At 73.1% G+C, this 55889-nt stretch carries 55 protein-coding genes and 1 tRNA gene (2 of these 56 cut by a window edge); 37 read left to right on the top strand and 19 right to left on the bottom strand.

The window, feature by feature from the left end; genetic code table 11:
• The 3 genes from AC1WTP_RS13915 to AC1WTP_RS13905 form a co-directional block, all read right to left on the bottom strand.
• Positions 1–557, bottom strand: partial view of a TrkH family potassium uptake protein gene (locus AC1WTP_RS13915; RefSeq protein WP_481649661.1) — the 5' portion only. 808 nt of this gene lie to the left of the window's left edge; 557 of the gene's 1365 nt are visible here — the first part of the coding sequence; its start codon is at positions 555–557; its stop codon lies beyond the left edge, outside the window.
• Between the two features lie 217 nt (positions 558–774).
• Positions 775–1977: a low temperature requirement protein A gene (locus AC1WTP_RS13910; protein WP_481649649.1), complete on the bottom strand. Its 1203-nt coding sequence runs from the start codon at positions 1975–1977 to the stop codon at positions 775–777.
• Between the two features lie 204 nt (positions 1978–2181).
• Positions 2182–2646, bottom strand: coding sequence for a carboxymuconolactone decarboxylase family protein (locus tag AC1WTP_RS13905; RefSeq protein ID WP_481649648.1), 465 nt, complete (start codon positions 2644–2646; stop codon positions 2182–2184).
• Positions 2647–2792: 146 nt separating this feature from the next.
• Here AC1WTP_RS13905 and AC1WTP_RS13900 point away from each other — a divergent pair, with 146 nt between their 5' ends.
• Positions 2793–3659, top strand: a complete 867-nt coding sequence (locus tag AC1WTP_RS13900) for a sigma-70 family RNA polymerase sigma factor (RefSeq protein ID WP_481649647.1) — start codon at positions 2793–2795, stop codon at positions 3657–3659.
• Between the two features lie 96 nt (positions 3660–3755).
• Here AC1WTP_RS13900 and AC1WTP_RS13895 read toward each other — a convergent pair whose 3' ends face one another.
• A complete protein-coding gene (locus AC1WTP_RS13895) occupies positions 3756–3947 on the bottom strand; it encodes a general stress protein CsbD (RefSeq protein ID WP_447135080.1) in 192 nt (63 codons plus the stop codon).
• 198 nt (positions 3948–4145) lie between these two features.
• Between AC1WTP_RS13895 and AC1WTP_RS13890 the strand changes: the two genes are divergently transcribed.
• The gene (locus tag AC1WTP_RS13890) at positions 4146–4703 is read left to right on the top strand and encodes a hypothetical protein (protein WP_481649646.1); all 558 of its coding nucleotides are present in this window, start codon (positions 4146–4148) and stop codon (positions 4701–4703) included.
• A 60-nt stretch (positions 4704–4763) separates the two neighbouring features.
• On the opposite strand, the gene AC1WTP_RS13885 is transcribed toward AC1WTP_RS13890, so the two are convergent.
• From AC1WTP_RS13885 to AC1WTP_RS13875, 3 genes are all read right to left on the bottom strand, one after another.
• Positions 4764–5708, bottom strand: coding sequence for a hypothetical protein (locus AC1WTP_RS13885; RefSeq protein WP_481649645.1), 945 nt, complete (start codon positions 5706–5708; stop codon positions 4764–4766).
• A 445-nt stretch (positions 5709–6153) separates the two neighbouring features.
• Positions 6154–7236, bottom strand: a complete 1083-nt coding sequence (locus AC1WTP_RS13880) for a DUF4352 domain-containing protein (RefSeq protein WP_481649644.1) — start codon at positions 7234–7236, stop codon at positions 6154–6156.
• 137 nt (positions 7237–7373) lie between these two features.
• Positions 7374–8024, bottom strand: a complete 651-nt coding sequence (locus tag AC1WTP_RS13875) for a 4'-phosphopantetheinyl transferase family protein (protein ID WP_481649643.1) — start codon at positions 8022–8024, stop codon at positions 7374–7376.
• 240 nt (positions 8025–8264) lie between these two features.
• Between AC1WTP_RS13875 and AC1WTP_RS13870 the strand changes: the two genes are divergently transcribed.
• Entirely contained in the window at positions 8265–8534 is a 270-nt protein-coding gene (locus AC1WTP_RS13870) for a hypothetical protein (protein WP_481649642.1), read from the top strand.
• Between the two features lie 395 nt (positions 8535–8929).
• Here the strand turns inward: AC1WTP_RS13870 and AC1WTP_RS13865 are convergent, their stop codons facing one another.
• Entirely contained in the window at positions 8930–10627 is a 1698-nt protein-coding gene (locus tag AC1WTP_RS13865; protein WP_481649641.1) for a dolichyl-phosphate-mannose--protein mannosyltransferase, read from the bottom strand.
• A gap of 92 nt (positions 10628–10719) precedes the next feature.
• Here AC1WTP_RS13865 and rsmI point away from each other — a divergent pair, with 92 nt between their 5' ends.
• A complete protein-coding gene (gene rsmI, locus AC1WTP_RS13860; protein ID WP_481649640.1) occupies positions 10720–11559 on the top strand; it encodes a 16S rRNA (cytidine(1402)-2'-O)-methyltransferase in 840 nt (279 codons plus the stop codon).
• A 7-nt stretch (positions 11560–11566) separates the two neighbouring features.
• On the opposite strand, the gene AC1WTP_RS13855 is transcribed toward rsmI, so the two are convergent.
• Positions 11567–12490, bottom strand: a complete 924-nt coding sequence (locus AC1WTP_RS13855; protein ID WP_481649639.1) for a hypothetical protein — start codon at positions 12488–12490, stop codon at positions 11567–11569.
• A 149-nt stretch (positions 12491–12639) separates the two neighbouring features.
• On the opposite strand from AC1WTP_RS13855, the gene metG reads away from it, so the two are divergent.
• Positions 12640–14442, top strand: coding sequence for a methionine--tRNA ligase (metG, locus tag AC1WTP_RS13850; protein WP_481649638.1), 1803 nt, complete (start codon positions 12640–12642; stop codon positions 14440–14442).
• 59 nt (positions 14443–14501) lie between these two features.
• Here the strand turns inward: metG and AC1WTP_RS13845 are convergent, their stop codons facing one another.
• Both AC1WTP_RS13845 and AC1WTP_RS13840 read right to left on the bottom strand, forming a co-directional pair.
• Positions 14502–15353, bottom strand: coding sequence for an alpha/beta fold hydrolase (locus AC1WTP_RS13845; protein WP_481649637.1), 852 nt, complete (start codon positions 15351–15353; stop codon positions 14502–14504).
• Positions 15354–15426: 73 nt separating this feature from the next.
• Positions 15427–16668, bottom strand: a complete 1242-nt coding sequence (locus AC1WTP_RS13840; protein WP_481649636.1) for a hypothetical protein — start codon at positions 16666–16668, stop codon at positions 15427–15429.
• Positions 16669–16789: 121 nt separating this feature from the next.
• Between AC1WTP_RS13840 and AC1WTP_RS13835 the strand changes: the two genes are divergently transcribed.
• The 6 genes from AC1WTP_RS13835 (at position 16790) to AC1WTP_RS13810 (ending at position 22914) form a co-directional block, all read left to right on the top strand.
• On the top strand, positions 16790–17698 hold the full coding sequence (locus tag AC1WTP_RS13835) for a TatD family hydrolase (protein WP_481649635.1): 909 nt from the start codon (positions 16790–16792) through the stop codon (positions 17696–17698).
• 26 nt (positions 17699–17724) lie between these two features.
• Positions 17725–18606: a 16S rRNA (adenine(1518)-N(6)/adenine(1519)-N(6))-dimethyltransferase RsmA gene (gene rsmA / locus AC1WTP_RS13830; protein ID WP_481649660.1), complete on the top strand. Its 882-nt coding sequence runs from the start codon at positions 17725–17727 to the stop codon at positions 18604–18606.
• A 143-nt stretch (positions 18607–18749) separates the two neighbouring features.
• Entirely contained in the window at positions 18750–19703 is a 954-nt protein-coding gene (locus AC1WTP_RS13825; RefSeq protein ID WP_481649634.1) for a 4-(cytidine 5'-diphospho)-2-C-methyl-D-erythritol kinase, read from the top strand.
• 177 nt (positions 19704–19880) lie between these two features.
• Entirely contained in the window at positions 19881–21680 is a 1800-nt protein-coding gene (locus AC1WTP_RS13820; RefSeq protein WP_481649633.1) for an ABC-F family ATP-binding cassette domain-containing protein, read from the top strand.
• Between the two features lie 115 nt (positions 21681–21795).
• Positions 21796–22251, top strand: coding sequence for a DUF4383 domain-containing protein (locus AC1WTP_RS13815; RefSeq protein WP_481649632.1), 456 nt, complete (start codon positions 21796–21798; stop codon positions 22249–22251).
• A 180-nt stretch (positions 22252–22431) separates the two neighbouring features.
• Positions 22432–22914 (top strand): DUF4383 domain-containing protein, encoded by a 483-nt coding sequence (locus AC1WTP_RS13810; RefSeq protein ID WP_481649631.1) that lies wholly within the window; start codon positions 22432–22434, stop codon positions 22912–22914.
• 6 nt (positions 22915–22920) lie between these two features.
• Here the strand turns inward: AC1WTP_RS13810 and AC1WTP_RS13805 are convergent, their stop codons facing one another.
• Together AC1WTP_RS13805 and AC1WTP_RS13800 are read right to left on the bottom strand one after the other, a co-directional pair.
• Positions 22921–23610: a TetR family transcriptional regulator gene (locus tag AC1WTP_RS13805; RefSeq protein ID WP_481649630.1), complete on the bottom strand. Its 690-nt coding sequence runs from the start codon at positions 23608–23610 to the stop codon at positions 22921–22923.
• Positions 23611–23836: 226 nt separating this feature from the next.
• Positions 23837–24799: an acyl-CoA desaturase gene (locus AC1WTP_RS13800; RefSeq protein WP_481649629.1), complete on the bottom strand. Its 963-nt coding sequence runs from the start codon at positions 24797–24799 to the stop codon at positions 23837–23839.
• Positions 24800–24935: 136 nt separating this feature from the next.
• Between AC1WTP_RS13800 and AC1WTP_RS13795 the strand changes: the two genes are divergently transcribed.
• From AC1WTP_RS13795 to cysN, 9 genes are all read left to right on the top strand, one after another.
• Positions 24936–25682: a helix-turn-helix domain-containing protein gene (locus tag AC1WTP_RS13795; protein ID WP_481649628.1), complete on the top strand. Its 747-nt coding sequence runs from the start codon at positions 24936–24938 to the stop codon at positions 25680–25682.
• Between the two features lie 45 nt (positions 25683–25727).
• A tRNA-Gln gene (locus AC1WTP_RS13790) sits at positions 25728–25798 on the top strand.
• A 74-nt stretch (positions 25799–25872) separates the two neighbouring features.
• Positions 25873–27399: a bifunctional UDP-N-acetylglucosamine diphosphorylase/glucosamine-1-phosphate N-acetyltransferase GlmU gene (glmU, locus tag AC1WTP_RS13785; protein WP_481649627.1), complete on the top strand. Its 1527-nt coding sequence runs from the start codon at positions 25873–25875 to the stop codon at positions 27397–27399.
• A gap of 60 nt (positions 27400–27459) precedes the next feature.
• Positions 27460–28440, top strand: coding sequence for a ribose-phosphate diphosphokinase (locus AC1WTP_RS13780; protein WP_481649626.1), 981 nt, complete (start codon positions 27460–27462; stop codon positions 28438–28440).
• Positions 28441–28761: 321 nt separating this feature from the next.
• The gene (locus AC1WTP_RS13775) at positions 28762–29451 is read left to right on the top strand and encodes a 50S ribosomal protein L25/general stress protein Ctc (RefSeq protein ID WP_481649625.1); all 690 of its coding nucleotides are present in this window, start codon (positions 28762–28764) and stop codon (positions 29449–29451) included.
• Between the two features lie 92 nt (positions 29452–29543).
• On the top strand, positions 29544–30134 hold the full coding sequence (pth, locus tag AC1WTP_RS13770; protein ID WP_481649624.1) for an aminoacyl-tRNA hydrolase: 591 nt from the start codon (positions 29544–29546) through the stop codon (positions 30132–30134).
• 136 nt (positions 30135–30270) lie between these two features.
• Positions 30271–31104, top strand: coding sequence for an inositol monophosphatase family protein (locus AC1WTP_RS13765; protein WP_481649623.1), 834 nt, complete (start codon positions 30271–30273; stop codon positions 31102–31104).
• 73 nt (positions 31105–31177) lie between these two features.
• Positions 31178–32086, top strand: coding sequence for a sulfate adenylyltransferase subunit CysD (gene cysD, locus AC1WTP_RS13760; RefSeq protein WP_481649622.1), 909 nt, complete (start codon positions 31178–31180; stop codon positions 32084–32086).
• The gene (cysN, locus tag AC1WTP_RS13755) at positions 32086–33411 is read left to right on the top strand and encodes a sulfate adenylyltransferase subunit CysN (RefSeq protein ID WP_481649621.1); all 1326 of its coding nucleotides are present in this window, start codon (positions 32086–32088) and stop codon (positions 33409–33411) included. Before cysD ends, cysN begins: the two co-directional genes overlap by 1 nt.
• Before the next feature lie 46 nt (positions 33412–33457).
• Here cysN and galK read toward each other — a convergent pair whose 3' ends face one another.
• Together galK and galE are read right to left on the bottom strand one after the other, a co-directional pair.
• Positions 33458–34618: a galactokinase gene (galK, locus tag AC1WTP_RS13750; protein WP_481649620.1), complete on the bottom strand. Its 1161-nt coding sequence runs from the start codon at positions 34616–34618 to the stop codon at positions 33458–33460.
• Positions 34615–35637 (bottom strand): UDP-glucose 4-epimerase GalE, encoded by a 1023-nt coding sequence (gene galE / locus AC1WTP_RS13745; RefSeq protein ID WP_481649619.1) that lies wholly within the window; start codon positions 35635–35637, stop codon positions 34615–34617. The genes galK and galE overlap by 4 nt, the downstream gene beginning before the upstream one ends.
• Positions 35638–35817: 180 nt before the next feature.
• Here galE and AC1WTP_RS13740 point away from each other — a divergent pair, with 180 nt between their 5' ends.
• The 7 genes from AC1WTP_RS13740 (at position 35818) to AC1WTP_RS13710 (ending at position 41023) form a co-directional block, all read left to right on the top strand.
• Positions 35818–36801, top strand: a complete 984-nt coding sequence (locus AC1WTP_RS13740) for a hemolysin family protein (protein WP_481649659.1) — start codon at positions 35818–35820, stop codon at positions 36799–36801.
• A 33-nt stretch (positions 36802–36834) separates the two neighbouring features.
• Complete coding sequence (gene trpS / locus AC1WTP_RS13735) at positions 36835–37860, top strand: tryptophan--tRNA ligase (RefSeq protein ID WP_481649618.1); 1026 nt, start codon at positions 36835–36837, stop codon at positions 37858–37860.
• A gap of 58 nt (positions 37861–37918) precedes the next feature.
• Entirely contained in the window at positions 37919–38470 is a 552-nt protein-coding gene (locus tag AC1WTP_RS13730) for a 2'-5' RNA ligase family protein (RefSeq protein ID WP_481649617.1), read from the top strand.
• A 78-nt stretch (positions 38471–38548) separates the two neighbouring features.
• The gene (locus AC1WTP_RS13725; protein ID WP_481649616.1) at positions 38549–39475 is read left to right on the top strand and encodes a YihY/virulence factor BrkB family protein; all 927 of its coding nucleotides are present in this window, start codon (positions 38549–38551) and stop codon (positions 39473–39475) included.
• Complete coding sequence (locus AC1WTP_RS13720; protein WP_481649615.1) at positions 39472–39861, top strand: GntR family transcriptional regulator; 390 nt, start codon at positions 39472–39474, stop codon at positions 39859–39861. The genes AC1WTP_RS13725 and AC1WTP_RS13720 overlap by 4 nt, the downstream gene beginning before the upstream one ends.
• A gap of 19 nt (positions 39862–39880) precedes the next feature.
• Entirely contained in the window at positions 39881–40522 is a 642-nt protein-coding gene (locus AC1WTP_RS13715; protein WP_481649614.1) for an SRPBCC family protein, read from the top strand.
• 57 nt (positions 40523–40579) lie between these two features.
• Positions 40580–41023, top strand: coding sequence for a hypothetical protein (locus tag AC1WTP_RS13710; protein WP_481649613.1), 444 nt, complete (start codon positions 40580–40582; stop codon positions 41021–41023).
• A gap of 63 nt (positions 41024–41086) precedes the next feature.
• Here the strand turns inward: AC1WTP_RS13710 and AC1WTP_RS13705 are convergent, their stop codons facing one another.
• The 3 genes from AC1WTP_RS13705 to AC1WTP_RS13695 all read right to left on the bottom strand — a co-directional run bounded on the left by AC1WTP_RS13705 (position 41087) and on the right by AC1WTP_RS13695 (position 44510).
• Complete coding sequence (locus tag AC1WTP_RS13705; RefSeq protein WP_481649612.1) at positions 41087–41455, bottom strand: VOC family protein; 369 nt, start codon at positions 41453–41455, stop codon at positions 41087–41089.
• A 201-nt stretch (positions 41456–41656) separates the two neighbouring features.
• Entirely contained in the window at positions 41657–43291 is a 1635-nt protein-coding gene (locus AC1WTP_RS13700) for a glycoside hydrolase family 13 protein (protein ID WP_481649611.1), read from the bottom strand.
• A 127-nt stretch (positions 43292–43418) separates the two neighbouring features.
• Complete coding sequence (locus tag AC1WTP_RS13695) at positions 43419–44510, bottom strand: LacI family DNA-binding transcriptional regulator (RefSeq protein WP_481649610.1); 1092 nt, start codon at positions 44508–44510, stop codon at positions 43419–43421.
• Positions 44511–44708: 198 nt separating this feature from the next.
• On the opposite strand from AC1WTP_RS13695, the gene AC1WTP_RS13690 reads away from it, so the two are divergent.
• From AC1WTP_RS13690 to AC1WTP_RS13660, 7 genes are all read left to right on the top strand, one after another.
• Positions 44709–45959, top strand: coding sequence for a sugar ABC transporter substrate-binding protein (locus tag AC1WTP_RS13690; RefSeq protein WP_481649609.1), 1251 nt, complete (start codon positions 44709–44711; stop codon positions 45957–45959).
• Positions 45959–47599 (top strand): ABC transporter permease subunit, encoded by a 1641-nt coding sequence (locus AC1WTP_RS13685; protein ID WP_481649608.1) that lies wholly within the window; start codon positions 45959–45961, stop codon positions 47597–47599. The genes AC1WTP_RS13690 and AC1WTP_RS13685 overlap by 1 nt, the downstream gene beginning before the upstream one ends.
• Before the next feature lie 113 nt (positions 47600–47712).
• Positions 47713–48525 (top strand): sugar ABC transporter permease, encoded by an 813-nt coding sequence (locus AC1WTP_RS13680; protein WP_481649658.1) that lies wholly within the window; start codon positions 47713–47715, stop codon positions 48523–48525.
• 234 nt (positions 48526–48759) lie between these two features.
• On the top strand, positions 48760–50568 hold the full coding sequence (locus AC1WTP_RS13675; protein ID WP_481649607.1) for a glycoside hydrolase family 13 protein: 1809 nt from the start codon (positions 48760–48762) through the stop codon (positions 50566–50568).
• A gap of 233 nt (positions 50569–50801) precedes the next feature.
• Complete coding sequence (locus AC1WTP_RS13670; RefSeq protein ID WP_481649606.1) at positions 50802–51509, top strand: glycosyltransferase family 2 protein; 708 nt, start codon at positions 50802–50804, stop codon at positions 51507–51509.
• Positions 51510–51610: 101 nt separating this feature from the next.
• Positions 51611–51937, top strand: coding sequence for a hypothetical protein (locus AC1WTP_RS13665; RefSeq protein WP_481649605.1), 327 nt, complete (start codon positions 51611–51613; stop codon positions 51935–51937).
• An 8-nt stretch (positions 51938–51945) separates the two neighbouring features.
• Complete coding sequence (locus AC1WTP_RS13660) at positions 51946–53340, top strand: hypothetical protein (protein WP_481649604.1); 1395 nt, start codon at positions 51946–51948, stop codon at positions 53338–53340.
• Positions 53341–53395: 55 nt separating this feature from the next.
• Here AC1WTP_RS13660 and AC1WTP_RS13655 read toward each other — a convergent pair whose 3' ends face one another.
• Positions 53396–54001 carry a TetR/AcrR family transcriptional regulator gene (locus AC1WTP_RS13655; protein WP_481649603.1) on the bottom strand — a complete coding sequence of 202 codons (606 nt, stop codon included), beginning with the start codon at positions 53999–54001 and terminating at the stop codon, positions 53396–53398.
• A 100-nt stretch (positions 54002–54101) separates the two neighbouring features.
• On the opposite strand from AC1WTP_RS13655, the gene AC1WTP_RS13650 reads away from it, so the two are divergent.
• The 3 genes from AC1WTP_RS13650 to AC1WTP_RS13640 all read left to right on the top strand — a co-directional run.
• Complete coding sequence (locus AC1WTP_RS13650) at positions 54102–55094, top strand: hypothetical protein (protein ID WP_481649602.1); 993 nt, start codon at positions 54102–54104, stop codon at positions 55092–55094.
• A gap of 65 nt (positions 55095–55159) precedes the next feature.
• A complete protein-coding gene (locus tag AC1WTP_RS13645) occupies positions 55160–55501 on the top strand; it encodes a hypothetical protein (RefSeq protein ID WP_481649601.1) in 342 nt (113 codons plus the stop codon).
• A gap of 276 nt (positions 55502–55777) precedes the next feature.
• Positions 55778–55889: the start of a BMP family lipoprotein gene (locus AC1WTP_RS13640; RefSeq protein WP_481649657.1), read on the top strand. The gene runs 953 nt beyond the window's last position; the window shows 112 of its 1065 coding nt (coding positions 1–112); it begins with the start codon at positions 55778–55780; the stop codon falls past the right edge of the window.

Here is a 55889-nt window from a genome sequence, read left to right as displayed (position 1 = left end):
GAGAAGCCGGCGTTGTTGAACGCCGAGATCGCGTGGAAGACCCCGTCGTACAGCGCGGTCCCGAACGGCTCGTCGTAGGTGGTGGCGAACCGGGTGGTCAGGACCACCGCGACGACCGCCTCGCTCGCGAGACTGAACAGGACGATCCGGCGGACCACCCCGCGTACGTCGCTCAGACCCAGACTCTTCGTCTCGGCCTGGGCGAGGAACCGTGCCCGCAGTCCGAGTCGCCGCGAGAGCAGGACGGTGAACAGGGTCGCCAGGGTCATGATCCCCAGCCCGCCGGCCTGGATCAGCAGCAGGATCACCCCCTGCCCGAACCCCGACCAGTAACTGCCGGTGTCCACCGTCACGAGACCGGTCACGCAGACCGCGGACGTGGCGGTGAACAGAGCGTCAACCAGATCGGCGCGTTGCCCCGACCGCGTCGCCAGCGGCAGCGACAGAAGACCGGTGCCGATCGCCACCGCTGTGGCGAAGGCGATGGTGATCACCTGGGCCGGATGCTGGAACCGGGGGGTGTGCCGCTGCCACGCCGGTCTACGTCCTAGCGACAGCACGACCGACCAGCGCGCCCGTCGACGATCTCCTGCTCACGCCCGGTGCCGCTCGTCGGCGTACCTGTTCCAGCCGCGACTTTCACAGAAGGATGATCGCACCTACCACCACGTCCCGATGGCAGTGGTGCCGATCAGCCTCCCCTGCGGCCGGACGAGGCGCGAACGCCGTGATTCCCGGCGAACGGAGGAACCGGCGAGCCGGCCTCCCGGGCGGCTAGAAGGCCGGGTTCGTCTCCGGCCCCGGCCGGTGGGCCAGCCCGTCGTAGATGGCGGTCCCGGCCATGATCAGCCCCACGGCGACGGCGGCGGCGACCGGCGGGAGGAGCAGCGTGACCGGCGCCACCACGGCCAGCACCAGTATGCCGATGTAGAGCACCGGGCAGCGCCGCGCGGTCCGGACGACGGGCTGATCGAGCGAGGACCGCCCGATCAGGAAGAGCGCCGGTCCACCGAAGATGACGGCGACCAGCGCCCAGTCGATCGGCGGTTCCGGATCCTCGACGACCTGCCCGAAGCCGACCGCGGTGCAGATGACCCCGCCGACGATGAGCAGCAGCCCGAAGCTCGACCAGTCGGAGAGCCGCATGGCCGCCTCGGTGGGGCGGCCGGCGGGCGCCGACTCGCGGGGCCCGGCGTGGTAGAAGTAGATCCGCCAGAAGGCCACGACGGCCAGGAAGGCGGCGACGAGCACGGCGGTCCGTTTGACGGAGAAGCCCGGGAAACCGATGGCGGCGCCGGTTTCGAGCACCACCTCGGCGAGGGCGATCATGAAGAACTGGTTGTACCGCTCGGCCAGGTGGTCGAAGGAGACCCTCGTGTAGTTCGGCCGGGTCAGGCCGAGTCGGGGTACGGGCCAGCTCAGGGCGAAGCCGGCGATCTCGATGGCGAGGGCGATGGTCCAGAAGACGCCGCGGCCGAGGCCGCCGCTGATGCCGCCGGCGATCCAGAACGCCCCGGACAGCACGTGCCAGCTCAGCACCCGGGCCGGTGCCAGCCACTGCGGATCCCCGCGCAGGGACAGCGTCAGGTAGAGCGGACGGCCGACCTGGATGATGACGTACGTGCAGGAGAAGATCACCCCGCGCTCGCCGAACGCCTGCGGCAACGAGACCGCCAGCACCAGCGTGCCGAACATCGACGCCAGCAACAGGATCTGGATGTCCGGGCGGCGTGGGTCGTAGGTGCTGGTCATCAGGGCGTTGAGTGACCAGACCATCCACATCGCCGCGAAGAACAGCACCGTCTGGCCCGCCTCGGAGAGGAGCGCGTGCCGCAGGAAGGTGAGGTCGTCGGCGACCCGGCCGGCGAGCCGGGCGAGCGCGAAGACGTAGACGATGTCGAAGAGCAGTTCCAGGACCGTCGCCGAGCGAGGGACCGTGGCCCCTCCGAGCCGGCCCGCCCCACCGTGCGTCAACATGTCCGGATTGGGATGATTCGCACCCTCATTGCGAATAGTTCTACCACGGCCACTCGCGCGCTCGCGTCGACACGGAGAACAGCAGCGTGCGCGCCCGGCGGCTCGGGCGGGGCATGGACCTCTCCGGTCAACCCCGGCTCACGCGACAGGGGCGTGGGCGGTGGACTTCCTGCGCCCGCCGCTCACGCCCCTGCCCGCGCCCGCTCAGCCCCAGACCTGCGGCGCGGGCTGGCGGGTCGTGGCGTTCAACCGGTTGAAGAAGTTGGTGGTGGCGAGCCAGAGCACCACCGCGGCCAGCTCCTTCTCGTCGAAGTGCCGGGCGGCCTCGTCCCAGATCTCGTCGGGCACCGGGTCGGCCCGGTCGGCCAGCCGGGTCGCGGCCTCGGCGAGCGCGAGCGCGGCCCGCTCGGCGTCGGTGAAGTACGGCGTCTCCCGCCAGGCGGCCAGCGCGAACAGTCGCTCCTCGGTCTCGCCGGCCTTCCGGGCGCTGCGGGCGCCGGAGTCGACGCAGGCGCTGCACCCGTTGATCTGGCTGGCCCGCAGGTGGACCAGCTCCAGCGTGCTGGTGGGGACTCCGGCGGAGTGGGCCGCCTTGTAGAGCAGGTTGATCGCCTTCACCGCGTCGGGGAGCAGCGCTGCGGGGTTCTGCATGCGGGCCTGGATCGTCATCTCGTCCGGTCCTTCCTGTTACGCTCGCCGGCGTTCGTTGCCGCGGCGTTCTCGTCCGTCACCGTGATGTCGACGGTGGGACCGGCGGCGTGACAGATGTGACTGCGGTCACGCGTGAGGCCGGACGCCGGCCGGATTGCGATGCCATGACCGACCCCGACCTGCTGGCCCAGCGCTTCGAGGAGCAGCGTCCCCGCCTGCGCTCCGTGGCCCAGCGGATGCTCGGCTCCGGGGCCGAGGCCGATGACGCCGTCCAGGACACCTGGCTGCGGCTCAGCCGCGCCGACGTCGACGGGATAGACAACCTGCCGGGCTGGCTCACCACCACCGTCGGACGGGTCTGCCTCGACCGGCTCGGCTCAAGTGCCGCCCGGCACGAACGCTCCGCCGACGTGGCCGCGGACGAGCCGACCACCGCCGGGCCGGACGAGGTCGATCCGGAGCGGGAGGCGCTGCTCACCGAGTCGGTCAGCCGGGCGATGGACGTGGTGCTGCGCACCCTCGGCCCCACCGAGCGGCTGGTCTTCGTGCTGCACGACATGTTCGCGGTCTCCTACGACGAACTCGCGCCCGTCGTCGACCGCAGCCCGGCGGCCGTCCGGCAGATCGCCAGTCGGGCCCGCCGCCGGGTGCAGAGCGGACCGCCGACGCCGGAGACGGACCGGGCCCGGCAGCGCGGCCTGGTCGAGGCGTTCCTCGCCGCGTCCCGGGAGGGGCGCTTCGACGACCTGCTCACCCTGCTGGACCCGCATGTCGTCCTGCGTGGCGACGCCGCCGCCGTTCAGCTGGGCGGGACCGGCGAGGCGCACGGCTCCTCGGTCGTGGCCGCCTTCTTCTCCGGGCGCGCGCAGGCCGCCGTGCCGGCGTTCGTCGACGGGGCGCCGGGTGCGGCGGTGGTGATCGGCGGCCGTACCCGCATCGTGATCAGCTTCGTGGTCACCGACCGGATCATCGGCGTCGAGGTGGTCGCCGATCCCGATCAGATCGCCGCCCTCGACCTGGCCGTCGACTGACCCGACGCGCACCGGCGCCGCGCGCACGCCGACGGGCAGGGCCGTTCCCGAGGTGGGAAACGGCCCTTGCCCGTCGTCGGCGCACGCGCCGCCGGGTCAGCCGGTGAAGTCCTCCCGGACGTCCCGGGCGTCCTCCTGGACGTGCTCGCCGGGCTGCCCGCCCCGGATCTCGTCCCGTTTCATCGCCCGTTCCGCCTGCGACCGCTCGGTCCGGTTCATGTCGCCCAGCTGCGCCTTCGCGGGGCCGGCCACCTGCTCGACCTTGTCGTTGGCCCTCTCCACGCTCATGTCGCCTCCCTGTCGTGCGGCGGACCGGGGCCCGTCCGCCCCTCCCGACCCGCGTCCCCGCCAGCGGTGGACGGAAACCCGTGGCCAGACCGGAGGATTTCGCCGTCCGCGGCGGGGGCAACCGTTTTGACCACCGCCGGGCGGGAAACAACCGGCGTGGCGGAGTCGAGGCGGCGGCAGCTGGCGGAAGACGACCTGTTGAGGGGGTTCGACCGGACGGGTCCGAGCGGAGGAAGGCTCGGTGGCTTCTTCGCCATAACCATCGCTGCGTCCCTGTACGCGTGGGAAATCGCTTTCACCGCCGGCGCGTACCGGACGCTCCTCTACCCGTTCCGGCAGCAACTCTTCGTGGTGGCGCTGGTCGTGCTGCTGGGCGGCCTGATCATGCGCTCCCGGGCGCGGATCCACCCCTGGCTGCTGGTCCTGTTCGCGCCTCCGCTGCTGCTCACCCTGGTGCGGCTGGCCTTTCCGGCCGACGAGCCAGGTGCCCTCGCCCGGGTCGTCGATCGTGTCCTGCTCGTCGCCACCCTGGCGGCGTTCCCGGTCGTCGTCTGGGTCGTCGCGCGGTTGCTCGCACCGAACTACTTCACCCTGCCCGACCGCCGAGCCAGGATCGCGGTGGTAGTTGTCGTCACCGCCGTCACGGTCATCGGCTTCTCCATCGGCCGGTTCAACGACCGCTTCCTCACCTGCGGAGACTTCCAGGTCGCCGGCGACGACCTGCCGAAGAACTGCGCCCACGTACCCCATCGGTAGCGGGGAGGCCGCTCCGGTGCGGAGCGGCCTCCCCGGGGATGTGGCGGTGGCGTCGCCGGATCAGGTCTCGCAGCCGATACCGTCGTTGTCCGCGTCGAACCCGTGCGGGTCGGGGGCCAGCACCGTGAAGTTGCGGTGGGAGATCTGCGTGCAGTCCAGGTCGGGCGGCGGCGGCGGGATGCACACGCCGGGGTAGGCCGGATCGCACGGGGGCGGAGGCGAACTCGACTCGATCCGGATGTACCAGGTGCCGTTGGAGGGACGCCAGACCGTACGGTCGGCTCGGCCGTCGCCGCCATAGTTGCCCGGCTGCGGCTGGTCGCCCCGGACACCCCAGCTGATGGCGGAGGTGCCGAACACGTACCAGGTGCCGGTGGTGGGTCGGAAGACAGCCGGTTCGGCTCGGCTGTCGCCGAGGTAGCTGGCCGCGACGGGCACGTCGCCGGACTGGCCGTAGCGGCGGGCGCTCATGCCGAGGATGTACCAGGTGCCGTTGCCGGGTCGGAAGACGGCCAGGTCGGCGTGGCCGTCGCCGACGAAGTGGGCCGGGACGGGCCGGTCTCCGGCTTGGCCGTAGCGGATGCCGCTCTTCCCGCGGATGTACCAGGTGCCGTTGGCGGGTCGGAAGACAGCCAGTTCCGCGCGGCTGTCGCCGCTGTAGTCCGCCGGTACCGGAACATCACCCGACTGGCCGTAGCGGATCCCGCTCATGCCCCGGATGTACCAGGTGCCGGTGGACGGTCGGAAAACGGCGAGGTCGGCAAGGCCGTCGCCCGTGTAGTCGGCCGGAACGGGGATGTCGCCGGCCTGGCCGAATCGCACCGCCGCGGTGCCGCGGACGTACCAGGTGCCGTTCGACGGGCGCCAGACCGCGAGGTCGACGCGGCTGTCACCGAGGTAGTTCCGAGCCACGGGCACGTCGCCCTTCTGGCCCCACTGCACCGAGGACGTGGTCGCGGCGCTCGCCGGGCCGGCCAAGCCGACAGCGGCCACGGACAGCGCCACGCTCGCTGTCGCGATAGGAATTCTCAATCTCATACGGCCCCCCAGATGTCACGAGAGGACAAACGCTAGGGCTTGCCGCCGGCCCGGAAATCCTCCGATGTGGGCGCATCAGGGCGGTGGGATACGGATTCTCGACACGAGTGGCCGACCTGCGCCCCCGTCCGGTCCGCGACGGCGGAGAGCTGGAGTGGAACCACCACCGAACGGGACCGGTGGGTGGCCGAATGCCGGCTCGGGCGCGACGAAGAGGGGGAACCCGCTCCGGTAGGTCGGCGGACCGAGCCGGTGTGCCGTCGAGGACCTGATGAGACGCGTGGACCATGACGTTCGACAGCGCTCACCCGCCCGCCCTGGCCGCGTTCTGGAAGGTGGCGTTCGGCTACCTCGACACGAGCACCGGAGGCCGGCCCCACCGGGGCCGGCCTCCGGTATGGATATCGCCGGACTACGGCTTCCAGGAACCCGCGGTCTCGAACTTGTGCTGGTACTCCAGCGCGCCGTTCTTGTCGGCCACGTCGAACACCACGGTCCCCGTCCGCTTGCTGCCGGCCCGCAGGTTGTTGCCCGAGCTGAGCGTGTCGCCGCAACCGGAGAGGGCGCTGGCCAGGCCGTTGACCGTGGTGCCGTCCTCGGCCACCCACTCGAAGTAGAACGGGTTGATCGAGCCCTTGCCCTTGGTCACGGTGGCGGTGACGTGCGCGATCAGGTAGAGGCCCTTGTCGGGCTTCGGGGCGTACGAACGGCAGCCCTTGGTCGCGGTGGTGAACTTCGTGACGGTGATCTCGACGGTGCCGTCGTTGTCGGAGAGGACCAGCGTGTCACCCGGCTTCATGTTGAACGTCTCGCCGTCGGTCTCGGTGCCGCCGGTGGGGGTGGGCAGGCCGGTCGGCGCGTCGGGCGCGGTGGTGGTCACCGGGGTGGGCAGCGCGTCGGCCACCTCGTCCGCGGCCTTGTCCGCGCCGGCGATGACCGCGACGATGCCGCCGACGCAGCAGAGCAGGGTCAGCACGACCGCCGCGATGGCGATGAACAGCACGGTCTTCTTCTTGCCGCCGCCGTTCGGCGCGACCGGCTGCGGGGCGCCGAGCGGGTAGCCGGGCGCACCGGGCAGGGGCGCCCCGTACCCGCCCGGGGTGGGCGGCTGCGGGACGCCGGAAACCGGCGGCCACGGCTGGCCCGGGGCCGGCGGCTGCGGAGCGCCCGAGGTCGGCGGCTGCGGCGGCGCCCACGGCTGGCCCGACACCGGCGGCTGCGGGGCGCCGGACACCGGCGGCTGGGGCGCGCCCGAGGTCGGCGGCTGCGGCGCGGCCCAGGGGTCACCCGACGCCGGGGGCTGCGGCGCGCCGGAGACCGGAGGCAGCGGGGCCCACGGGTCGCCGGCCGGCGGCGCGGCGGGCGGGGGCGGCGGGTAGCCGCCCTGGTCGGCGGGGAACTGCGGCATCGGGGCCGTCGGCGGGTACGGCTGCTGCTGCTCCGGGTTCTGCGGATGGGGATCCTGCGGCCCGTAAGGGGGCTGGGGGTGGCTCACCGTACTCCTTGGCACCTGACGACGATCGAGAACTGCCTGACGCTACCGTGCGCAAACAACCATGGATCTTTCCGTGTCCGGTGAGCGACGGTGGTCCCCTGTTCGGGTCGATGGTCCGCCCTGCCGGCCCACCCGGTTCAAAGCAGCAGCGCCGCCGCCGTACGAACCAGCCCGGCCTCCACGGCGAACCGGCCGGTGATCGTCGCCGGGGCGGCCACCGCGGCGGCGTCGACCCGGGCCGGCGCGATGCGGGCGGTGAACGTCCCCGCCTCCGGATCGATCGTCACCAGGGCGTCGTGGAAGTCCAGCCAGCTGCCGACGATCGGGTGCCAGACCTTGTAGACGGTCTCCTTCGCGCTGAACAGCACCGCCGGCCAGGAGATCCCGGCGGGCAGCCGGGCGCACCGCTCGTCCTCCTCGGGCAGGCAGATCACCCGGCGTACGCCGGGATCGAGTTCCTTGTGCTGCTCGGCGTCCATTCCCACGGAACGGATCTCGGTGGCCCGTGCCGCCGCGGCGGCGCAGTAGCCCCGGGTGTGGGTGATGGTGCCGACCACCCCGGCCGGCCAGACCGGCGACCGGTCGGCGGCCGACGGCACGGCGGCCGGGGAGAGGCCGAGCGCGGCCATCGCCCGTCGCGCGCAGACCCGCCCGGCGGTGAAGTCGCGCCGGCGGGTCTCCACCGCGCGCTCGCCGAGGCAGGCCAGCTCGGCCGGCAGCAGCTGACCGGTCCAGTCCGCCGTTTCCGCCACCGCCACGGCCACCTCCGGCGGCAGCAGGTCACGCATCGCCGGCACCCGCCGGGACCGCCCGGTCCGGCCGCCGCCGACGGGTTCGCCGGGCCAGCTTCCGGCCCGCGATGCGCTCCGACCTCGTCACGACTCGCCAAGCTACCGCAACGGTGTAACGCGGGAGCGGTCACCGGCGCTTCACGCATTGTCAACTGGGGAGCTGCCGGTGTCCGTCCGCAATGCACGGTGGGCCGGCGATCAGCGAATCGTCGTCCCCCGTACCGGAAAGGACCTGCGATGGACCGTGGTGCGCCCGAGGGCCAGGCCTCGCCCACCGACCATCTGCCGTTGATCCCGGCCTGGAGCTGCGACACCTGCGGTGCCGAGTGGCCGTGCGCCGCCAAGCGCGCCCGCCTGCTCGAGGAGTACCACGGCGGGGGACCGGCACTCGGCGTGTACCTCGGGTCCTGCCTCGCCGCCGCGACGCAGGACCTGCACGGCACGCCCGTGCGGGCCCTGCAGACCAGGTTCACCGGTTGGCTGCCCCGCCAGTCGAAACCCTGGTGACGGCGCCGTCACCGCTGCCCACCGGCGCCCACCCGAACCCGCGCGCAGGCCGGTCGGGCCGCCGCTCGGCGGGACGTGTCGGTGCGGCGGGCGCCGGCCGGGGTGCCGGCCGGTCGCCCTGACTCGAAGTCCGGCCGATCGAGGGGCGGCAATGTAGCCCAATCACGGCGAAAAGCCGTCGCATCGCCGACTGTCGGATGTAAACCATGTGTCCGGCGGCGCATCCGTCGGAAATCTGACCCAAGTCGACCCGTTGTGCCGGTGGTGTGCGGTGGTTAAGCTCTTCATGCGCGCCCCAATCGCCCGCTTCCCCCGTGGCAGGCGATCGGGGCGCGCATCTATGTGCGGGGCGTGTTTCCCGTGGTCACTGGCCGTGTCCGGGCCCGGGCCGCCGGTCAGATCCAGCGGCCGTCCAGCCACATCCGCGCCGACCACTCCGCGTACGTCATCAGGCGGCCGACGAAGATCGGGTAGAAGTACGCGAAGCAGAGCGCGACCAGCAGCACGTACCCGCCGACGACCACGCCGCCCACCAACCGGCGGTCCCGCCCGGCCTCGGAGTCGACGGCCACCTGGCCGTCGGGCGGGCCGGCCGGCGTGACGATCGCACCGAGCACGTAGGTCACCGCCAGCACCAGGAACGGCAGGGCCGGCGCGGTGTAGAAGGAGAACATCGTCCGGCCGTCGAGGGCGAACCAGAACCAGGGCAGCAGCCCGGCGGCCACGCAGAGCAGGATCGCCCCGGCCCGCCAGTCCCGCCGGGCCAGACCCAGCCAGACCAGCGCCACCAGGGCGGGCAGGAACGACCACCAGAGCAGCGGCGTGCCGAGCAGCAGGATCTCCGCGGCGCAGCTCGGCGCCCCGCAGGCCCCGTCACCCGACCAGTAGAAGGCCACCGGGCGGCCCAGCAGCAGCCACTGCCACGGCCACGACTGGTACTTGTGCGGGTCGTCCAGGCCGGTGTGGAAGCCGTAGGCGGCCTTGTGGTACTGGAACAGGTTGTTCAGCGCCCCGAGGACCGGGGTGTCGCTGAGCGGGGCGTCCGGGTAGCGCTCGGCGAGCCGGTAGTAGCCGTCGTCGCTGAGGAACCAGCCAGTCCAGGTGGCCAGGTAGGTGGCCACCATCAGCACCCCGGCCAGCACCAGCCAGGGCAGTTCGTCGAGCAGTGTGTCCCGCCACGGCCGGCGCACCCCGGCGGAGCGGCGTACGCCGACCTCCCAGAGGAGCACCAGCAGCGCGAACGCCGGCAGGAAGTACAGCGCGCTCCACTTCACCGCGCAGGCGCAGCCGAGCAGCACCCCGGCGGCCAGCCGCCACCACGGCCAGTCCCGCCAGCCGGTGTCCGGCCGCCCGGCCCGGCCGGGCCGGGTCGGGTCCAGCCCGGCGTCCAGCGCCCGGGCCCAGCGGCGACGCCGGGCGTCCCGGTCGAGCACCAGGGCGCCGAACGCGGCCAGCACGAAGAAGAGCAGGAAGATGTCGAGCAGCGCGGTGCGGGACAGCACCAGGTGGAAGCCGTCCAGGGCGAGCAGCAGGCCGGCGGCGCAACCCAGCGCGGTCGACCGGAACAGCCGCCGGCCGATCCGCACCAGCAGCAGCACGGAGAGCGTGCCGACCAGCGCCGCGGAGAAGCGCCAGCCGAACTCGGGCGCGGTGGTGACCAGGTGCCCGGGGACCGAGATGTTGTGCTCGGCGTCGGAGTAGCCGAAGGCCCACTCGCCGAGCCCGATCAGCCACTTGCCCAGCGGCGGGTGGACCACGTACGACGGGCCGCCGTCCTTGTAGTTCCACTCGACGCCCTTGTCGACCAGGGCCCAGCCGTCGCGGGCGTAGTAGATCTCGTCGAAGATCTTGCCGTTCGGGCCGCTCAGGCCGACGAACCGGAGGATCGCCGCGATCGCCACCACCACCGCGGTGGCCAGCCAGGAGCGCCCGTCCAGCCGGGCCTCGACCGTGGCCAGCCGCCGGCGCACGATGCCGGGGACGCCGCCGCCGTCGGCCTGGGCCGCCGGGGACGCCCGGCCGGCGTCGCCGCCGGCCGCGGTGCGCTCCGTCTCCGCCTGATCCGCGCTCTGTGCTGTCGACGCACTCGTCACCCGGCGATCGTAGGCTCCGAAGGTGCCCGGTGGCGCCTGTCGTCTCCGATACCGGTACCGCCGTCAATGAAGGAGCAGCAATCGTGGGTGAAATGTCCGAAATTGGACGCCTGGTTCTGCTCGGCGCGCCGCTCGGCAACCCCGCCGACGCGTCCGCCCGGTTCCGCGAGGTGCTCGGCACCGCCGACGTGGTCGCCGCGGAGGACACCCGCCGGCTGACCCGGCTGGCCCGCGACCTCGACGTCACCGTGCCGGGGCGGATCGTCTCCTACTTCGAGGGCAACGAGGAACGGCGTACCCCGGAACTGGTCGACGTGCTCGCCGCCGGCTACCTGGTCGCCCTCGTCACCGACGGCGGCATGCCGAGCGTCTCCGACCCCGGCTACCGGCTGGTCCGGGCCGCCCTGGACGCCGGCGTCCCGGTCACCGCGGCCCCCGGGCCCAGCGCGGTGACCACCGCCCTGGCGCTGTCCGGCCTGCCCAGCGACCGGTTCTGCTTCGAGGGGTTCCTGCCCCGCACGCCGGCCGGCCGCCGGTCCCGGCTGCGCGCGCTGGCCGGCGAACCGCGCACGCTGGTGCTGTTCGAGGCGCCGCACCGGATCGCCGGGGCGCTGGCCGACCTGGCCGCGGCGTTCGGCCCCGACCGGCCGGCGGCACTCTGCCGCGAGCTGACCAAGACGTACGAGGAGGTGGTCCGCCGCCCGCTCGGTGACCTGGCCCGGTGGGCCGCCGAGGAGGAGCCCCGGGGTGAGATCACCCTGGTGGTGGGGGGCGCCCCGGAGGTGGCCCCGGAACGCCCGGACGACGACACGCTGCGCGCGGCGGTGGCCGCCCGGGAGGCCGCCGGCCTGACCCGCCGGGACGCGATCACCGAGGTGGCCACCGAGTTCGGCCTGCGCCGCCGCGACGTCTACGCGGTCGTGCACGCCTGAGCGCGGCTCACCAGGCGACGCCGAGGAAGCCCACCGTGATCAGCGCGGGCCCGGCCGCCGCGGCGGCAACCGCCCAGCGGCGGTGCCGGGGGTCGGCGAGCCGGGTGGCCCCGGTCCACCGGGCGATCCCGGCGGCGCAGCCGGCCACCGCCAGCAGCCCGAGCAGCCAGCGCAGGTGACCGCCGACGCCGCCGTCGGCGTACGCGGTGCCGCCGTCCGGGCCGGTCATCCGGGCGGCGACGGTGGAGCCCGGCGCGGTGCGCCCGGCCGGCACCCCGCTGACCCGCACGCCGTGCGCGACGTAGCGTCCCTGCGCCGCGGTGAAGATGCCCCGGCAGCGCTGGCCCAGCCCGCCGCCGGTGCAGTCGACCACCACCACGGTGCCCGGCGTGGCGTGCCCGACCGCGACCCAGAACGGACCGGCGCTGACCCAGGCGAAGAAGGCCGCCGCCAGGCTCAGCACCAGCAGCACGGCCAGCCCCCGCGACGGGTCGGGCGGGCCCGGAGCGCGGCCGGCCCGGCGGGATCGGGTCGGGCCGGTCCCCGACGTCCGGTCCCGGGGCGGCTCCTCCCGGATCGGCGTGCCGTCCCAGTGCACCTCCTCGATCGGCGGCCAGAAGCCGTCGTCGCCGTCCGGCGTACCCCCGTCGGGCAGCCGCCCGCGGCGGCGTCGCGCCCGGTCCGGCTGCCGGAGCGGGACGCGGCGCGGGACGGCGTCCACCGGCGCCCCGGTGGTGGGTTCGACCTCGACGGCCGGCCCGGCCGCCGGCTCGGTGGCGGGGGCCGGCGGGGTTGCCTCGGGCCGGGGGTGCGGCGCGACGGCGCCGGCGCGCGGCGGCCCGACCGAGTCCCGGCGGGCGTCGCCGACGGCCGGGCCGGACGGACGGTCGTCGCGGTCGTGGGCCGCTCGTCTGCCAGTCACGACGTTCATTGGACACGGTGCCGGAGGTCACTTCGGCAGCTCAGGGCGCGTGTCGGCGACAAATCGGACCAATGGTCGAGGTGGATCGGCCGGAACGTCGACCCGCCGAGCCCTATTGGTTCGCGACCGCCCCGCGCGGGTCACTAGGCTTGCTGGTCATGAGTCACGTTCTCGCGGCGGTAGCCTGGCCGTACGCCAACGGCCCGCGCCACATCGGCCACGTCTCCGGTTTCGGCGTTCCCTCCGACGTCTTCAGCCGGTACATGCGGATGGCCGGCCACGACGTGCTCATGGTCTCCGGCACGGACGAGCACGGCACCCCGATCCAGGTGCAGGCCGACGCCGAGGGGGTCACCCCGCGCGAGCTGGCCGACCGCTACAACCGGGTGATCGTGGAGGACCTGCACGGCCTCGGGCTCTCCTACGACCTGTTCACCCGCACCACCACCGGCAACCACTACGCGGTGGTGCAGGAGTTGTTCGAGGGGATGTACCGCAACGGCTACATCGTGCCGAAGACCACCATGGGGGCGATCTCCCCGTCCACCGGCCGGACCCTGCCCGACCGCTACATCGAGGGCACCTGCCCGATCTGCGGCTACCCCAGCGCCCGCGGCGACCAGTGCGACAACTGCGGCAACCAGCTCGACCCGATCGACCTGATCAACCCCAAGTCCAAGATCAATGGCGAGACGCCGGAGTTCGTGGAGACCGAGCACTTCTTCCTGGACCTGCCGGCCCTGGCCGACGTGCTGCGGCAGTGGCTGGACACCCGGGAGGGCTGGCGCCCCAACGTGCTGCGGTTCTCCCGCAACCTGCTCGACGACCTCCAGCCCCGGGCCATCACCCGGGACCTGGAGTGGGGCGTGCCGATCCCGCTGGACGGCTGGCGGGACCGCACCGACAAGCGGATCTACGTCTGGTTCGACGCGGTGATCGGCTACCTCTCCGCCTCCATCGAGTGGGCCCGCCGCTCCGGCGACCCGGAGGCGTGGCGCAAGTGGTGGTCGGTCGACGGGGAGGGCAAGGACGCCCGCGCCTACTACTTCATGGGCAAGGACAACATCGTCTTCCACTCGGTGATCTGGCCGGCGCTGCTCGCCGGCTACTCCGGTGAGGGGTCGCGCGACGGCGAGGCCGGCCGGCTGGGGCGGCTCAACCTGCCCACCGAGGTGGTCTCCAGCGAATACCTCACGATGGAGGGGCGGAAGTTTTCCTCGTCCCGGCGGGTGGTCATCTACGTCCGGGACTTCCTGGAGCGCTACGACGCCGACGCGCTGCGCTACTTCATCGCCGCCGCCGGCCCGGAGAGCAACGACACCGACTTCACCTGGGCCGAGTTCCTCCGCCGCAACAACGACGAGCTGGTCGCCGGCTGGGGCAACCTGGTCAACCGGTCCATCTCGATGGCGGCCAAGAACTTCGGCGCGATCCCGCCGGTCGACCCGGCCGGGCTCACCGAGGCCGACGAGGCGCTGCTCGCCACCGCCCGGGCCGGCTTCGCCACGGTCGGCGACCTGATCGCGCGGCACCGGCAGAAGCAGGCCATCGGCGAGGCGATGCGGGTGGTCGCGGAGGCGAACCGGTACCTGTCGGACCAGGCCCCGTGGAAGCTCAAGGACGAGGCCGACAAGCCCCGGATGGGCACCATCCTGCACGTCGCCCTCCAGGTGGTCAGCGACGCCAACACGCTGCTCACCCCGTTCCTGCCGCACTCCGCGCAGAAGGTGCACGAGCTGCTCGGCGGCACCGGCGTGCACGCCCCGATGCCGGTCATCGAGGAGGTCGAGGATCTCGACGGCGGGCCGGCGTACCCGGTGCTGACCGGTGACTACACGGTCGGCGCGCGCTGGGAGTCGGTGCCGCTGGAGGTGGGCCGCCCGCTGGCCGCCCCGAAGCCGGTCTTCCGCAAGCTCGACCCGTCGATCGTCGACGAGGAGCTGGCCCGGCTCGCCGGCTGAGCCGGACGTACGCGGATCGCGGCCCCGGGGAACCCCCGGGGCCGCGCCGCGGTCGCCGGTCAGGCGCGGGCCATCGCCGGCGCGCCGATGAACTCCAGGATCGCGCGGTTGACGTCGGCCGCGTTCGTCCACGGCGTGCCGTGCGGGGCGCCCTTCAAGGTGATCAACTGGCTGCCCGGCAGCATCGGCTGCAACCGCTGCCCGGTCTTCGGGTACGGCAGCACCGCGTCCTTGTCGCCCTGCACGATCAGCACCGGCACGTCGATCCGGGACACGTCACCCCGGAAGTCGGTCAGCCAGGCGTCCACGCTGTCGTGCATGCCCTTCGCCGAAGACCGCGCGCCGATCTCCCAGTGCGCCCGGAACGCCTCCTCGCTGACCAGCCTGCCCTTGTTCTCCTGGTAGTTGAAGAAGGCGTTGCAGAACTCGGTCAGGTAGGCGAAGCGGTCCATCTGGATGGCCTGCTGGAAGCCCTGGAAGAGGCTCTTGTCGACCCCCTCCGGGTTGTCCGAGGTCTTCAGCAGGAACGGCGCCAGCGGGGCCAGCAGCACCGCCCGGCTCACCCGGTCCGAGCCGTACACGCCGAGATAGCGGGTCACCTCGCCGGTGCCCATCGAGTGGCCGACCAGGACCGCGTCCCGCAGGTTCAGCTCGGTCATCAGCACGTCGAGGTCGGCGGCGAAGGTGTCGTAGTCGTACCCGAACGCCGGCTGCGCCGAGTTTCCGAAACCGCGCCGGTCGTACGTGATGACCCGGTAACCGGCGTTCAGCAGCGGACCGGTCTGTTTCTCCCAGGTCGCGCCGTTGAACGGGAAACCGTGGATGAGCACGATCGGCTGACCAGTGCCGTGATCCTCGTAGTACAGGTCGATGGGGGCGGAGTTCTCCGTTCCCACGGTGATGAAGGGCATGCTCGCTCCTGAAGTCCGGCTCGGTCGGCAACTCGCCGGTGGCGCATTCCCGCCGCGCGGGCCGGTATTCCGGCTACAGCTGGTAGGGCAGGTCCACCACCCGGTCGTCGGCGAGCTCGGCGGCCGGCGCCCAGGTCTCGTAGACGCCCCGCTCCTGGCACTGCGCCCCGGTCGCGGTCACCGCGTCCGGGTCCGGCCGGCGCAGCCGTACCCGCAGCCAGCCCGCCTCCTCCCGGAGCACCAGGCAGGGCACCCCCCGCCACCGCGCGTGGCGCAGCCGCCGGGCCACCGCGTCCACCGGGTAGCGGGCGGCCCGGGTCATCGCCAGCACCCGGAACCCGCCGGGCAGGTCCGCCACCGCCTCGTACTCGCCGCCGCCGTGGGCGCCGACCAGCTGGGTGGAGCGGGGCACCTCACCGGTCGGCAGGTACTCCTGGTCGGGGGCGAGGCCCGGCACCGCGGCGAGCAGGTGCCGCCACTGCGGGCCGACCATCCGCAGCCAGCCCCGCTGCTCCGCCTGGTAGCTGTAGAGCACCACCTCCACCCCCTCGGCGGGGTAGGCGAGCAGGGTGGCGTTCGCCGGCATCGGCAGGTCGGCGAAGTCCCGGGTGACGAACTCCGGGACGAGCTGGCTGCCGCTGGGCACGAACCCGGTGCCCAGCACCGGCGGGCCCAGCCGGTCCCGGGGCGGCAACGCCGTCAGCCCCCGGTGCGCCGCGCCGACCGGCGCGTCGTAGTCACCCGGGTCGGCCGCCCGCCAGCGCAGCGTGTACGTCACGTCGGGCGGGCCGCTGTCGCCGTCGGTTCGCAGCACCGCCGTGGCCGGCACGCTGCGCAGGTGCGCCACGTCGTGCTCGCGGTAGCAGAAACCGTGCGGCAGCCAGCCCCGCAGGTACCCGGCGACCTGCCGTGCCGAGAGCACCTTGACCATCCGGGTGCCCCGGCGCACCACCGCCGAGCCCCGTACCGCGGCGAGCACCGGATCGCCGGCCGCGGCCGGCTGCTGGCTCAACTGCTGCACGTAGGCCCAGCCGCGCTCCCGGTGCGCCGGCAGCATCAGCGGGGCCTCCGGCTCCTCGGCCGGCACCGGCGCCCCGTACACCGCGCTCACCTCGGTGACGTGCACGAACCGGCGCCACGGCAGGGCACTGCCCGGCCGTGGGGACCGCTCGAAACCGGTCACCTCGTCCGCGCTGAACAACTCGTACGCCGCGCCCCGGGCGATCTCCTCGGCCGGGTACACCGCGCCGGCGTACGCCACGCGCAGCCCGGTCCGCTCGCCGGCGGCGCCGCCGGCCCGAGGGGTGACGCTCACCCGGTCACCTCGCTGCCACGGTTCGCTCAGTCATTCGGCGACCGTAGAGTCGCCCTGGGTAGTCGAGGTGAACATCAGGTGGCGGTCGGGTGGACCGGGCCGGTGTGTGATCCTTTGGGTGATGACCGAGCCAACCGAACAGACGACCGAGCGCACCGGGTCCCGCCGCGCCCGGGCGGCCCGGCGGGCCGGGGAGTTCCCGCCCGCGCCCGAACCGCTGCCCAGCCCGGTGCTGGACAGCCACACCCACCTCGACATCACCGTCAGCGAGGCCGGCGTACCCGGCGGCGGGCCCGCCGACGACCCGGTCGCCGCGGCCGTCGCGGTCGCCGCCGCGGTCGGCGTCGACCGGCTGGTGCAGGTGGGAGTCGACGTCGACTCCTCCCGCTGGGGTGCGGAGACCGCCGACCGGTACCCGGCGGTGCTGGCCACGGTGGCGCTGCACCCCAACGAGGCGCCCCGGCTGGCCGACCTGGACGAGGCGCTGCGCGAGATCGAGGCGCTGGCCGCCCGGGACCGGGTCCGTGGTGTCGGCGAGACCGGGATGGACTTCTACCGCACCGGCGACGAGGGCCGCGCCGCCCAGGAGGAGAGCTTCCGGGCGCACATCGCGATCGCCAAGCGGTACGGCAAGGCGCTGGTCATCCACGACCGGGACGCGCACGCCGACGTGCTGCGCATCCTCGACGACGAGGGCGCGCCGGACACCGTGGTGCTGCACTGCTTCTCCGGCGACGCCGACTTCGCCGCCGAGTGCGTCCGCCGCGGCTACCTGCTCAGCTTCGCCGGCACGGTTACCTTCGGCAGCGCCGGGGCGCTCCGCGAGGCCGCCGCGCTGACCCCGCTGGACCAGATCCTGGTGGAGACCGACGCCCCCTACCTCACGCCGATGCCGCACCGGGGCCGCCCCAACGCCTCGTACCTCGTCCCGCTGACCGTCCGGTCGCTCGCCGCGACCACCGGCGCCGACCTGGACGAACTCTGCGCGGCGATCTCCGCCACCGGCGACCGGGTCTTCGGCCCGTGGTGAGCGCGTCCCCGGCCGGACCGGACGGCGTGGAACCGCCGCGCGCCGGCCTGCTCGGCCCGGCGGAGATCCGGGAACTCGCCGCCCGGTTGGGCGTCGCGCCCACCAAGAAGCTGGGCCAGAACTTCGTGCACGACCCGAACACCGTCCGCCGCATCGTCACCGCCGCCGGGCTGGCCCCGGACGACGTGGCGCTGGAGGTCGGCCCCGGCCTCGGCTCGCTCACCCTGGCCCTGCTCCCGGTCGCCGCGCACGTGCACGCCGTCGAGATCGACCGGGCGCTGGCCCGGGCGCTGCCGGAGACCGCCGCCCGGCACGCCGGCCCGGACGCCGGCCGGCTCACCGTGCACCAGGCCGACGCGCTGCGCATCGGCGCCGCGGAGCTGGCCGACCCCGCGCCGACCGCGCTGGTGGCGAACCTGCCCTACAACGTGGCCGTGCCGGTGGTGCTGCACCTGCTGGCCGAGCTGCCCAGCCTGCGGCACGGCCTGGTGATGGTGCAGAAGGAGGTCGCCGACCGGCTGGTCGCCGGTCCCGGCTCCAAGGTGTACGGCGTCCCGTCGGTCAAGCTCGCCTGGTACGCCCGGGCCCGGGCGGCCGGCAAGGTGCCGCCGAACGTGTTCTGGCCGGTGCCGAACGTGGATTCCGGGCTGGTCGCCTTCACCCGCCGCGAACCGCCCCGGCCCGACGTGCCCCGGGAACGGGTCTTCGCGGTGGTGGACGCGGCCTTCGCGCAGCGCCGCAAGACCCTGCGTGCCGCCCTCGCCGGCTGGGCCGGGGGCGCCGACCGGGCCGCCGCCGCGCTCACCGCGGCCGGCGTCGATCCGGGCGCACGCGGTGAGTCACTCACCGTCGAGCAGTTCGCCGCCATCGCCGCGTCGGCTCCGGCCGCCGCGCCCGCCGCCCAGTAGGCTGGCGCCGGGTCCGCCGAGGACCGGTGCACGTGTACCCGTACCACCCGGTCGACGGCCGGCCCGAGCCCGGCCGCCACTGGAGTCGAGGAGCAGATCGTGGAGAAGCGCGACGTCCGCCCGCGCCACCGGGACGACGCCCCGTGACCGAGGCGTGGCGACCGGAGGACGAGGACGAGCAGCGGCGCGGCGCCAGCGGGCCGGTCCGGGTCCGGGTGCCGGCCAAGGTCAACCTGCACCTCGGGGTGGGCCCGCTGCGCCGGGACGGCTACCACGAGCTGAACACTGTCTACCACGCCATCTCGATCCACGACGAGCTGACCGCCCGCCGGGGCGACACGCTCACCCTCACCATGGAGGGCGAGGGCACCGGCGAGCTGGCCCTGGACGACTCCAACCTGGTGATCCGGGCGGCCCACGCGCTCGCCGGGTACGCCGGCGTCCTCCCGCACGCCCGGCTGCACCTGCGCAAGCAGATCCCGCTCGCCGGCGGGCTGGCCGGCGGCAGCGCCGACGCCGCCGCCGCACTGGTCGCCTGCGACGCGCTCTGGGGCACCGGGCTCTCCCGCGACGAACTCGCCGGCATCGCCGCCGACCTCGGCTCGGACGTGCCCTTCCTGATCCACGGCGGCACCGCGCTGGGCACCGGCCGGGGCGAGGCGGTCAGCCCGGTGCTGGCCCGCCCCACCTCCTGGCACTGGGTGGTGGCCATCGCCGACGGCGGGCTCTCCACCCCGGCCGCCTACGCCGAACTCGACCGGCTCCGCGAGGCCGGCGCCGCCCGCCCGCCGCTGGGCAGCACCGACGCGCTCCTCGCCGCGTTGCGCCAGCGCGACCCCCGGGTGCTCGCCGCCGCCCTCGGCAACGACCTGCAGGACGCCGCCCTCGCCATGCGTCCGTCCCTGGCCGCCACCCTGAAGGCCGGCGAGGCGGCCGGCGCGCTCGCCGGCATCGTCTCCGGCTCCGGGCCGACCTGCGTCTTCCTCGCCACCGACGAGGCGCACGCCGGGCGGATCGCCGCCGACCTGGAGGCGGCCGGGGTGTGCCGGGAGGCCCGGGTCGCGCACGGGCCGGTGGCCGGCGCCCGGATCGTCTGACCTTCGAAGATCCACCCCGGTTCGCCGGCGGTGTCCGGGCGCCCGCGCCACCGCCGCGGCCCGAGTTGATCACGTCGTCGGCGCGCCCGCGCGGGCGGCCGGTGGCGCCGCGTACCCTTGGAAGCCAGGCGTCCCGTGCCCGCCGGCACCGGACGCCTTGATCATGGAAGGTGGGTCGTGGCCAACATCGTCAACCTGGACCGGGTGTCCAAGGGCTACGGCGCCGCCGGGCCGCTGCTCACCGACGTCTCGCTCGGCCTGGACGACGCCGACCGGATCGGCGTCGTGGGGCTCAACGGCGCCGGCAAGTCCACCCTGCTGCGGCTGCTCACCAAGCAGGAGGAACCGGACGACGGGCGGGTCACCCACCGCCGCGACCTGCGGGTCGCCTGGCTGCCGCAGAGCCTCCAACTCGCCCCCGACGCCACCGTGCGGGACGTGGTCCTCGGCACCGCCTGGCTCGGTGAGGGCATGGGCGCCGAGCACGAGTGGGCCGGCGACGCCGGCGTCCGCGCCATCCTCGACGGGCTCGGCATGCCGCACCTCGGCCTCGACCAGCCGGTCGGGCCGATGTCCGGCGGCGAGCGCCGCCGGGTCGCCCTGGCCGCGCTGCTGGTGCGCGACTCCGACCTGCTGATCCTCGACGAGCCCACCAACCACCTCGACGTCGGCGGCGTCGACTGGCTGGCCCGGCACCTGATCGGCCGCAAGGGGGCGCTGGTCGTCGTCACCCACGACCGGTGGTTCCTGGACGCCGTCTGCACCACCACCTGGGAGGTCGCCGACCAGACAGTCCGCGCCTACGAGGGGGGCTTCGCCGCCTGGACGCTGGCCCGCGCCGAGCGCGAACGGGTCGCCGCGGCCACCGAGGCGCGCCGGCAGAACCTGCTCCGCAAGGAGATCGCCTGGCTGCGCCGCGGTCCGCCGGCCCGCACCTCCAAGCCGCGGTTCCGGATCGACGCGGCCAACGCGCTGATCGCCGACGTCCCGCCGCCGCGCGACACCATGTCGCTGCAGAAGCTCGCCACCGCCCGGCTCGGCAAGCAGGTGTACGACCTGGAGCACGTCACCCTGCACGCCGGCCCGAAGATCATCCTCGACGACGTCACCTGGCAGGTCGGCCCGGGCGACCGGATCGCCATCCTCGGCGCCAACGGGGCCGGCAAGACCACCCTGCTGCGGATGCTCGCCGGCGTCACCCGCCCCGACGGCGGCCGCTTCGCCGCCGGCTCCACCGTGCGGCCGGCGTTCCTCTCCCAGGAACTCGCCGAACTCCCCGGCCAGCTGCGGGTGCTCGAAGCGGTCGAGGAGGTCGCCCGGCGGGTGCAGCTCGGCGACCGGGAGATCTCCGCCGCCCAGCTCGCCGAGATCTTCGGCTTCGACGACCGGCGTCTCTGGACCCCGGTCGGCGACCTCTCCGGGGGCGAGCGGCGCCGGCTGCAGATGCTCCGGCTGCTCGCCGCCGAGCCCAACGTGCTGCTCTTCGACGAGCCCACCAACGACCTGGACACCGACACCCTGGCCGCGCTGGAGGACCTGCTCGACTCCTGGCCCGGCACGATCGTGGTGGCCAGCCACGACCGCTACCTCATCGAGCGGGTCACCGACTCGGCGTACGGGATGTTCGGCGACGGCCGGCTGGTGCACCTGCCCGGCGGCGTCGACGAGTACCTGGCCCGCGCCACCGGCCGCCCCGCGCCGGCCGAGACCGCGGCGCCCGCCCAGCCGAAGGCCCCCGCGGCCACCGGCATGTCCGCCGCCGAGGCCCGGCAGGCCCGCAAGGAGCTGGCCCGGCTGGAACGGCAGGTCGCCAAGCTGGAACAGAAGGAGGCGGCGCTGCTCGACCAGCTCGCCGCGCACGCCACCGACTACGCCAAGGTCGCCGAACTCGACGCCCAGCTCAAGGAGCTGCGGGCCGAGCGGGAGCAGACCGAGGAGGCGTGGCTGACCCTCGCCGACGAGATCCCGGCGAGCTGACCGGCGACGCCGCACGGGGGTGCCCGGCACACCGGCACCCGTGTGCGGCGTCACACCTCCACGTGCGGGACAATCGTCGGCGAACCCTCACCCGAACGGCGTTGGAGACTCAGACATGGCCCACACCCCCGTCAACCACCCCGCGCGGCCGATCTACCGGGCGATCGGCGGGCTCACCGGTCTGTACCTGGTCGTCTTCGGCGTGCTCGGCATCGTCACGAGCGCCGGCAACGAGGTCCTCGCCCAGGACGACACGCAGGTCCTCGGGCAGGGCAGCAACCTCGGCTTCTCGCTGGTCAGTGTCCTGCTCGGGCTGGCCGTGCTGGCCGGCACCGCGATCGGCCGCAACGTGGACGTGGTCATCAACCAGTGGCTGGCGTACCTGCTGATGGCGATCAGCCTGGGCGGGCTCGCGTTCATCCAGACCGAGGCGAACATCTTCAACTTCAGCGTCACCACGGTGATCGTGCTGATGGTGCTCAGCCTGGTGCTGCTGATGGTCGGGATGTACGGCAAGGTCGGCACGGACGACGAGAAGGAGGCCTGGCAGAAGGCCCGGCTCGTGCTCTGATCCTCCTGCGTTTCCCGGTTCTCGCCGGTGTGGTCCCGCTTCGGGTCGGCCTTGTGCCGGTCCGGGCGGGACCTCTGTCGTTTCCGGCGCGGGGCTGTGGCTGGCGGTTCGGGGGACAGGTGCGGGCGGTCGGGGTGACAATCCTCCTGAATTGTTGAGATTCGGGACGGAGGATGGGCGATGGTGCACTTTCCGATAAACCATCCGGCGCGGCCGATCTACCGGGTCCTCGCCGGCCTGGTGGGGCTCTACATCCTGGTGTTCGGAGTCTGGGGGGTCGTACAGACCTGGGGTGACCCGCTCTTCGAGCGGAACGGCGACTGGGTGCTCGGGCTCCGCACCAACCTGGCGTTCGCGCTGGTCTCCGTGGTCTTCGGGACCGTGCTGATCATCGGCGCGTCCCGGCGCGGGAACCTCGGTCACTACATGAACCTGACCGCCGGGGTCGTGTTCCTGGCGACCAGCCTCCTCATGATGTCCGTGCTGCAGACCAAGGCCAACTTCCTCAACTTCTCGATGTCCACGGTCGTGGTGTCGATGATCTTCGGCCTCATCCTGCTCGGCACCGGCCTCTACGACAAGGTCGGCACCGACGAGCACGCCGAGGAGACGCGGCAACACCGCAACCACCCGGTCCACGAGGCGCACCTGCGCCGACCCTGACGGCGGTCAGCGCTTCCGTACGGTGATCAGCCCCGGCTTGGACTCCAGGTGCGACAACCCGTTCCAGGCCAGGTTCACCAGGTGCGCGGCCACCGTCTCCTTGCGCGGCTTGCGCACCTCCAGCCACCAGCGGCCGGTCAACGCCACCATGCCCACCAGCGCCTGGGAGTAGAGCTCGGCCAGCTTCGGGTCGTACCCCCGGCTGGAGAACTCGGCGCCCAGGATGTGCTCCACCTGGTGCGCCACGTCGTTCAGCACGCTGCTGAAGTTGCCGGTCGCCGACATCAGCGGCGACTCGCGCACCAGCACCCGGAACCCGCTGGTCTCCTCCTCGATGTAGGCCAGCAGAGCCAGCGCCGCCTGCTCCAGCAGCTCCCGCGGGTGACCGGCAGTCAGCGCGGTGGTGACCCGGTCCAGCAGGGCGCGGACCTCCCGGTCCACCACCACCGCGTAGAGCCCCTCCTTGCCGCCGAAGTGCTCGTAGACCACCGGCTTGGAGACCTTGGCGCGGGCCGCCACCTCCTCGATGGAGGTGGCGTCGAAGCCGCGCTCGGCGAAGAGCTGCCGGCCGATCAGGATCAGCTGCTCGCGGCGTTGAGACGCCGACATGCGTACCCGCGAGGTGGGTTTGCCGGCGGCGGGCACCACCCGCCGCCGGCCGGTACCAGCGTCCTTGCCCGGGGCGTCCGCCGCCATGTCGTCACCTCGCCGGCGCTCGGTGACGCCCTGTCGTGGAATGGAGCCTCCGCCGTGCGGGTTCACGCCGCCGTCCCCTCGGCCGGCGGCCCGCCGGCGCCGGTCTGCCGTTCGACCGTACCCGCGCCGGGCCCGGCCCCCCTGCCGCCGGGCCGCCCGACATCACCCGCGCTCCGCTCGGTCACCCGGCAATACTGCCAGGTAACCTGCGCCGGCACTGCCCGGTTTACCGCTCCGCGGCCGGCTTCACGAGCTTCGCCGCGATCCGCTCCGGCTTCGGCCACCGCACGTCGTACGCCGCGCCGAGCTTCTCGAACAGCCAGATCACCCGGGCCGAGATGTCCACCTGACCCCGCAGCACGCCGTGCCGGGCGCTGGTCGGGTCGGCGTGGTGCAGGTTGTGCCAGCTCTCGCCGAACGACAGGATGGCCAGCGGCCAGAAGTTCGACGCCCGGTCGCCCTGGCGCACCGCGAACGGGCGCTCACCGTACACGTGGCAGACCGAGTTGATCGACCAGGTCACGTGGTGCAGCAGGGCGATCCGCACCAGGCCGCCCCAGAAGAGCGCGGTCAGCGCGCCCTGCCAGGACCAGGTGAGCAGGCCGCCCAGCAGCGCCGGGCCGAGCACCGAGGTGGTCACCAGCAGCGGGAAGAGCCGGTCCACCCGGTTGATGTCCCGGTCGGCGAGCAGGTCCGGCGCGAACCGTTCCCGGTTGGAGAGTTCGCGGCCGAAGAGCCAGCCCACGTGGGCGTGGAACATGCCGCGGGTCAGGCCGCCGAGGCTCTCGCCGAACCGCCACGGCGAGTGCGGGTCACCCTCCTGGTCCGAGAAGGCGTGGTGGCGCCGGTGGTCGGCGACCCACTGGATGATCTCGCCCTGCACCGCCAGCGAACCGGAGACCGCCAGCGCGACCCGCAGCCAGCGCCTGGCCTTGAACGAGCCGTGTGTGAAGTAGCGGTGGTAGCCGACCGTGATGCCGAGCCCGGACACCACGTACCAGACCAGCGCGATGGCGACGTCGGTCCAGCTCAGCCAGCCGCCCCAGGCGATCGGGACGGCGGCGATCAGGGCCGCGAAGGGGATCACCACGAAGGCCCAGAGGGCGATCAGGATGCCCGGGGACTGGGTCCCCTGGGTGAGTGGTTTCGGGCCGGCGCTGTTGTTCGGTTCGAGCAGAGCGGTCGACATGGCACCTCGCAGAGGGGTCGGGCAAGATCGCAAAGTTACGCCTACGTCACCGTAACTTGCGGGGTTGTGGTTCGCACGGGAGAGTTCCGCGAATGAATGCCTGAAAACGTCGTACGGGTGTTCTAACCTGCTGGTCATGGTCGATCCGCTCGCCGCCGAGGCGGCGCAACCCAGCCCTCGCCGATCCATGTCGCCGCGCTACGAGGCGGCACTTCGCCTGCGCCGTCAGGGGTGCAGCGTCCCGGAAATCGCCAAGCGGGTCGGGGTGGCCCGCTCGACCGCCTACCAGTGGGTGGGGCACCTGCCGCTCGACCGCGAGTCCGACGAGGCGAGGGCCCGCCGCCGGGCGCACTCCAAGGTGATGACGGACGCGCAGTGGGGCGAATACCGCGCCGTGCGGGACGCCGCCCGAGCCGAAACGGTGACGAAGGTCGCGGCCTGGGTCAAGGACCTTCGCTACCGTGAGTTGATCCTGGTAGGCGCGGCGATCTACTGGTGCGAGGGTGCGAAGGCGAAGCCCTGGCGACCCAACGACTGCCGGCTCAGGTTCGTCAACAGTGACCCGATGCTCATCCTGCTGTTCGTGCGCTTCGTCGAGGCGCTCGGAGTCGCCCGCGACGCTCTGCGGTTCCGGGTCAACATTCACGAGAACGCGGATGAGGCGGCGGCGGTGCGCTGGTGGGCGGGCCTGGTCGGCGTGCCGCCGGAGGAGTTCCAGCGGTCCTCCCTCAAGCGGCACCGACCGGAGACGACGCGGCAGAACGTCGGGGCGGAGTACCGCGGCTGCCTGACGGTCTACGTCCCGCAGTCGAGCCGGCTCTACTGGAAGATCGAAGGGATCATGAAAGGAATGAGCAATGGCGCCACGGGGGAGGGGCGCTAAGGTGTAGGGGATCGGCAAGCTGCTTGGTTTGCCCGTTTTAGACCGTCCCGGGTCGTCTAATGGCAGGACGTCAGGTTTTGGTCCTGATTGTAGGGGTTCGAGTCCTCTCCCGGGAGCTTCCGCTCGTCGGCGGACGATGTCTGGTTAGCATGGCCGCGAGACTGTCCGTCGTCCCGACTGGAGCCGCGTCGTGTCCCAGCCCCACACCCGCACCGTCGTCGTGCTCGCCGCCGGTGAGGGCAAGCGGATGAAGTCGGCGCTGCCCAAGGTGCTGCATCCGCTGCTCGGCCGTACGCTGCTCGGCCACGTGCTGACCGCCGCCGCGCCGCTCGCCGCGGAGCGCACGGTGGTCGTCGTCGGCCACGGTGCCGACCAGGTGCGCGGGCACCTGACCGAGATCGCGCCCGAGGCCACCCCGGTGCTCCAGGCGGAGCAGCTCGGCACCGGCCACGCGGTCCGGATCGCGCTGGACGCGGTGCCCGACGCCACCGGCACCGTCGTCGTGATCAACGGTGACGTGCCGCTGCTCCGCCCGGAGACGGTCGCCGCGCTGGTGGCGGCGCACGAGGACGCGCGGGCCGCGGCCACCGTGCTCGCCGCCGAGGTGCCCGACCCGACCGGCCTGGGGCGGATCGTCCGGAACGCCGAGGGCCGGTTGGAGCAGATCGTCGAGGAGCGGGACGCCACCGCGGCGCAGCGCGCGATCCGCGAGATCAACGCCGGGATCTACGCGTTCGACGTGGTCCGGCTGCGGGACGCGCTGGGCAAGCTCTCCACCGACAACGACCAGGGCGAGGAGTACCTCACCGACGTCTTCGCCCTGCTGGGCTCCGCCGGCGAGCCGGTGGCGGTGCACGTCGCCGCCGATCACGTCGAGACGCTGGGCTGCAACGACCGGGTCGAGCTGGCCGGGCTGCGCCGGCTGCTCCGGGACCGGGTGAACGAGGCGTGGATGCGGACCGGGGTCACCCTGCTGGACCCGGACACCACCTGGATCGACGTGACCGTCGCGCTGGACCGGGACGCCGTGGTGGACCAGAACACCCAGCTGCGTGGCGGCACGGTGGTCGGCACCGGCGCGGTGGTCGGGCCCGACGTCACCCTGATCGACACCGTGGTCGGCCCGGGCGCCACCGTGCTGCGCAGCCACGCGGTGGGCGCCGAGGTCGGTCCCGGGGCCAGCGTCGGCCCGTACGCTTACCTGCGGCCGGCCGCCCGGCTGGCGGAGAGGTCGAAGGTCGGCACGTTCGTCGAGGTGAAGAACTCCGAGGTCGGCGAGGGCGCCAAGGTGCCGCACCTGTCGTACGTGGGTGACGCGACGATCGGGGCGAAGGCCAACATCGGCGCGGCGACGATCTTCGTGAACTACGACGGGGTGAACAAGCACCGGACGGTCGTCGGCGAGGGGGCCTTCGTCGGCTGCGACACCAGCCTGATCGCCCCGGTCGAGGTGGGTGCCGGGGCGTACGTGGCGGCGGGCAGCGCGATCGCCCAGGACGTGCCGCCCGGCGCGCTCGGGGTCACCCGGGCGCCGCAGCGCAACATCGAGGGCTGGGTGGCCCGCAAGCGGCCCGGCACGGTCTCCGCGGCGGCGGCCGAGCGGGCGGCCGAGGGTGCGTCGGGCGAGGCGGCGGCCGCAAGTGAAGGTGAGGCAATCCACGGGGAGGCAGATGCGGTGGGCCCCGCGTCTGGCAGGGGAGATACTGCAACCGAATAGTCCCCGGCCCACCACCACCGCGTGCCGGGTACCACCGACCACAACGGGAGCAGACGGGCCATGGGCAGCATCGTCGCCGAAAACCGCAAGAGCCTGATGCTCTTCTCCGGACGGGCCTTTCCGGAGCTGGCCAGGGAGATCGGCGAGGTGCTCGGCGTCGCGCCGACGCCGGCCGACGCGTACGACTTCGCCAACGGCGAGATCTTCGTACGGTTCAAGGACTCGGTACGTGGTTCGGACGCCTTCGTGGTGCAGTCCGTCACGCACGGGGTCAACACCTGGGTCATGGAGACCCTGATCATGATCGACGCGCTGAAGCGGGGTTCGGCGAAGCGGATCACGGTCGTCCTGCCGTTCTACCCGTACTCCCGGCAGGACAAGAAGCACCGGGGCCGGGAGCCGATCTCGGCCCGGCTGATCGCCGACCTGCTCAAGACCGCGGGGGCGAACCGGATCCTCACCGTCGACCTGCACACCGCGCAGATCCAGGGCTTCTTCGACGGCCCGGTGGACCACCTCTTCGCGATGGACGTGCTCGCCGAGTACGTGCAGCACCGGTACGCCGGCCGGCCGATGACCGTGGTCGCGCCGGACTCGGGCCGGGTGCGGGTGGCCGAGCGGTGGACGGACCGGCTGGGTGGCTGCCCGCTGGCCTTCATCCACAAGACCCGGGACCCGTCGAAGCCGAACCAGGTGGTGGCCAACCGGGTGGTCGGCGAGGTGGAGGGTCGGGTTTGCCTGATCGTCGACGACATGATCGACACCGGTGGCACGATCTGCCGGGCGGCGGACATCCTCAGGGAGTCCGGCGCGGCGGACGTGGTGGTCGCCTCCACCCACGCCCTGCTCTCCGACCCGGCGACCGAGCGGCTGAAGAACAGCCCGATCAGCGAGGTCGTGGTGACCAACACGCTGCCGCTGCCGCCGGAGAAGCAGCTCGACAAGCTCACCGTGCTGTCGATCGCGCCGCTGCTGGCGCGGGCGATCCGTGAGGTGTTCGACGACGGTTCGGTGACCACCCTCTTCGGTGGCCTGAGCTGAGCGACCGGCGGGGATCGGGCGCCCGCCCGACCCCCGCCGCCGCGAGCGCCGTCGGGGCCGTGGCCGGGCGGCGACGGACGGTCGCCGGAGGCGGCCCGGGCGCGGACCTGGGGACTGCCGGAGAGCACGGATTCAGCTCGGGTAGACTGGTGCGGTTGCCACGGCGAGGGTGCCCGGCGGGCCGCTGACAAGCGCCGCACGGAGGCACCGTGATCGACGCGGTGCTCCGGGCAGTCGTTCATGACGCATGAGCCCCAGCGAGCCCCTCGCCCCAGCACCGCCAGACGACAAGCCGCCGCGCGAAGCATCAGGAGTTTCCCCGTGTCCGAGGTAAAGATCAGCGCCGAGCCCCGCACCGAGTTCGGCAAGGGTGGTGCCCGTCGTACCCGCCGGGCCGGCAAGGTGCCCGCCGTGCTGTACGGCCACGGCGAGAAGCCCAAGCACATCGCGCTGCCCGCCCGCGAGTTCGCCGCGGCGATCCGCAAGGGTGGCGCCAACCAGCTCTTCGCGATCGAGGTGAGCGACGGCACCCAGGCGCTGGCGCTGCCGAAGGCGATCCAGCGTGACGCGATCAAGGACACCTTCGAGCACGTCGACCTGCTGCTGGTCCGCCGTGGCGAGAAGGTCACCGTCGACGTCCCGGTCCAGCTGACCGGCGAGGCGGCGAGGGACACGCTGATCGTGCACGACCACGACACCCTGTCGGTGACCGCCGACGCCACCAAGGTGCCGGACCACCTGGAGGCCTCGATCGAGGGCGCGGAGGCGGGTGTCCAGATCACCGCTGCCGACGTCGCGCTGCCGGCCGGCGTCGAGCTCGCCGCCGACCCGGAGCTGGCGGTCGCCACGGTGACCGCCGCGCCGACCGCCGAGCAGCTCGAGGCCACCATGCCCGAGGTCGAGGAGGCCACCGAGGAGGCCGAGGCCGAGGTCGGCGAGGTCACCGAGGGCGCCGAGGAGGCTCCGGCCGCCGAGGGCGCGGAGAACGCCGAGGCGCGTACCGAGGCCTGATCGGTCCGAAACTGTGACAGGCGTCCCCGACGGTTGGGGGCGCCTGTCGGCGTATCGGGGCCGGGTGACACGGACAGCGGGAGGGGCGGGTCGTGACGGACGAGACGGGGCCGTGGCTGGTGGTCGGCCTGGGTAACCCGGGCCGGGAGTACGCCGGCAACCGGCACAACGTCGGCTTCATGGTGGCCGACCTGCTGGCCGGGCGGGTCGGCGCGAAGTTCGGCCGGCACAAGCGGGCGGTGGCGGAGGTGGCCGAGGGGCGGCTCGGTTTCGGCGGGCCGAAGCTGGTGCTGGTGAAGCCGCTGACCTACATGAACCTCTCCGGCGGGCCGGTGGCGGCGCTGGCGCAGTTCTACAAGGTGGCGCCGGGCCAGGTGGTCGCGGTGCACGACGAGCTGGACATCGGCTACGGGCAGCTGCGGGTGAAGTGCGGCGGCGGCGAGGGCGGGCACAACGGCCTGCGCTCGATGTCGAAGTCGCTGGGCACCAAGGAGTACGTCCGGGTGCGGTTCGGCATCGGCCGGCCGCCGGGGCGGCAGGACCCGGCGGACTACGTACTGTCGGATTTCGGCGCGGTGGAGCGCAAGGAGCTGGACTTCCTGGTGGACCGGGCGGCGGACGTGGTGGAGTCGGTCATCACCCGCGGCGTGGAGCCGACGCAGAACCTCTACCACGGCTCCTGAGCCGGGCGGGGCGTCCCGGGTCGGGGGCCGTGGGCCGGTAGTCTGCGCCTTTCGACGTGGCGTTGGCCGGGCGGCGCGGGCCGTCGACGGCGATCAGGTCGGCGCGGCGCGGGGCGAGGCGACGGGAGCGGAAGTCATGGGCAGTCCTCCGATGATCGACGGCGCGTTCGCCCGGTGGCTGGCGGCCCGGGCCGGTCAGGCGCTGCTGGCGCTGCGGGCCGAGACGGGGTTCGCCGACGCCGGGGCGCTGAAGTCGGCCGGGGACAAGGTCTCGCACGACCTCATCCGCACCGAGCTGGCGAAGTGGCGGCCGGGCGACGCGGTGCTCTCCGAGGAGGACGAGGGGTCGCGGTTGGCCTGGGCGGCCGAGGTGAACACCGGGGCGGTGTCCCGGTTGACCGCCGACCGGGTGTGGATCGTCGACCCGTTGGACGGCACCCGGGAGTTCGCCGAGGAGGGCCGGTCGGACTGGGCGGTGCACGTGGCGCTCTGGGCGCGCGGCGCGCCGACGCCGCACGGGCTGGTCGCCGGGGCGGTGGGGCTGCCGGCGCAGCACCGGGTGCTGGCCACCGACTATCCGCCGGCGTATCCGCCGCTGACGGTGGAGGCGGCGGCCGCGGGCGGCCGGCGGACCATCCGGTTGGCGGCCAGCCGGAGCCGGCCGCCGGTCTTCCTCACCGACCTGGCCGAGGACGTCGGGGCGCACCTGGTGCCGATGGGCTCGGCCGGCGCCAAGATCGCGGCGGTGGTGACCGGCGAGGTGGACGCCTACATCCACGCCGGCGGCCAGTACGAGTGGGACTCGGCGGCGCCGGTGGCTGTGGCGACGGCCACCGGACTGCACGCTTCCCGGATCGACGGTTCTGCGCTGAAATACAACGAGGCGGATCCGCGTCTGCCGGACCTGCTGGTATGCCGTGCGGATCTCGCCCCCCGGTTGCTTGCGGCGCTGCAGAGACATTCCGGGTAGCCTGAGCGTCTTCCTGACGTACCCGACCGGAAAGGTCTGGAAATCGGATGAGCGAGCGAATCGGGTCCGGGTCATGACCGGCCCCGCCTACCAGGTCTCGCACCTCGACGCGCTGGAGGCCGAGAGCGTCTTCGTGATGCGTGAGGTGGTCGCCGAGATGGAGCGGCCGGTGCTGCTCTTCTCCGGCGGCAAGGACTCGATCGTGATGCTGCGGCTGGCCCAGAAGGCGTTCGCCCCGGCCAACATCCCGTTCCCGGTGATGCACGTGGACACCGGCCACAACTTCCCCGAGGTTCTCGAATACCGGGATCGGCGGGTCGCCGAGCTGGGGCTGCACCTGGTCGTGGCGAGCGTGCCGGAGGCGCTGGCCAGCGGGTTGGTGCGCGAGTCGGCCGACGGGATGCGCAACCGGATCCAGACCCCGGTGCTGCTGGACGCGGTCGAGAAGCACCGCTTCGACGCGCTCTTCGGCGGCGCCCGCCGGGACGAGGAGAAGGCCCGGGCCAAGGAGCGGGTGTTCAGCTTCCGCGACGAGTTCGGCCAGTGGGACCCGAAGAACCAGCGTCCCGAACTGTGGGCGCTCTACAACGGCCGGCACCACCCGGGCGAGTCGATCCGGGTCTTCCCGCTGTCCAACTGGACAGAGCTGGACGTCTGGCACTACATCGCCCGGGAGCGGATCGCCCTGCCGTCGATCTACTACGCGCACGAGCGCGAGGTGGTCGAGCGCGACGGGATGCTCTACGCGGTCAACGAGTTCTTCCGCCCCCGCGCCGGTGAGGAGCGGTTCAAGGCGCGGGTGCGCTACCGCACGGTCGGCGACGCGTCCTGCACCGCCGCCGTCCGCTCGGACGCCGACACGGTGGAGAAGGTCATCGAGGAGGTCGCCGCCACCCGGATCACCGAGCGCGGCGCGACCCGGGGCGACGACCGGGTCAGCGAGGCCGCCATGGAGGACCGCAAGCGGGAGGGCTACTTCTGATGACCACCGAGACCGCGGCCCCGGCCGGCGCGAACACGACGGACGCCCGGGCCGCCAGCGAGGCCCGGCCCATGGACCTGCTGCGCTTCGCCACCGCGGGCAGCGTGGACGACGGCAAGTCGACCCTGATCGGTCGGCTGCTCTACGACACGAAGTCGCTCTTCACCGACCAGCTCGCCGCCGTCGAGGCGGTCAGCGCGGCGCGCGGCGACGAGTACACCAACCTGGCGCTGCTCACCGACGGCCTGCGGGCCGAGCGGGAGCAGGGCATCACCATCGACGTGGCGTACCGCTACTTCGCCACGCCGCGGCGGAAGTTCATCATCGCCGACACCCCCGGGCACATCCAGTACACCCGGAACATGGTCACCGGGGCGTCCACCGCGGACCTGGCGCTGATCCTGGTCGACGCCCGCAGGGGCCTGGTCGAGCAGTCCCGCCGGCACGCGTTCCTCTGCTCGCTGCTGCGGGTGCCGCACCTGGTGCTCTGCGTCAACAAGATGGACCTGGTCGACTTCTCCCAGGAGGTCTTCGAGCGGATCGCCGACGAGTTCACCGCCTTCGCCGCGAAGCTCGAGGTGCCGGACCTGACCGTGGTGCCGGTCTCCGCGCTCAAGGGCGACAACATCGTCAGCCGGTCGGCGAACATGCCCTGGTACGAGGGGCCGTCGCTGCTGCACCACCTGGAGCGGGTGCACATCGCCAGCGACCGCAACCTGGTCGACGTCCGGTTCCCGGTGCAGTACGTGATCCGTCCGCAGTCGACCACCGTCACCGACTACCGGGGCTACGCCGGTCAGGTGGCCTCGGGGGTGCTCAAGCCGGGCGACGAGGTGATGGTGCTGCCCTCCGGCTTCACCAGCCGGATCGCCGCGGTGGAGACCGCCGACGGGCCGGTCGCGGAGGCGTTCCCGCCGATGTCGGTGACCGTACGCCTGGCGGACGAGATCGACATCTCCCGGGGCGACATGATCTGCCGGCCGAACAACGCCCCGGCGGTGGCCCAGGACATCGAGGCGATGGTCTGCTGGATGGACGAGACCCGCCCGCTCCAGGTGGGCGGCAAGTACGCCATCAAGCACACCACCCGGTCGGCCCGGGCCATCGTGCGTGGGCTGCACTACCGGCTCGACATCAACTCGCTGCACCGCGACGAGTCGGCCGGCGAGCTGCGGCTCAACGAGATCGGCCGGGTGCGGCTGCGCACCACCGTGCCGCTGCTCGCCGACGAGTACCGGCGCAACCGCACCACGGGCGGGTTCGTCATCATCGACGAGACCACCAACCGGACGGTCGGCGCCGGCATGATCGTCGAAGCCTCCTGACGTCGACTCTCCCGGAGTCGGCGGCGCTGGCGGCTGCGCCCACGGGTCAGTCCAGGCGGGTGGCGCCCGGGCCGGGCAGCACGGTGACGTGCCCGGGGGCGGTGAAGCCGCGCTCGGCGTACGCGGCGGTGACGGCGGCGGCCACCGGCTCGGCGGCCGCGGCGTCGACCAGGGCGAGGACGCAGCCGCCGAAGCCGCCGCCGGTCATCCGCGCGCCGATCGCCCCGGCCGCGAGCGCCGCCTCGACCGCGGTGTCGATCTCGGGCACGGTGATCTCGAAGTCGTCGCGCATCGAGGCGTGCGAGGCGGTCAGCAGCGGGCCGATCTCCCGGATCCGGCCGGCGCGCAGCAGCGTGACGGTGTCCAGCACCCGCTGGTCCTCGGTGACCACGTGCCGGACCCGGCGGCGGGTCTCGTCGTCGTCGAGCCGGGCCAGCGCGTCGTCGAGCCCGGCCACGTCGACGTCCCGCAGCGCCGGCACGCCGAGCAGGTCGGCGGCCCGCTCGCAGGACTTCCGGCGGGCCGCGTACTCGCCGTCGGCGTGCCGGTGCGGCGCCCGGCTGTCGACCACCAGCATGGCGAGCCCGGCCGCGTCCAGGTCGAACGGGATGTGCTCGACCGACTCGTCCCGGCAGTCGAGGAAGAGCGCGTGCCCGGCCCGGCAGCGGATGGCCGCGGACTGGTCCATGATCCCGGTCGGCGCGCCGACGTAGGCGTTCTCGGCCCGCTGGGCCAGCCGGGGCTGCCGCTCGGCGGGCAGGTCGAGCCCACCCAGGTCGACCAGGGCGGCCAGCACGGCCGACTCCAGCGCGGCCGAGGAGGAGAGCCCGGAGCCGAGCGGCACGTCGGAGGCGATCGCCAGCCGGGCGCCGGGCACGGCGTGGCCCGCCTCGCGCAGCGCCCAGACCACCCCGGCCACGTACGCGGCCCAGCCGGTGACCCGGCCCGGCGCGGCGACCTCGTCGGCGCCGAAGGTGACCGTCTCGCCGGTCAGCTCCGACCAGACCGTCCAGGTCTCGCCGGGCTGGGCGGCGGCGGCCGCCACGGTGCGCAGGGAGAGCGCGAACGGTAGCACGAAGCCGTCGTTGTAGTCGGTGTGCTCGCCGATCAGGTTGGCCCGCCCGGGAGCCGCCCAGCGGCCCGCCGGCTCCGCCCCGTACGCCGAGCGGAAGCCCGCGGTGGCGCGGGCCGCGACGTCGTCGGTCACCGCTGCTCCAGGACGTGCGTGCGGTAGAACGCCCAGGCGTCGCCGACCATGTCGTGCAGGGTCGGCTTCCGCGGCACCCAGCCGAGTTCCGCGCGGGCCAGCGCGGCGGAGGCGACCAGCTCGGCCGGGTCGCCCTCGCGGCGCGGCGCCACCTCCACCGGCACCGGGTGCCCGGTGACCTCGCGGACCACGTCGACCACCTGGCGGTTGGTGAACCCGCTGCCGTTGCCCAGGTTGTAGATCCGGTGCTGGCCGGGCACCGCCGCGTCGAGCGCGAGCAGGTGGGCGCGGGCGAGGTCGGCGACGTGGATGTAGTCGCGCACGCAGGTGCCGTCGACGGTGGGGTAGTCGTCGCCGAAGAGCTGGAGCTTCTCCCGCCGGCCCGCGGCCACCTCGAGCGCGATCGGGATCAGGTGGGTCTCCGGGTCGTGCCGTTCGCCGAGCGCGACGTCGCCGTCGAGGTGCGCCCCGGCGACGTTGAAGTAGCGCAGCGAGACGGCGGCGAGGTGGTGGGCGATCGCCTCGGAGGTGAGCGCCATGTCGACGGCGAGCTTGGTGGCCCCGTACGTGTTGGTGGGGGCCTTGACCGCGGTCTCCGGGATCGGCAGCTCGGTCGGGTTGCCGTAGACCGCGGCGGTGGAGGAGAAGACCAGCCGGGACACCCCGGCGGCCCGGACCGCGTCGAGCAGCGCCAGCGTGCCGACGGTGTTGGTGTGCCAGTAGAGCTCCGGCTTGACCATCGACTCGCCCGCGGCGATCAGGGCGGCGAAGTGCAGCACCCCGTCGAAGCCCGCCTCGGGGGTGAGCACCCGGGCCGCGTCGTGGATGGACGCCTCGACGTGCGTCGCGTCGGGGGCGAGCGCCGCCCGGTGGCCGGTGCGCAGGTCGTCGAGGACGACCACCTGGTGTCCGGCGTCGAGCAGCATCCGGGTCACCACGCTGCCGATGAAGCCGGCGCCGCCGGTGACGAGCAGTTTCACGTCGGTCTCCTCCTGCCTGGTCGTCGCGGCCGCGACCATGTGGTGATCACCTTACGGCCGCCGGTGGAGCGACGCTCCGCGTCCACGACGCGCCATCATTCCATCATAAACTCTCACGATTAAACAGAGCCGAACATGCGCGGCTGCCGGTGCCGGCGGTTCCCGGTGTCTACCATCCAAGGCATGCGGGAAGCGGGTGGTCCCGGGCTCCGGCGGCGGATGCGGGAGCGGCCACGACGCGAACCGGGCCCGCTCGCCCGGGCGGTCGCCCGGATCGTGGTCCGCGCCGCGGACGGCGCCACCCGACTGGTGACCGACCTGCTCGGCGCCAGCCCGGCCGCCGGCCGGGAGCGGATCAGCGAGGCCGACCTACGCGACCTGGTCGCCGCCAACACGGTGCTGGACCCGGAGGAACGCCGGATCATCGACGAGGTGCTGGTGGCCGGGGCGAGCCTGGTCCGCGAGGTGATGATGCCCCGCACCGAGGTGGTCTTCCTCTCCGCCCGGATGAGCATCGCCGAGGCGGCCGGGTTGGTCCGCGCCGAGCCGCACACCCGCTACCCGGTGGTGGACGGCACCCACGACGACGTGGTCGGCTTCGTGCACCTGCGCGACGTGCTGCTACGCCCGGAGGTCGACCCGTGCACCACGGTCGGCGAGCTGACCCGCGAGGTGAAGCGGCTGCCCGGCAGCAAGCGGGTGCTCGCCGCGCTGACCGAGATGCGTCGGGAGGGGCACCACCTGGCGGTGGTGGTCGACGAGTACGGCGGCACCGCCGGCATCGTCACCTGCGAGGACCTGATCGAGGAGCTGGTCGGGGAGATCCACGGTGAGTACGACGGCCCGCCCGAGCCGGTCCGTGCCGGCCTGCCCGCGGTGGTGGACGGCCGGCTCAACCTGGCCGACTTCGCCGAGCGCACCGGGGTGCACCTGCCGACCGGCCCGTACGAGACGGTCGGCGGGTACGTGATGGCGGCGCTGGGCCGACTGCCGGTGGCCGGCGACGAGGTGCCGGTGGCCGCCGAGCCGGAGGGCGCGGCCGGGCCGGGCGAGCCGTCCGCCGGGTGGCTGCTGCGGGTGCTGGCGCTGGAGGGGCGCCGGGTGGCCCGGCTCGCCGTGTCCACGGCGCGCCTGCCCGAGCAGCGACGCGAGGTCGGCGCGCCCGCCGCGCCCGGCCCGGGCCGACCCGCGGGGCCGTCATGACGCCCGCCCGGCGTTGCTGACAGAATTGCCGGCATGTCCGACGTTCCCGCCCGCCCCCGTGTCTTCTCCGGCATCCAGCCGACGGCCGACTCGTTCCACCTCGGCAACTACCTGGGCGCGGTGCGGCACTGGGTGGCGTTGCAGGACACCCACGACGCCTTCTACTGCGTGGTCGACCTGCACGCGATCACCGCGGGGCACGACCCGAAGGTGCTGAAGCAGCGGTCCCGGCTGGCCGCCGCGCAGCTGTTCGCGGTCGGGCTGGACCCGGAGCGCAGCACGCTCTTCGTGCAGTCGCAGGTGCCCGAGCACCCGATGCTGGCCTGGGTGCTGGGCTGCATCACCGGCTTCGGCGAGGCCAGCCGGATGACCCAGTTCAAGGACAAGTCGCAGCGGCAGGGCGGCGAGCGGGCCAGCGTCGGCCTGTTCACCTACCCGATCCTGCAGGCCGCCGACATCCTGCTCTACCAGGCACACGCGGTGCCGGTCGGCGAGGACCAGCGCCAGCACCTGGAGCTCTCCCGCGACCTGGCCCAGCGGTTCAACTCGCTCTTCGGCCCCACCTTCACCGTGCCGGCCCCGCACATCGTGAAGGACACCGCGAAGATCACCGACCTGCAGGACCCGACCGCCAAGATGTCCAAGTCGAGTTCCTCGCCGGCCGGCATCATCGACCTGCTGGAGGACCCGGCCCGGTCGGCCAAGAAGATCCGCTCCGCGGTCACCGACACCGGTCGGGAGATCGTGTTCGACACCGAGACCAAGCCCGGCATCGCCAACCTGCTCACCATCTACTCGGCGCTCGGTGGCCGGAGCATCGACGACCTGGTGGCCGCGTACGCCGGCAAGGGCTACGGCGACCTGAAGAAGGACCTGGCCGAGGTGGTGGGGGAGTTCGTCCGCCCGATCCAGGAGCGCACCCGCGCCTACCTCGACGACCCGGCCCAGCTGGACAAGCTGCTCGCCGCCGGCGCGGAGAAGGCCCGTGCGGTCGCCGCCGAGACGCTGCGCGTCGCGTACGAGCGGGTGGGGTTCTTCCCGCCGGTGCGCGGCGAGTAGCGCCGCGCGGCGCGACGGTACGGGTGACGGGTCGGCGGTCGGAGGGGTGGCGCGGAGCGTGGACGGCAGGGACGGGGCGCCCGGGGTGGACGACACCATCCAGATCGGGGTCGCGGTAGACATCCCCGAGCCGTGGGGGGCGATGCTGACCCGACGCCGGGCCGAGGCCGGCGACCCGCAGGCCGCCGACATCCCGGCGCACGTGACACTGCTCGGGCCGACCGAGATCCCGGTGGCGACGCTGCCCGCCGTGGAGCGGCACCTCGGCGCGGTCGCCGCCGCCCACCTGCCGTTCACCCTGCACCTGCGGGGCACCGGCACGTTCCGGCCGGTGACCCAGGTGGTCTTCGTCGCGGTGGCCGCCGGGATCAGCGAGTGTGAGCTGCTGGCCGCCGCGATCAGGGCCGCCCCCGAGCTGCGCCGGGAGACCCGCTTCCCCTACCACCCGCACGTCACCGTGGCGCAGGACGTCGCGCCGGAGGCGCTGGACAAGGCGTACGAGGACCTGGCCGACTTCTCCGCGATGTTCGAGGTGGAGGCATTCACCCTCTTCTCGCACAGCGGGCAGGCCCGGTGGCAGCCGCGCCGGGACTTCCGGTTGGGCGGCTGACCCCGCCGGTGGCCGGACGAGGGCGCGGCGGCGGGTCGGATACCCGCACGGTGGCCGGGGATCGGCGAGGATGAGCGCGTGAACGTGTTCGGCCGCCTGGAGGCGGGCATCGAGCGGCGGGTGAACGCCGCGCGCCACCGCTCCGGCGTGTTCGACCACGTCTGGCGGGCCGGTGTGCTCTACAGCGACCTGCTGGGCGGGCGGCTGGCCGCGGCGATCGCCTACTACGGCTTCTTCGCGGTCTTCGCGCTCGCGCTGGTGGCGTACTGGATCTTCGGTGCGATCCTTCAGGGCAACCCCGAGGTCAGCGCCGCGGCGGCCGGCTTCCTCCGGGAGAACCTGCCGTTCCTCGACCCGGTGCAGATCGCCGAGAGCAGCGGCACGGTCGGGGTGGTCGGCCTGGTCATCCTGGCCTTCACCGGGATCGGTTGGGTGGAGGCGATCCGCTCCTCGCAGCGGTTGATGTACGGCTTCAACCAGCAGCCGGGCAACCTGGTGGTCCGCCGGCTGGTCGACATCGGCGTGCTGCTCGTCATCTTCGTGCTGCTCGGCGTCTCGGTGGCCGCGGTCGACGCGCTGGAGTCGCTGCTGCGCTTCCTGCTGCGCAGCACCGGTTCGATCGGCCTCACCACGATCAGCGCGGTGCTGAGCGTGCTGGTGAACGCGGTGCTGGCCGCGCTGCTGCTGGTCGCCGTGCCCCGGCTGCGGATGAGCCGGGCCCGGCTGCGCCCGGTGGTGCTGCTGGTCGCGGTCGGCATCACGCTGCTCAACACCGTCGGGCGCTACTACGTGGTGCGCACCGAGCGGAACCCGGCGTACACGGTGGTGGCCGGGGCGGTCGGCCTGCTGCTCTACCTCTACCTGCTCAACCAGCTGGTGCTCTTCGGCGCGGCGCTCGCCGCGACCAGCCCGCGCGGGCGGGTGGTGGACCTCGCGGCGGGCGGCCCGCCCCCCGCCGACCTCGACGTGGACACCGATCCCGGCACCCCGGGCGGGGCCGGATGAGCGGGAGGGATGAGTTGGTGGTGATCACCGTCGACCAGGACTCGTCGGTGCCGCCGTACGAGCAGGTGCGCGGGCAGCTCGCGGAGCTGGTCGGCGACGGCCGGCTGCCGGTCGGCACCCGGCTGCCCACGGTGCGGCAGCTCGCGGCGGATTTGAACCTGGCCGCGAACACGGTCGCCCGGGCCTACCGGGAGCTGGAGGCGGCCGGCCTGCTGGAGACCCGGGGCCGGCACGGCACTTTTGTCGCACCCGGGCGGGACGATGCGATGGACCGGTTGCAGCGGGTGGCGGCCGACTACGCCGCGCAGGCCGTCCGGCTGGGGGTGCCGCCCGCGGCGGCGCTCGCCCTGGTCCGCGCCGCGCTGGAGGCGGCCCGGCCGGGCTGACCACGGCAGGAGGAGACTGATGATCGAATCGAGCGCGACGGTGGTCGAGGTCCCGGTGTCCGCGCCGCCCGATCGGATCTGGCCGGCGCTGACCGTGCCGGACGAGATCCGGGAGTGGTTCGGCTGGGAGTACGACGGCCTGGCCGACGAGATCCACCAGATCTTCGTCGCCCATGCCGAGCCCTTTCCACCGGACCGGCTGGCGCTGGCCGACGGCTCCGAGCTGCGGGTCGTCCCGGACGGTGGTGGGGCGCTGCTGCGGGCGGTCCTGCCGGCACCGGCGGACGCCGACGGAGCGGCGGAGCGGGACGCCATCGCGGAAGGCTGGCGCACCTTCTTCGAGCAGCTGCGTTTTCTGCTGGAACGGCGCCCGGCCGGCCGCCGCCGGACGCTCCACCTGACCGGCACGGCGACCGGCGGGCAGCTGCTCGCGGTGCTCGACGCGGCGGGTGCGGCCGAGCAGTGGCACGCCAGCCGGCACCAACGGATCGTGGTCGACTCCGCCGGCCGGCTGTTGGCCGCCATCGCCGAGGCCCCGCTGGGCAGCGACACAGCGTCCCCGGTCAGCCTCACCGTCAGCGGCTACGGCCTGGACGACGCCACCCTGGCTGGGTTGCGCGAGGAGTGGACGGCCCGCTGGCGCTTCCTCTCCGGTGCGTGAGGCGTGAATAGGGCGATTGCCGCCCAGGGGTCCGGCGCGACCGACCATGATGAGCCGGTGGGCGCACTCGTGACGTTGGACCTGCCGGACGACTCGCCGATGCTCGGCCTGCCCTGGATCATCACCTTCGGCCCGCTCGGCGACACCGACGAGTGGGAACCGGTGGTCTGCGGCCCGTACGAGCGGCCGCACGCGCTGGCGCTGGCCGAGGCGGTGGTGGCCGAGGAGCAGCTGATGGCGGTGGTCGAGCCGCTGCTGCCGGCGGTCTCCGCCGAGCAGATCCGGGGCGAGATCGCGGCCGCGCAGATCGCCGCCGAGGACGAGGCCGCGCAGATCGAGGAGGCCGACCTCTACGGCGACTTCGAGGACACCATCGACGAGGAGCTGGAGGCGGCCGCCGAGGCGGACCTGCGCACCGGGCCGACCGTGCCGCCCAGCGAGGCCGAGCTGCGGGAGGGCTTCCGCCGGATCGCGGCGAAGCTGACCGGCACCGGGTCCTGACCGGCGCGCCGGCGGGCGCCCGGTCCTGCCCGGGGCGCGGAGGCGGCCCGGGGATGCCGTCGGTCAGGGGCGCCGCACCGGGCCGTCCAGCACGCAGAACTCGTTGCCCTCCGGGTCGGCGAGGACGACGAAGCCCTCCGCGCCGGTCTGCCCCACGTCGGCGTGCCGGGCGCCCAGCTCGACCAGCCGGTGCACCTCGGCCGCCGGGTCGCCGTCGGCCACCAGGTCCAGGTGCAGCCGGTTCTTGTCCCGCTTCGGGGTGCCGGAACCCTGCAACCAGACCGTGGGGGCGCCGACCGCGTCCGGCGGCGGGTACAGCTTCGCGCTGCCGTCGCCGCCCCGCTCGACCGTGTAGCCGAGCGCCGCCGACCAGAACGCCGCCATCAGATCGAGGTCCGTCACGTCGAGGGTGTACTGGGCCACGTGTGCCATGCGTTTCACCTCCGGGGGCTGTCGGGGAGAGTCCTACCCACGCGGCCCGCGGCGACACGTCCGGGATGGACGCCGGCGCCCCGCGGAGCGGACTCCACGAGGCGCCGGCGCCACCTCACCCCCCACCACAAGGGGTCGGTGGCCCAGCCGCCCGTCGGCGCGGGGCACAACGGACGACCAGGTCGATGACGGGTTACCCGCTCAGCGCCGTTCGAACCAGGCGGCCGCGTCGACCGGGAGCAGGTGGCCGGAGCCCTGCCCGGTGAGCGTCTCGCTGGCGGCGATCGGCTCGCCGTACCCGTCGATCAGGGCCGGCGCACCGCTGATGTTGACCACACAGGTCAGCACGGTGTCGCCGGCGGCGCGGCTGAACGCCAGCAGGCCCGGCTCGGTCTCCAGCCAGGTCACCCCGCCGGCGCCGGCCGACAGCGCCGGGTGTCCGCGGCGGATCCGCAGCGCCGTGCGGTAGAGCTCCAGGGTCGAGCCGGGCACGCCGGTCTGGGCGGCGACCGAGAGGGCCTGCCAGGTCGCCGGGGCCGGCAGCCAGCTCAGCTCGCTGCCCGCCGGCCCGAAGCCGTACGGGGCCAGCTCGCCGCTCCACGGGATCGGCACCCGGCAGCCGTCCCGGCTCTCCCCGGTGCGCAGGAACGCCGGGTCCTGGCGCAGCTCGTCGGGGAGGTCGAGCACCTCCGGCAGGCCGAGCTCCTCGCCCTGGTAGAGGTAGGCGCAGCCGGGCAGGGCGAGCATCAGCAGGGTGGCCGCGCGGGCCCGGCGCAGCCCCTCGGGCCCGTCGCCGTAGCGGGTGACGTGCCGCTGCTTGTCGTGGTTGGAGAGCACCCAGGTGGTCGGTGCGCCGACGATGGTGGACTCGGCGAGCGCGGTGTCGATCACCTTGCGGAACGAGTCGGCCGACCAGGTCGCGTCGAGGAAGTCGAAGCTGAACGCCTGGTGCAGCTCGTCCGGGCCGATGTAGCGGGCCAGCCGCTGCGGCGTCTCGGCCCACGCCTCCGCCACCGCCATCCGGCCGCCGGGGTAGCTGTCCAGGATCGGCCGCCAGGCGCGGTAGATGTCGTGCACCTCGTCCTGGTCGAAGTAGGGGAGCCGGCCCTTGCCGAGCAGCTCCACCTGGCGCTGCCCGGTGGTCATGCTGCTGAAGCCGACGTCCGGCAGACCCTCGGCCTTGATCATGCCGTGGGCCACGTCGATCCGGAACCCGTCCACGCCCCGGTCCAGCCAGAACCGCAGGATGTCCTCGAACTCGGCGCGCACCTCCGGGTGCCGCCAGTTCAGGTCCGGCTGGGCCGGGTCGAACAGGTGCAGGTACCACTGGCCGTCCGGCACCCGGGTCCAGGCGGGGCCGCCGAAGATGCTCTCCCAGTCGTTCGGGGGCAGCTCGCCCTGCTCGCCCGTGCCGTCGGCGAAGAGGTAGCGCGCCCGCTCGGCGGAGCCCGGGCCGGCGGCCAGGGCGGCCTGGAACCAGGGGTGCGCGCTGGAGGTGTGGTTGGGCACCAGGTCGACGATGATCCGCAGGCCGAACGCGTGCGCGTCGGTGATCATGGCGTCGAAGTCGGTGAGGGTGCCGAACATCGGGTCGACGTCGCGGTAGTCGGCCACGTCGTAGCCGCCGTCGACCATCGGCGAGGTGTAGAAGGGGGTCAGCCAGAGCGCGTCCACCCCGAGGTCGCGCAGGTACGGCAGGCGCTCGCGGATCCCGCGCAGGTCGCCGATGCCGTCGCCGTCGCTGTCGGCGAAGCTGCGCACGTAGACCTGGTAGACGACGGCGGAGCGCCACCAGTCGGCGTCGGAGGTCTGCGGGATGGGGTGGCTGGCGGTCATCGAGGCGTTCCCCGTTCTGTGGCGCGGGACGGCGGCACCCGGTGGGCGGATGGGTGCTTGAGCAGGATGCCGCTCCGGCGTTGCAAGAGTCAAGCAGTTCTTGCGCAAGAAATGGCGACGTTCACCGTCAGGCCGGTACGGCGAGCGCGGGCGGCGCCGGTCGCTGCCCGGTCACCCCACCGGTGGCCGCCCGCCGCCCGCCGGCCGCCGGGGCGACCGCGGTGGAGCCGCGCACCACCAGCTCGGGGCGGAACAGGTACTCCGAGTGCGGGGCCGCGTGCCCGTTGATCTCGTCGACCAGCGCCCGCACCGCGGCCACCGCCATCGCCGTCACCGGCTGGCGCATGGTGGTCAGCGGCGGGTCGGTGAACGCCATCAGCGGCGAGTCGTCGTAGCCGACCACCGAGAGGTCCGCCGGCACCGACAGGCCGCGCTGCCGGGCCGCCCGGATCGCGCCGAGCGCCATCAGGTCGGAGCCGCAGACGACGCCGGTCACGCCGCGGTCGAGCAGCCGTCCCGCGGCGGCCTCGCCACCCTCCACACCGAACAGCGACAGCTCGGCAAGCTCGTCCAGCTCGGCGGCGGGCAGCCCGGCCAGCCGGCTCATCGCGCTGCGCCAGCCGGCCACCTTCCGCTGCACCGGCACGAACCGGTCCGGGCCGGTGATCAGGCCGATCCGGCGGTGCCCGAGCGCCACCAGGTGGGCCACGGCCAGCTCGGCGGCCTCGCCGTCGTCACAGGAGACGAAGGGCGCGCCGATCCCGGGCACGTACCCGTTGATCATCACCACGGGCAGCGGGCGGGCGATCAGCGCCCGGTAGCGGTCGTGGTTGGCGGCGGTGTCGGCGTGCAGGCCGGAGACGAAGACGATTCCGGAGACCTGCCGGTCCAGCAGCATCTCGACGTACTCGTCCTCGGTGACCCCGCCGGCGGTCTGGGTGCACAGCACCGGGGTGAACCCGCTCTGCGCCAGCGTCGACTCGATCACCTGGGCGAAGGCGGGGAAGATCGGGTTGTCCAGCTCCGGGACGACCAGGCCCACCAGGCCGGCGCTGCGCTTGCGCAGCCGGGCCGGGCGCTCGTAGCCGAGCACGTCGAGGGCGGTCAGGACGGCCTGCCGGGTCTCCGGGGCCACTCCCGGGCGGTCGTTGAGCACCCGCGACACCGTGGCCTCGCTGACTTCGGCCTGTTGGGCGATGTCGGACAGTCGAGCGCGCATGGCGGCACTTTAGCTCACGGGCAAGATCTTGCGTACACTCCTGCAAGCCCTTCCATTCCCTGCAACGTCTTGCTAACGTCCCCGCAACATGCGAGAGCAGCGGCGCGGCACCCTAGCGCCGGTTGGTAAGAACTTACAGAGGTTTCCACTGGCGGGCCGCCCTTCCCCCGGCGGACCGCCATGACGACAGGAGTACCGATGCGCATCCGTACCGCGGGTGTGGTCGCCGCCTTCGCCCTGGCGCTCGCCGCGTCCGGCTGTGGCGGCGGCAGCGACGAGCCGGCCGCCAACGAATCCCCCAAGGCTGCCGCCGGCGGCAAGCTGGTGATCTGGGCCGACGACAAGCGGACCGCGGCCCTCAAGCCGTTCGCCGAGAAGTTCGGCCAGGAGAACGGCGTCACCGTCGAGGTGCAGGCCGTCTCCAAGGACCTGCAGACCAACTTCGTCACCGCCTCGCAGCAGGGCAGCGGCCCGGACGTGGTGGTCGGCGCGCACGACTGGATCGGCAACCTGGTGCAGAACGGCGCCATCGACCCGGTGCAGCTGACCGCCGAGCAGAAGAGCGGCTTCAACTCCACCGCCGTCAAGGCCGTCACGTTCAACGGCCAGCTCTACGGCGTGCCGTACGCGATGGAGAACGTCGCGCTGATCCGCAACACCGCGCTGGCCCCCGAGGCGCCCAAGACCATCGAGGAGCTGGTCGCCGCCGGCAAGAAGCTCAAGGCGGAGAAGAAGGCCAGCGAGATCCTCTGCCTGCAGTCGGGCCAGAACGGCGACGCCTACCACATCTACCCGCTGTACACCTCGGCCGGCGGTTACCTCTTCGGCACCACGGCCAACGGCGACTACGACCCGAAGGACCTGGGCGTGGGCAAGCCGGAGTCGATCGAGGCGTTCAAGAAGATCGCCGCGCTCGGCGAGAAGGGTGAGGGCGCGTTGAAGCGCTCCATCACCGGCGAGAACTCGATCGCCAACTTCGGCGCCAAGAAGTGCGCCTTCCTGGTCTCCGGCCCGTGGGCCATCGCGGACGCCAAGAAGGCCAACATCTCCTACGACATCTCCCCGGTCCCCGGCTTCGCCGGTGGCAAGGAGGCGCAGCCGTTCGTCGGTGTCCAGGCGTTCTACGTGGCGTCCAAGGGCAAGAACAAGGCGCTGGCCCAGGAGTTCGTGGCCAACTACGTGACCACCCCGGAGCTGGCCGTGGCGCTGTACAACGCCGAGCCCCGCCCGCCGGCGCTGACCGCCGCGCTGGACCAGGTCAAGGGCACCGACCCGGACCTGGCCAAGTTCCAGGAGGCCGGCAAGAACGGCCAGGTGCTGCCGGCGATCCCGGCCATGGCCGCGATCTGGGACCCGTTCGGCAAGGCGGAGGCCGCGGTCATCGGCGGCGCCGACCCGGCCAAGACGATCACCGCGGCCGGCAAGACCATCTCCGGCCAGATCAAGTAATGAGCTCGCCGCTGTCCGGCCCGGGACCTGCCCAGCAGGTCCCGGGCCGGGAGCCCGTCGGCTCCGGGCTCCCGCGCTCGTCCCGTACCGCGCGGCACCACGCGCCGATCACCGCGACCGGCCTGCTCGTCAAGGTGATCCTGCTCGGCCTGACGGCCGGCATCGCGATCTGGGCGGCCTTCCCGCTCGTCGAGGCCGAGATGTGGGTCGGGCTGGCCCTGCTGGCGGTCACCACCGCCGGGCTGTTCTACCTCTACCTCACCCGCCGGCACATCCCGGCCAAGTATCTGGTCCCCGGCACCCTCTTCCTGATCGCCTTCCAGGTCTTCCCGGTGCTCTACACGGCGAGCACCGCCTTCACGAACTTCGGCGACGGGCACCGCGGCAGCAAGGACGAGGCGATCGTCGCCATCCAGACCGCCTCGGTGCAGCAGGTGCCCGGCTCCACCGAGTACGCCCTCTCCATCGCCACCACCGGCGACCCCGCCACCGGCTCGCTGGTCTTCCTGGTCACCGACCCGGCCACCGGTGTCGTCTCGGTCGGCGACGCCGAGGGGCTGCGCCCGTTCGACCCGGCCGACGTCACCGTCGCCCCCGGCGGCAAGGTCACCGCCGCCGACGGCTACACCGTGCTGAACTTCGGCCAGGCCGGCGCCCGCAGCCAGGAGATCACCGACCTGGTCGTGCCGACCGCCGGTGGCGCGATCCGGTCCACCGGTCTCACCCGCGCCTACGAGGGCAAGGCCGTGCGGGCGTACGACGCGGGCTGCGACTGCGTCCGGGACACCGAGACCGGGAAGACCTGGACCGCGGACGAGGCCAGCGGCTCCTTCGTCGCCGCCGACGGGGACCGGCTGGCGCAGGGCTGGAAGGTCAACGTCGGGCTGGACAACTTCGCCCGGGTGCTCACCGAGCCGGCCATCTCCGGTCCATTCTTCGGCACGCTGATCTGGAACTTCAGCTTCGCGATCGGCTCGACCGGGCTGACCTTCCTGCTCGGCATGGCCATCGCGCTGGCGCTGCACTCGCCCCGGATGCGCGGCACCAACCTCTACCGGGTGCTGCTGATCCTGCCGTACGCCATGCCGTCCTTCGCCATGCTGCTGGTCTGGCGGGACATGTTCAACACCGACTTCGGCCTGATCAACAACCTGTTCGGGCTCGGCGTGGACTGGTTCGGCCAGGACTGGTCGGCCCGGGCGGCGGTGCTGCTGGTGCAGCTCTGGCTCGGCTACCCGTACATGTTCCTGGTGGCCACCGGCGCGCTCCAGGCCATCCCGCGCGAGCTGACCGAGGCCACCTCGGTCGACGGCGCGTCGCCGTGGCAGTCGTTCCGGGCGGTCACCCTGCCGCTGCTGCTGGTGGCGCTCTCCCCGCTGCTGATCGCGTCGTTCGCGTACAACTTCAACAACATCAACGCGATCTGGCTGACCACCGAGGGCGGGCCGTTCCCGGCCGACAACCCGACCAACGGGGCGACCGACCTGCTGATCACCTACACCTACCGGTTGGCGTTCGGCGCGCAGGGCGCGGAGTTCGGCATGGCCGCGGCGGTGTCGATCTTCATCTTCGCGATCGTCGCGGTCGTCTCGGCGATCAGCTTCCGGCGCACCCGCAAGCAGGAGGAGGTGTACGCGTGACCACGCTCAGCGGTGTCCCGGTCGCCCGCGAGACGGGCGGCACGCCGGTCGCCAACCGCAGCGCCCGGGGCGGGCGGCGCAGCCGCTGGCTCCGCCAGGTCGGCTGGCGCCACCTGGTCGGGGTGCTGGCGGTGGCGTTCAGCCTCTTCCCGATCCTGTTCGTGCTCTCCGCGGCGCTCAACCCGCGCGGCACGCTCTCCTCCACCAGCCTGGTGCCGACCGAGGGGGTGTCGTTCGAGAACTTCGGCAACCTCTTCGAGAAGTTCGCGTTCGGGCACTGGTTCCTCAACAGCCTGCTGATCGCCGGCACGGCCAGCTTCGTGTCGATCTTCCTCTCCGCGCTGGCGGCGTACGCCTTCTCCCGGATGCGCTTCGCCGGCCGCCGGATCGGGCTGCTCACCCTGCTGCTGATCCAGATGTTCCCGCAGTTCCTGGCGATCGTGGCGATCTTCCTGATCTTCACCACGGTCACCGACCTGTGGCCGGGCATCGGGTTCAACACTCCCTGGGGGCTGTTCCTGCTCTACATGGGCGGTGCGCTCGGCGTGAACACCTGGCTGATGAAGGGCTTCTTCGACACGCTGCCCCGGGAACTGGACGAGTCGGCCACCATGGACGGCGCCAGCCACGCCCAGGTCTTCTTCCGGATCATGCTGCCGCTGGTGGCGCCGATCCTGGCGGTGACGGCGCTGCTCTCCTTCATCGGCACGATCAACGAGTTCATGATCGCCAACGTGTTCCTCACCGACACCGAGTCGAAGACCCTGGCGGTCGGCATGTTCGGCATGGTGGCCGGCGAGCGGAACAACAACTTCGGGATGTTCGCGGCGGGCACCCTGCTCACCGCGATCCCCACCGTGCTGGTGTTCCAACTCCTCCAGCGCTACATCGTCTCCGGCCTGACCGCCGGGGCCGTCAAGGGGTGAATCGGCGGGTGGCCGCTCGCCGTCGCGCGCGAGGCGGGTGGCCACTCCCACCGGCACGGGCGGCGTTCGTGCCATCCCGCACGGGCGCCGGCGGCGTCCCGCCACGGGCTGCGCGGCAGGGGCGTCGTGCCGACGTACCCCGGAGCAGTCACGGGCCGACCGCCGCGGCCGGGAGACCGGCCGCGGCGGGCGACCCCTTTCTCTCCCCGGCCGACCAACGCGAAAGGTCACACCATGTCGTCCCAGCCGCACCACGACGGGTCCGAGCTGTACGTCCCCGAGCAGCAGCCGTCGCTCGGCGACACCGTCGACGTCTTCGTCCGGGTGCCGGCCGGCGCCGACGTCCGGCAGGTGCACGTGCGGACCACCGGCGACGGGGAACCCCGGTTCGCCGAGGCGGTCATCGACCGGACCGCCGGCGGCGACGTCTGGTGGCGGGCCGCGGTCGAGGTGCGCAACCCGGTCAGCAACTACCGGTTCATGCTCACCGGCGCGCGCGGCTACCGCTGGCTGAACGCGGCCGGACTGTTCGGTCACGACGTGCCGGACAACGGCGACTTCCGGCTGGTCTCGTACGACCCGCCGCCCGCCTGGGCCCGGGACGCGGTGATCTACCAGATCTTCCCGGACCGGTTCGCCCGCTCGGCCGCCGCCGACGGCCGGCCGCTGCCCGACTGGGCGATCCCCTGCGACTGGGACACCCCGGTCGTCGGGCGCGGCCCGGAGACCCCGCGCCAGTTCTACGGCGGCGACCTGGACGGCGTCACCGAGCGGCTGGACCACCTGGCCCGGCTCGGCGTCAACACCGTCTACCTGACCCCGATCTTCCCGGCCCGCTCCAACCACCGCTACGACGCGGCCAGCTTCGACACCGTCGACCCGCTGCTCGGCGGGGACGCCGCGCTGGCCCGGCTCGCCGACGCGGTACGGGCCCGGGGCTGGCGGCTGCTCGGCGACATCACCAGCAACCACACCGGCGACGCCCACCAGTGGTTCACCGCCGCCGCCTCGGACGTGCACGCGGCCGAGCGCGAGCTGTACTACTTCGACGAGGTGACCGGCGACTACGAGTCCTGGAACGGGGTCAAGTCGCTGCCGAAGCTGAACTGGGGCAGCGCCGAGCTGCGCCGGCGCTTCGCCACCGCCGACGACGCGCTGCTGCGCCGCTGGCTGAGCCCGCCGTACGGGTTGGACGGCTGGCGGGTGGACGTGGCCAACATGACCGGCCGGCGGGGCGCGGACGCGTACACCCACGAGGTGGCGGCGCTGCTGCGCCGGGTGGTCGCGCAGACCCGCGCCGACGGGCTGCTGATGGCCGAGCACGGCCACGACCACACCGGCGACCTGGACCGGGACGGCTGGCACGGCACCATGAACTACGTCGGCTTCACCGACCCGGTCTGGTCCTGGCTGCGGCACGGCGACCAGCCGGTGCCGAACTTCCTCGGCACCCCCGGCGGGGTGCTGCGCCGGGACGCCCACTCGGTGCTCGCCACCATGAACACCTACCGGTCGCTCATCTCCTGGCGGTCGTACGTCCACTCGTGGCAACTGCTCGGCTCGCACGACTCGGCGCGGATCCGGACGGTGGTCGGCGACGCCGCCCGGCACGAGGTCGCCGCCGGGCTGCTCGCCACCATGCCCGGCACCCCGATGGTCTTCGCGGGTGACGAGCTGGGGCTGACCGGCGACAACGGCGAGGGATCGCGGACCCCGATGCCGTGGCACCGGCCGGAGAGCTGGGACGCGGGCACGTTCGCCGCCTACCGGGCGCTGATCGCGCTGCGCCACGCCGAGCCCGCGCTGCGCCGCGGTGGGCTGCGCTGGCTGCACGCGGACGCCGACACCCTGGTGTTCCTGCGCGAGGCGCCGACCGGGACGGTGCTGGTGCTGGCCCGCCGCGCGGCCGGCGCGCCGGTCCGGCTGGTCGGCCTGCCCGCCGGCGAGAACGTCTACGGCGGGGCGCCGGCGCTGCGGCCGGACGCCGCCGGCGCGTCCACCCTGCCGGGTGACGGTCCGACCTTCCAGGTCTGGCGCCTCTGACGTCCGCCGCGCCGCCGGTTTCCGCCGCGGGGCGCGGTGCGGTGCGCCACCGGCGAGACGTCGGATGACGCGCGGGAACGGGCCCCGATGTGCGCCGCCGGCTCGGCGTTGCCATTATGGAATGGTTTGACCATCGGGACACCAGTGCCCGTCTCCGATCTGCTTCACTGGCGCGTCATCGGCGAGGCCACCGCGTGCCCGGCGTCCGCGCCCGTTGACCACTGGAGAATCCCGTGAAGCTGTCGATCCTCATGCCGGTCTACAACGAAGAAGCGCGCGTCGCGGACGCCGTGAAGCAGGCGCTGGCGGTGGAGTACCCGTGTGAGATCGAGCTGGTGGTGGTCGACGACGGGAGTCGGGACGGCACGGGGGAGGTCCTGGGCCGCACCGATGACGTCCGGTTGCGGGTGATCACGCATCCACGCAACGCGGGCAAGGGCGCCGCGATCCGGACGGCGGCGGAGCACGCCCGGGGCGAGTACCTGGTGATCCTGGATGCGGATCTGGAGTACGACCCGCAGGACATTCCGCAGTTGCTGGCACCGGTGCTCGACGGCCGGGCCACCGTGGTGTACGGCAACCGGACCTTCGGCAGCCACAGTGCGTACAGCTTCTGGTACGTGATGGGCAACCGGGGCGTCACGACGGCGGCGAACGTGTTGTTCAACTCCTACCTCGGTGACCTGGAGACCTGTTTCAAGTTGATGCCGGTCGCCCTCTACCGGTCGTTGGAGATCCGCTCCCGCGGATTCGGGATGGAGGCGGAGGTGACCGGGAAGCTGTTGCGGCGGCGGATCCGGCCCTACGAGGTGCCGATCAGTTACCGGGCGCGGGGCCGGGAGGACGGCAAGAAGATCACCTGGCGGGACGGGATCGAGGCGTTGTGGATCCTGGGCCGGGAGCGCATCCGCCGTGAACCCGCCGGCACCGCCACCCGCTGACCCGGCGGCAGGTCGTGATGGCGGGAGAGCGTGGTTCGGGCGCCGTCGGTCGCCTCGTCGTCCGGGTCGTCGTGGCAGCCGTCGGCGTCGGTTGCCTGGTCGTGACCGGCCAAGGGGCCTGGCGGGCGACCGGTTACGGGGTCACGTACCTGCGCGACCCCGGGTACAACCTGGAGGGTCGGCGCGCCCAGGTGGACTTCGAGTCGCTGCGCCGCGAGTTCGCCGACCAGGTGCCGCCGGGCAGCCGGGTCTACCCGACCGTTGACGAGGTCCTCTGGCAGCAGCGGTTGGCCGAGTTCGCCGCCCTGGCCGGCAGCGTGGTCGTCGCGCAGCCGGACGCGGCGGACTACCTGGTGGGCGTGGTCGACGTGGCGCAACCCGGGCCGACGGGCCCGCGGGCCCGGCTGATCGTCCGGAGGGCCGGCTGAGGATGCCTGTGCTGGCCGGCCTGACGCTCGTGCTCGGCGGGTTCCCGCTGGCGTACGCGCTGCTGCGCAGCGCGTACCTCGCCGTGCTGCTTGCGCCCCTGGTGGCGGCGCTGATGAGCACCGCCGCGGTGATCCTGATGATCCTGGTCGGCGGGCCGCTGGTGCTCTGGCTCGCGCTGGTGCTGCCCGCGGCGACGGTGCTGGCCTGGTGGCTGCTACGCCGGCCCGGCGAGCCGGCGCCCTACGGCGACTGGTCGCACGTGCTGCTGACCGCTCTCCCGCTGCTCCCACCGCTGCTCTTCGTCCTCGAACCGGCCGTGCGCTGGGACCCGCACTCGATCTGGTGGCTGCACGCCGGCTATTTCGCCCGGGACGGCGGGTACGCCCGGGAGGCCATCGGCAGTGCCGGTTTCGCCTTCTCACACACCGACTACCCGCCGCTCGCCTCGGCGCCGGTGGCGGCGGTGTGGAGCGTCTCCGGGCCGGACTTCCGCACCGCGCAGGCGATCGGGGTGCTGGTCAGCTTCTCGGCGATCGCCATGCTGGTGCATCTCGTGCGCCGGGTGCTCGCCTGGGCCCCCGCCCCGGCCGCCTGGGCGCTCGCCGCCGGGGTCGGTCTCGCCACCTGGTCGACCGCGCCGCACGCGGTCACCAGCGGCTACGCCGATCCGCTCTGGTCGGCCGCCCTGGCCGGTGCCGTGGTGGCTCTGCTCCTGGCGGCCGACCCGCTGCGTCGACCGGCGCTGGCTCTGCTGCTGCTGACCGTGGCGGCGCTGACCAAGAACGAGGGCCTGGTCGTCGCGGGGGCCGTCGCGGTCCTGGTCACGGTGCGGGCCCGGGCCCGGCCGCGGCGAGCCTGGCTGGTCTGGCTTCCGGTCCTGGCCGGGGGCGGTTGGGCGCTGCTGGCCCGGCTGCTGGGTGCCCGCTCCGACATCGCGGAGGGCGCCGGCCGGGGCAGGGCGTCCGGCTGGGACCCGGAGACGCTGGAGCGCTACCGGGTGGCCCTGCGGGCGCTGCGCGACGTGGCCGGTCCGGTGGTGGCGGGCGCGCTGGTCGTGGCGGTGCTGGGTGCGCTGTTCCTGCGGGGGCGACGCCGCAGGGCCGGCCTCGGGTCGGACGGGTGGCTCTGGGCGGTCTGCGGGTTCTACCTGGTCGTCCTCACGTTGACCTACATGCTCGGGCCGAGCGACATCGACTGGTGGCTGCGCACCTCGGTGCAGCGGGTCGCCCTGCTGGTGGTACTGCTGGCGGCGGTGAGCTGCGCCGGGTGGGTCGCGGTCGCCGTCAGCGCCGACCGGGGCGACGAACCGGCGGGCGCGGAGCCGGCGCCGGGCGAGGGGGCCGGGTGGGCCGGCGGCGAGCCGGGGCTCCCGGCGGCCGGTTCCCGGGTGGCGAGCGGGTGACCCGCCACCCGGAGCACCTGGCCGATCTCGGACCTGCCGGCGGGCGTGGCCGGAGCTAGTCCCGTGGCGGCGTCGCGCCGAGCAGGGCCCGCACTCCGGCGAGGTAGGTCCGCCGGTCCGGCGCGCCGGTCAGGATGCGTTGCGTGAACCAGCCCGGGACCAGGGCGAAGAGTGCCGCGGCGATGGCGTCCGGGTCGGTGTCGGCGGGCAGCTCGCCGGCCTCCTGGGCCCGCCGGGCCAGCACCGCGAAGTGGCTGCGGAAGCCGGTGTACTTCTCCGCGACGAACGCGGCCAGCGCCGGGTCGCGCTGCGCCTCGCCCCAGACCTGGATCGCGATGCGGAGCACGCCGTCGGGCCGGAGCTGGGTCTCCACGTACGCGAGGACGCGGTCGAGCGCCTCGACCAGGGGCAGCGGCGGGTCGTGCCGGGCCAGCCCGGCGAGCACCTCGCCGGCCCCGCTGACCGCCTCCTCGGCGATGGCGTTGATCAGATCGGTCTTGCTCGGGAAGTAGCGGTAGACCGCGCCGACCGAGAGACCGGCCTCGGCGATGACGTCCTGCATCGAGGTGCGGTGGAAGCCCTCCCGCAGGAAGCAGCGACGAGCCGCGTCGACGATCTGGCGGCGGCGGGCGGCGAGGTGTTCGGCCGAGACACGTGGCACGGGATACATGGTAAAGCGAACGTTCGTTCTTGACAGTCGACGCGGTCGGGGAGGAGCCTGAGGCTGATAGAGAATGAGCGTTCGTTTTAGGAGTGGGACCATGTCGACCCGAACCCGGCCGCCCCTGCTGCTCGCCGTGCTGGCCGCCGCCCTGGTGGCGGGAGTGCAGGCGCTGCTCGTACCGCTGTTCTCGGCGCCGGCCGCGAACCTCGCGCCGCGCGACCTGCCGGTCGCCGTCGCCGGCCCCGCGCCCGCCGCCACCGAGCTGGCCGGCCGGCTCGCCGCCGCGCGGCCCGGCGCGTTCGAGGTCGCCACCCTGCCGGACGCGGCGGCGGTCGACCGGGCACTGCGTGACCGTGAGGTCTACGCGGCCTTCGTCGTCGGCCCCGGCGGGGTCGCCCTGCACACCGCCCCGGCCGCCAGCCCGACGGTGGCGGCACTGCTCACCGAGGCGGCCGGCCAGCTCTCCGCCGGGCGGCCGGTGCCGGTGGTCGAGGTGGTTCCCGCCGACCCGGACGACCCGCGGGGCGCCGGGTTCGCCGCCGGTTTCCTGCCGCTGGCGCTGACCAGCATGCTCGCCGGGGTGCTGCTCGCCCTGCTGGTCACCGGCCGGGCGGCCCGGCTGGCCGGGCTGACGGCGTACGCCGTGCTGGCCGGCGGGGTCGGCGTGGCGGTGCTGCACGGCTGGCTCGGCCTGCTCGGCGGCGACTGGCTCGCCGAGGCGGCCGCGATCGGGTTCTTCGGGCTGGCCACCGCGGCCATCGTCACCGGCCTCGGCGCGCTGCTCGGCCGCCCGGGGATCGGCCTGGGCGCGCTGGTGGTCTTCCTGGTCGGCAATCCGCTCTCGGCGGTCGGCGCGGCCCCCGAGCTGTTGCCGCAGCCGTGGGGCGCGGTGGGGCAGTGGCTGCCGGTCGGCGCGGGCGGCACGCTGCTCCGGTCGGTGGCGTTCTTCGACGGCGCCGGCGCCGGCACGCCGCTCGCCGTGCTCGCCGGGTACGCCGCGGTCGGCCTCGCCCTGGTGCTGCTGGCCCGGCGCACCCCGGCCCCGGCCGGCGAGCCGGTCGCCGCGCGGCCCGCGACGGTCGCCGCCTGACCCGCGTCCCGAGCCATCCCGCGCCCCCTACTACGAACTGTCGTTGATAGGGGAAGATGGTCGCCGTGGAAGCTCTCAGACTGACATTGCGCTACGTCCACCTGATCGGGTTCGCGCTGCTGCTGGGCGGCGCCGTCGTCCAGTACGTCAGCGGGCGGTTGCGGATCAACCCGGCCATGCTCTGGGGCTCGGTGATCATGTTGCTGACCGGCATCAGCCTCGCCGCGCCGCTGCGTGACGGCGACGAGCCGGCTCCGGCCAAACTCGTTACCAAGTTGGTGCTCGCGCTGCTGATCTTCGTCATGGTCTTCTTCTCCCGGAAGCGTGACGTGGTCAACCGTGGCCATTTCCTCGCCATCGTCGCTCTGACCCTGGTCAACGCGGCGGTGGCGGTCTTCTGGCGGTAGCGTCCCCGACAGGGGGACGGCCCCGGAAACGGACGTTGACGACGTCGGGACGCTCGCCTACCAGCACCGAGAGTGACCTGGCCCACCCAAGGGTTACGTAGGGGTAACAGGCACTCAACAGTCGTGCACGATTGTCGGCCGGTGGGTGGGCGCGGGCGTACGCTCCCGTCCGTAACGTGGGACGCCGGCGGCAAGTCGCCAGGCCGGCTAATGGGCTGCCACCGCGCGACCCGCGGTGTGCAATGGGAAGGAGACGTCTTGCGCTCGGTGCGTGGGATGCGGATCGCCTCGGTCCTCGCGGTGGGTGGGCTCGTGCTGAGCGCCGCCGCGTGTGGCGAGGCCCCCGAGGAGAACAACGGCGCCGGTGACGGCGGCAAGAAGTACAGCG

This window comes from Micromonospora sp. R311, from assembly GCF_056780015.1.
This window is presented reverse-complemented; position numbering and strand designations above follow the sequence as displayed.

What these genes read in the sequence shown, in the direction of transcription:
- AC1WTP_RS13720 (WP_481649615.1), top strand. Translation starts at nt 39,472, where the DNA reads ATGAGCGGGAGGGATGAGTTGGTGGTGATCACCGTCGACCAGGACTCG.
- AC1WTP_RS13740 (WP_481649659.1), top strand. Translation starts at nt 35,818, where the DNA reads ATGCGGGAGCGGCCACGACGCGAACCGGGCCCGCTCGCCCGGGCGGTC.
- AC1WTP_RS13810 (WP_481649631.1), top strand. Translation starts at nt 22,432, where the DNA reads ATGGTGCACTTTCCGATAAACCATCCGGCGCGGCCGATCTACCGGGTC.
- AC1WTP_RS13715 (WP_481649614.1), top strand. Translation starts at nt 39,881, where the DNA reads ATGATCGAATCGAGCGCGACGGTGGTCGAGGTCCCGGTGTCCGCGCCG.
- AC1WTP_RS13805 (WP_481649630.1), bottom strand. Translation starts at nt 23,610, where the DNA reads ATGGCGGCGGACGCCCCGGGCAAGGACGCTGGTACCGGCCGGCGGCGG.
- cysN (WP_481649621.1), top strand. Translation starts at nt 32,086, where the DNA reads ATGACCACCGAGACCGCGGCCCCGGCCGGCGCGAACACGACGGACGCC.
- AC1WTP_RS13905 (WP_481649648.1), bottom strand. Translation starts at nt 2,646, where the DNA reads ATGACGATCCAGGCCCGCATGCAGAACCCCGCAGCGCTGCTCCCCGAC.
- AC1WTP_RS13780 (WP_481649626.1), top strand. Translation starts at nt 27,460, where the DNA reads ATGGGCAGCATCGTCGCCGAAAACCGCAAGAGCCTGATGCTCTTCTCC.
- AC1WTP_RS13800 (WP_481649629.1), bottom strand. Translation starts at nt 24,799, where the DNA reads ATGTCGACCGCTCTGCTCGAACCGAACAACAGCGCCGGCCCGAAACCA.
- AC1WTP_RS13685 (WP_481649608.1), top strand. Translation starts at nt 45,959, where the DNA reads ATGAGCTCGCCGCTGTCCGGCCCGGGACCTGCCCAGCAGGTCCCGGGC.
- AC1WTP_RS13700 (WP_481649611.1), bottom strand. Translation starts at nt 43,291, where the DNA reads ATGACCGCCAGCCACCCCATCCCGCAGACCTCCGACGCCGACTGGTGG.
- AC1WTP_RS13875 (WP_481649643.1), bottom strand. Translation starts at nt 8,024, where the DNA reads ATGCGTGACCTGCTGCCGCCGGAGGTGGCCGTGGCGGTGGCGGAAACG.
- AC1WTP_RS13795 (WP_481649628.1), top strand. Translation starts at nt 24,936, where the DNA reads ATGGTCGATCCGCTCGCCGCCGAGGCGGCGCAACCCAGCCCTCGCCGA.
- AC1WTP_RS13910 (WP_481649649.1), bottom strand. Translation starts at nt 1,977, where the DNA reads ATGTTGACGCACGGTGGGGCGGGCCGGCTCGGAGGGGCCACGGTCCCT.
- cysD (WP_481649622.1), top strand. Translation starts at nt 31,178, where the DNA reads ATGACCGGCCCCGCCTACCAGGTCTCGCACCTCGACGCGCTGGAGGCC.
- AC1WTP_RS13835 (WP_481649635.1), top strand. Translation starts at nt 16,790, where the DNA reads ATGACCGAGCCAACCGAACAGACGACCGAGCGCACCGGGTCCCGCCGC.
- AC1WTP_RS13650 (WP_481649602.1), top strand. Translation starts at nt 54,102, where the DNA reads ATGTCGACCCGAACCCGGCCGCCCCTGCTGCTCGCCGTGCTGGCCGCC.
- AC1WTP_RS13705 (WP_481649612.1), bottom strand. Translation starts at nt 41,455, where the DNA reads ATGGCACACGTGGCCCAGTACACCCTCGACGTGACGGACCTCGATCTG.
- AC1WTP_RS13895 (WP_447135080.1), bottom strand. Translation starts at nt 3,947, where the DNA reads ATGAGCGTGGAGAGGGCCAACGACAAGGTCGAGCAGGTGGCCGGCCCC.
- rsmI (WP_481649640.1), top strand. Translation starts at nt 10,720, where the DNA reads ATGTCCGAAATTGGACGCCTGGTTCTGCTCGGCGCGCCGCTCGGCAAC.
- metG (WP_481649638.1), top strand. Translation starts at nt 12,640, where the DNA reads ATGAGTCACGTTCTCGCGGCGGTAGCCTGGCCGTACGCCAACGGCCCG.
- AC1WTP_RS13855 (WP_481649639.1), bottom strand. Translation starts at nt 12,490, where the DNA reads ATGAACGTCGTGACTGGCAGACGAGCGGCCCACGACCGCGACGACCGT.
- AC1WTP_RS13870 (WP_481649642.1), top strand. Translation starts at nt 8,265, where the DNA reads ATGGACCGTGGTGCGCCCGAGGGCCAGGCCTCGCCCACCGACCATCTG.
- galE (WP_481649619.1), bottom strand. Translation starts at nt 35,637, where the DNA reads ATGGTCGCGGCCGCGACGACCAGGCAGGAGGAGACCGACGTGAAACTG.
- trpS (WP_481649618.1), top strand. Translation starts at nt 36,835, where the DNA reads ATGTCCGACGTTCCCGCCCGCCCCCGTGTCTTCTCCGGCATCCAGCCG.
- AC1WTP_RS13675 (WP_481649607.1), top strand. Translation starts at nt 48,760, where the DNA reads ATGTCGTCCCAGCCGCACCACGACGGGTCCGAGCTGTACGTCCCCGAG.
- AC1WTP_RS13815 (WP_481649632.1), top strand. Translation starts at nt 21,796, where the DNA reads ATGGCCCACACCCCCGTCAACCACCCCGCGCGGCCGATCTACCGGGCG.
- AC1WTP_RS13845 (WP_481649637.1), bottom strand. Translation starts at nt 15,353, where the DNA reads ATGCCCTTCATCACCGTGGGAACGGAGAACTCCGCCCCCATCGACCTG.
- AC1WTP_RS13900 (WP_481649647.1), top strand. Translation starts at nt 2,793, where the DNA reads ATGACCGACCCCGACCTGCTGGCCCAGCGCTTCGAGGAGCAGCGTCCC.
- AC1WTP_RS13690 (WP_481649609.1), top strand. Translation starts at nt 44,709, where the DNA reads ATGCGCATCCGTACCGCGGGTGTGGTCGCCGCCTTCGCCCTGGCGCTC.
- AC1WTP_RS13765 (WP_481649623.1), top strand. Translation starts at nt 30,271, where the DNA reads ATGGGCAGTCCTCCGATGATCGACGGCGCGTTCGCCCGGTGGCTGGCG.
- AC1WTP_RS13695 (WP_481649610.1), bottom strand. Translation starts at nt 44,510, where the DNA reads ATGCGCGCTCGACTGTCCGACATCGCCCAACAGGCCGAAGTCAGCGAG.